40 protein-coding genes and 10 pseudogenes (1 of these 50 running past the window's edge) are annotated in these 57,671 nt (G+C 60.0%); 31 read left to right on the top strand and 19 right to left on the bottom strand.

What is annotated here, in order from left to right; all coding sequences use genetic code 11:
- The 3 genes and pseudogenes from PP1Y_RS01365 to PP1Y_RS25160 form a co-directional block, all read left to right on the top strand.
- A protein-coding gene (locus PP1Y_RS01365) for a cytochrome P450 (protein WP_148274780.1) crosses the window boundary here: on the top strand, positions 1-843 show its 3' portion. It extends 321 nt beyond the left edge of the window; 843 of the gene's 1,164 nt are visible here — the last part of the coding sequence; the start codon falls outside the window, past its left edge; it ends in the stop codon at positions 841-843.
- A 47-nt stretch (positions 844-890) separates the two neighbouring features.
- Positions 891-1,892 carry a LacI family DNA-binding transcriptional regulator gene (locus PP1Y_RS01360; RefSeq protein ID WP_013836311.1) on the top strand — a complete coding sequence of 334 codons (1,002 nt, stop codon included), beginning with the start codon at positions 891-893 and terminating at the stop codon, positions 1,890-1,892.
- A gap of 176 nt (positions 1,893-2,068) precedes the next feature.
- Positions 2,069-2,248, top strand: a pseudogene (locus PP1Y_RS25160) (transposase); the annotation flags it as partial.
- 48 nt (positions 2,249-2,296) lie between these two features.
- Here the strand turns inward: PP1Y_RS25160 and PP1Y_RS01355 are convergent.
- The 3 pseudogenes from PP1Y_RS01355 to PP1Y_RS26155 form a co-directional block, all read right to left on the bottom strand.
- A pseudogene (locus PP1Y_RS01355) lies at positions 2,297-2,524 on the bottom strand (IS6 family transposase); the annotation flags it as partial.
- A gap of 63 nt (positions 2,525-2,587) precedes the next feature.
- A pseudogene (locus PP1Y_RS01350) lies at positions 2,588-2,746 on the bottom strand (integrase core domain-containing protein); the annotation flags it as partial.
- Positions 2,722-2,827 (bottom strand): annotated as a pseudogene (locus PP1Y_RS26155) (IS6 family transposase); the annotation flags it as partial. The pseudogenes PP1Y_RS01350 and PP1Y_RS26155, both read right to left, overlap by 25 nt.
- 206 nt (positions 2,828-3,033) lie before the next feature.
- On the opposite strand from PP1Y_RS26155, the gene PP1Y_RS01345 reads away from it, so the two are divergent.
- The 3 genes and pseudogenes from PP1Y_RS01345 to PP1Y_RS25155 all read left to right on the top strand — a co-directional run.
- Positions 3,034-3,462: a heme-binding protein gene (locus PP1Y_RS01345; protein ID WP_013836308.1), complete on the top strand. Its 429-nt coding sequence runs from the start codon at positions 3,034-3,036 to the stop codon at positions 3,460-3,462.
- Positions 3,463-4,710: 1,248 nt separating this feature from the next.
- Positions 4,711-5,067, top strand: a complete 357-nt coding sequence (locus PP1Y_RS01340; RefSeq protein ID WP_013836307.1) for a ParD-like family protein — start codon at positions 4,711-4,713, stop codon at positions 5,065-5,067.
- Positions 5,064-5,294: pseudogene (locus tag PP1Y_RS25155) on the top strand (zeta toxin family protein); the annotation flags it as partial. The gene PP1Y_RS01340 and the pseudogene PP1Y_RS25155, both read left to right, overlap by 4 nt.
- A 12-nt stretch (positions 5,295-5,306) precedes the next feature.
- On the opposite strand, the pseudogene PP1Y_RS01335 reads toward PP1Y_RS25155, so the two are convergent.
- Positions 5,307-5,555: pseudogene (locus tag PP1Y_RS01335) on the bottom strand (transposase); the annotation flags it as partial.
- 56 nt (positions 5,556-5,611) lie between these two features.
- Positions 5,612-6,067 (bottom strand): hypothetical protein, encoded by a 456-nt coding sequence (locus tag PP1Y_RS01330; protein ID WP_013836305.1) that lies wholly within the window; start codon positions 6,065-6,067, stop codon positions 5,612-5,614.
- A 169-nt stretch (positions 6,068-6,236) separates the two neighbouring features.
- Between PP1Y_RS01330 and PP1Y_RS01325 the strand changes: the two are divergent.
- A pseudogene (locus PP1Y_RS01325) lies at positions 6,237-6,641 on the top strand (IS6 family transposase); the annotation flags it as partial.
- On the opposite strand, the gene PP1Y_RS25150 reads toward PP1Y_RS01325, so the two are convergent.
- Positions 6,640-7,406 (bottom strand): IS5 family transposase gene (locus PP1Y_RS25150; RefSeq protein ID WP_148274775.1). Its coding sequence is split into 2 segments (ribosomal slippage): positions 6,640-7,094 and positions 7,094-7,406, totalling 768 coding nucleotides; the frame shifts between segments, so codons are not numbered across the junction. The pseudogene PP1Y_RS01325 and the gene PP1Y_RS25150 overlap by 2 nt on opposite strands.
- A 409-nt stretch (positions 7,407-7,815) precedes the next feature.
- Here PP1Y_RS25150 and PP1Y_RS01310 point away from each other — a divergent pair.
- Together PP1Y_RS01310 and PP1Y_RS01305 are read left to right on the top strand one after the other, a co-directional pair.
- Positions 7,816-8,082 (top strand): annotated as a pseudogene (locus tag PP1Y_RS01310) (DDE-type integrase/transposase/recombinase); the annotation flags it as partial.
- 54 nt (positions 8,083-8,136) lie between these two features.
- On the top strand, positions 8,137-9,759 hold the full coding sequence (locus PP1Y_RS01305; RefSeq protein ID WP_013836303.1) for an ISNCY family transposase: 1,623 nt from the start codon (positions 8,137-8,139) through the stop codon (positions 9,757-9,759).
- Between the two features lie 160 nt (positions 9,760-9,919).
- On the opposite strand, the pseudogene PP1Y_RS01300 reads toward PP1Y_RS01305, so the two are convergent.
- A pseudogene (locus PP1Y_RS01300) lies at positions 9,920-10,321 on the bottom strand (transposase); the annotation flags it as partial.
- A gap of 226 nt (positions 10,322-10,547) precedes the next feature.
- On the opposite strand from PP1Y_RS01300, the gene PP1Y_RS24540 reads away from it, so the two are divergent.
- Complete coding sequence (locus PP1Y_RS24540; RefSeq protein ID WP_051009916.1) at positions 10,548-13,013, top strand: pyruvate formate lyase family protein; 2,466 nt, start codon at positions 10,548-10,550, stop codon at positions 13,011-13,013.
- 11 nt (positions 13,014-13,024) lie between these two features.
- Here the strand turns inward: PP1Y_RS24540 and PP1Y_RS26250 are convergent, their stop codons facing one another.
- The 5 genes and pseudogenes from PP1Y_RS26250 to PP1Y_RS01275 all read right to left on the bottom strand — a co-directional run bounded on the left by PP1Y_RS26250 (position 13,025) and on the right by PP1Y_RS01275 (position 16,817).
- The gene (locus PP1Y_RS26250) at positions 13,025-13,231 is read right to left on the bottom strand and encodes an SDR family oxidoreductase (protein WP_232512297.1); all 207 of its coding nucleotides are present in this window, start codon (positions 13,229-13,231) and stop codon (positions 13,025-13,027) included.
- Between the two features lie 107 nt (positions 13,232-13,338).
- Positions 13,339-13,542 (bottom strand): annotated as a pseudogene (locus PP1Y_RS26595) (SDR family NAD(P)-dependent oxidoreductase); the annotation flags it as partial.
- Positions 13,529-14,512, bottom strand: a complete 984-nt coding sequence (locus PP1Y_RS01285; protein WP_013836300.1) for an aldo/keto reductase — start codon at positions 14,510-14,512, stop codon at positions 13,529-13,531. The gene PP1Y_RS01285 and the pseudogene PP1Y_RS26595, both read right to left, overlap by 14 nt.
- Positions 14,513-14,517: 5 nt before the next feature.
- Positions 14,518-15,507: an aldo/keto reductase gene (locus PP1Y_RS01280; protein WP_013836299.1), complete on the bottom strand. Its 990-nt coding sequence runs from the start codon at positions 15,505-15,507 to the stop codon at positions 14,518-14,520.
- 11 nt (positions 15,508-15,518) lie between these two features.
- The gene (locus tag PP1Y_RS01275; protein WP_013836298.1) at positions 15,519-16,817 is read right to left on the bottom strand and encodes an MFS transporter; all 1,299 of its coding nucleotides are present in this window, start codon (positions 16,815-16,817) and stop codon (positions 15,519-15,521) included.
- Between the two features lie 155 nt (positions 16,818-16,972).
- Between PP1Y_RS01275 and PP1Y_RS01270 the strand changes: the two genes are divergently transcribed.
- Positions 16,973-17,902, top strand: a complete 930-nt coding sequence (locus PP1Y_RS01270; protein WP_158511820.1) for a LysR family transcriptional regulator — start codon at positions 16,973-16,975, stop codon at positions 17,900-17,902.
- Between the two features lie 99 nt (positions 17,903-18,001).
- On the opposite strand, the gene PP1Y_RS25140 is transcribed toward PP1Y_RS01270, so the two are convergent.
- Complete coding sequence (locus tag PP1Y_RS25140; protein WP_013836296.1) at positions 18,002-18,484, bottom strand: TonB-dependent receptor plug domain-containing protein; 483 nt, start codon at positions 18,482-18,484, stop codon at positions 18,002-18,004.
- Positions 18,485-18,818: 334 nt separating this feature from the next.
- Here PP1Y_RS25140 and PP1Y_RS01265 point away from each other — a divergent pair, with 334 nt between their 5' ends.
- The 10 genes from PP1Y_RS01265 (at position 18,819) to PP1Y_RS25135 (ending at position 34,044) form a co-directional block, all read left to right on the top strand.
- Positions 18,819-20,375, top strand: a complete 1,557-nt coding sequence (locus PP1Y_RS01265; RefSeq protein WP_148274779.1) for a hypothetical protein — start codon at positions 18,819-18,821, stop codon at positions 20,373-20,375.
- A 208-nt stretch (positions 20,376-20,583) separates the two neighbouring features.
- Complete coding sequence (locus PP1Y_RS24830) at positions 20,584-21,615, top strand: hypothetical protein (protein WP_013836294.1); 1,032 nt, start codon at positions 20,584-20,586, stop codon at positions 21,613-21,615.
- Between the two features lie 93 nt (positions 21,616-21,708).
- On the top strand, positions 21,709-22,692 hold the full coding sequence (locus PP1Y_RS24530) for an MBL fold metallo-hydrolase (protein ID WP_013836293.1): 984 nt from the start codon (positions 21,709-21,711) through the stop codon (positions 22,690-22,692).
- Positions 22,693-22,973: 281 nt separating this feature from the next.
- Entirely contained in the window at positions 22,974-23,195 is a 222-nt protein-coding gene (locus tag PP1Y_RS01250) for a hypothetical protein (RefSeq protein WP_013836292.1), read from the top strand.
- Between the two features lie 98 nt (positions 23,196-23,293).
- Positions 23,294-25,963 carry a TonB-dependent receptor domain-containing protein gene (locus PP1Y_RS01245; protein ID WP_041558159.1) on the top strand — a complete coding sequence of 890 codons (2,670 nt, stop codon included), beginning with the start codon at positions 23,294-23,296 and terminating at the stop codon, positions 25,961-25,963.
- A gap of 62 nt (positions 25,964-26,025) precedes the next feature.
- Positions 26,026-27,885, top strand: coding sequence for a CocE/NonD family hydrolase (locus tag PP1Y_RS01240; protein WP_041558158.1), 1,860 nt, complete (start codon positions 26,026-26,028; stop codon positions 27,883-27,885).
- Between the two features lie 22 nt (positions 27,886-27,907).
- Complete coding sequence (locus tag PP1Y_RS01235; protein WP_013836289.1) at positions 27,908-28,933, top strand: alpha/beta hydrolase; 1,026 nt, start codon at positions 27,908-27,910, stop codon at positions 28,931-28,933.
- A complete protein-coding gene (locus PP1Y_RS01230; RefSeq protein ID WP_148274777.1) occupies positions 28,930-29,907 on the top strand; it encodes a hypothetical protein in 978 nt (325 codons plus the stop codon). Before PP1Y_RS01235 ends, PP1Y_RS01230 begins: the two co-directional genes overlap by 4 nt.
- A 47-nt stretch (positions 29,908-29,954) precedes the next feature.
- On the top strand, positions 29,955-32,816 hold the full coding sequence (locus PP1Y_RS01225; RefSeq protein WP_148274776.1) for a TonB-dependent siderophore receptor: 2,862 nt from the start codon (positions 29,955-29,957) through the stop codon (positions 32,814-32,816).
- A 461-nt stretch (positions 32,817-33,277) separates the two neighbouring features.
- A protein-coding gene (locus PP1Y_RS25135) for an IS5 family transposase (RefSeq protein WP_148274775.1) occupies positions 33,278-34,044 on the top strand; the annotation gives its coding sequence in 2 pieces (ribosomal slippage) (positions 33,278-33,590 and positions 33,590-34,044; 768 coding nt in all).
- Between the two features lie 189 nt (positions 34,045-34,233).
- On the opposite strand, the gene PP1Y_RS01210 is transcribed toward PP1Y_RS25135, so the two are convergent.
- Entirely contained in the window at positions 34,234-34,938 is a 705-nt protein-coding gene (locus tag PP1Y_RS01210) for a substrate-binding domain-containing protein (RefSeq protein ID WP_013836282.1), read from the bottom strand.
- A 242-nt stretch (positions 34,939-35,180) separates the two neighbouring features.
- Here PP1Y_RS01210 and PP1Y_RS01205 point away from each other — a divergent pair, with 242 nt between their 5' ends.
- Complete coding sequence (locus PP1Y_RS01205; protein ID WP_369799477.1) at positions 35,181-36,056, top strand: LysR family transcriptional regulator; 876 nt, start codon at positions 35,181-35,183, stop codon at positions 36,054-36,056.
- A 24-nt stretch (positions 36,057-36,080) separates the two neighbouring features.
- Here the strand turns inward: PP1Y_RS01205 and PP1Y_RS01200 are convergent, their stop codons facing one another.
- Positions 36,081-36,866 (bottom strand): SDR family oxidoreductase, encoded by a 786-nt coding sequence (locus PP1Y_RS01200; protein ID WP_013836280.1) that lies wholly within the window; start codon positions 36,864-36,866, stop codon positions 36,081-36,083.
- A 97-nt stretch (positions 36,867-36,963) separates the two neighbouring features.
- Entirely contained in the window at positions 36,964-38,682 is a 1,719-nt protein-coding gene (locus PP1Y_RS01195; RefSeq protein WP_013836279.1) for an IlvD/Edd family dehydratase, read from the bottom strand.
- Positions 38,683-38,820: 138 nt separating this feature from the next.
- Between PP1Y_RS01195 and PP1Y_RS01190 the strand changes: the two genes are divergently transcribed.
- From PP1Y_RS01190 to PP1Y_RS01160, 6 genes are all read left to right on the top strand, one after another.
- Positions 38,821-39,708: a LysR family transcriptional regulator gene (locus PP1Y_RS01190; RefSeq protein WP_013836278.1), complete on the top strand. Its 888-nt coding sequence runs from the start codon at positions 38,821-38,823 to the stop codon at positions 39,706-39,708.
- A 205-nt stretch (positions 39,709-39,913) separates the two neighbouring features.
- Positions 39,914-42,769, top strand: a complete 2,856-nt coding sequence (locus PP1Y_RS01180) for a TonB-dependent siderophore receptor (RefSeq protein ID WP_158511818.1) — start codon at positions 39,914-39,916, stop codon at positions 42,767-42,769.
- 471 nt (positions 42,770-43,240) lie between these two features.
- On the top strand, positions 43,241-44,128 hold the full coding sequence (locus PP1Y_RS01175) for an NAD(P)-dependent oxidoreductase (protein ID WP_013836275.1): 888 nt from the start codon (positions 43,241-43,243) through the stop codon (positions 44,126-44,128).
- A gap of 88 nt (positions 44,129-44,216) precedes the next feature.
- Positions 44,217-45,515: an MFS transporter gene (locus tag PP1Y_RS01170; protein WP_232512296.1), complete on the top strand. Its 1,299-nt coding sequence runs from the start codon at positions 44,217-44,219 to the stop codon at positions 45,513-45,515.
- A 148-nt stretch (positions 45,516-45,663) separates the two neighbouring features.
- Entirely contained in the window at positions 45,664-46,698 is a 1,035-nt protein-coding gene (locus tag PP1Y_RS24525; RefSeq protein WP_051009911.1) for an MBL fold metallo-hydrolase, read from the top strand.
- 327 nt (positions 46,699-47,025) lie between these two features.
- On the top strand, positions 47,026-47,685 hold the full coding sequence (locus PP1Y_RS01160) for an IS6 family transposase (protein ID WP_232512359.1): 660 nt from the start codon (positions 47,026-47,028) through the stop codon (positions 47,683-47,685).
- Positions 47,686-47,694: 9 nt separating this feature from the next.
- Here PP1Y_RS01160 and PP1Y_RS01155 read toward each other — a convergent pair whose 3' ends face one another.
- Complete coding sequence (locus tag PP1Y_RS01155; RefSeq protein ID WP_041558148.1) at positions 47,695-48,063, bottom strand: hypothetical protein; 369 nt, start codon at positions 48,061-48,063, stop codon at positions 47,695-47,697.
- Positions 48,064-48,477: 414 nt separating this feature from the next.
- Between PP1Y_RS01155 and PP1Y_RS01150 the strand changes: the two genes are divergently transcribed.
- Genes PP1Y_RS01150 through PP1Y_RS01140 form a run of 3 tightly spaced genes read left to right on the top strand, consistent with a single transcriptional unit; the run spans position 48,478 to position 54,585 of the window.
- Positions 48,478-51,255 carry a TonB-dependent siderophore receptor gene (locus PP1Y_RS01150; protein ID WP_158511817.1) on the top strand — a complete coding sequence of 926 codons (2,778 nt, stop codon included), beginning with the start codon at positions 48,478-48,480 and terminating at the stop codon, positions 51,253-51,255.
- 2 nt (positions 51,256-51,257) lie between these two features.
- A complete protein-coding gene (locus PP1Y_RS25940; RefSeq protein ID WP_041558146.1) occupies positions 51,258-52,793 on the top strand; it encodes an alpha/beta hydrolase domain-containing protein in 1,536 nt (511 codons plus the stop codon).
- A 49-nt stretch (positions 52,794-52,842) separates the two neighbouring features.
- On the top strand, positions 52,843-54,585 hold the full coding sequence (locus tag PP1Y_RS01140; RefSeq protein WP_158511816.1) for a CocE/NonD family hydrolase: 1,743 nt from the start codon (positions 52,843-52,845) through the stop codon (positions 54,583-54,585).
- 149 nt (positions 54,586-54,734) lie between these two features.
- Here the strand turns inward: PP1Y_RS01140 and PP1Y_RS25130 are convergent, their stop codons facing one another.
- Positions 54,735-55,874: a PrpF domain-containing protein gene (locus PP1Y_RS25130; RefSeq protein ID WP_148274771.1), complete on the bottom strand. Its 1,140-nt coding sequence runs from the start codon at positions 55,872-55,874 to the stop codon at positions 54,735-54,737.
- Between the two features lie 575 nt (positions 55,875-56,449).
- Positions 56,450-57,510, bottom strand: a protein-coding gene (locus PP1Y_RS25125) for an IS630 family transposase (protein ID WP_085999997.1) whose coding sequence is annotated in 2 segments (ribosomal slippage) — positions 56,450-57,018 and positions 57,018-57,510 — 1,062 coding nt in all. Because the reading frame shifts where the segments join, the coding sequence is not laid out codon by codon here.
- Between the last annotated feature and the right edge of the window lie 161 nt (positions 57,511-57,671).

The raw sequence follows: 57,671 nt of genomic DNA, 5'->3' as shown, positions 1-57,671 counted from the left end.
TTGGCGCGCGAACTGCTGGCGCCGATGGTCGCCAAGGGCGGCGGCGACATCTGCGTCGAGTTCTCGAGCCATCTGCCCGTCCACGTCTTCGGTGAATGGATGCGCATGCCTGAGGAATCGCTCGCGACCCTGCACGATGCGGGCAGGGCGTTCATCCTCGCGGTTCACTCCACCAAGCCGGAATCGATGAAGGAAACCAGTCTTCGGCTTTATGAAATGGCCCGCGACCTCATCGCCCTGCGTCATCGCGAGCCGCAGGATCCGGCCATCGATCCGACAAGCGCCTTGCTTGCCGCACGCCACGAAGGCGAGCCGTTGCCCGACGAACTGGTTCTCGGCACCGTTCGGCAGGTGCTGGTGGTGGGGATGGTTGCGCCAATGGTGATGATCGGCAGTATTGCCGTTCACCTTTCGCGGGATCTTGCGCTACAGCAGCGCTTGCGGTCAGATCCTTCGCTCATCCCTTCGGCGATCGAGGAATTCCTGAGGCTTTATACGCCTTACCGTGGATTTGCGCGCACGCCGGTCTGTCCGGTTGAAATGGGGGGGCGCATGATCGACAAGGACGAAGCTGTGGCGCTGGTCTATGCCTCCGCAAATCGCGACGAGGCCGTATTTCCAAACCCGGGCGAATTCATCATGGACCGCCCCAATATCGCTGAGCATCTTGCTTTCGGACGGGGCCCACACAACTGCCCCGGGCTGCATATCGGGCGAATGCAATTGCGCGTGGCCCTCGAGGAGTTGCTCGTCGCGACGAAGCAATTCGATTTGGATGGAGAGATCATGATGAGCCGGTGGCCAGAAATTGGCGCTCTTTCAGTGCCCTTGCGGTTCGATTGATTTGCAGGGCGATTGCGTAACCGGAATGATCGCGCGTATGGAAGGGCATGGCCGAAATCCCTGAAAAGGTACCTACACTCGACGACGTCGCATTGCGGGCTGGCGTTTCCAGCGCGACTGTAAGCCGCTTCGTCAACAATCCCAAAGTGGTTGCCGCGGCGACTGCCGAGCGGATCAGGGCGGCGATCGCAGAGGTCGGCTACATCCCGAACCTCTTGGCCGGCGGCCTCGCGTCCAGCAGGTCCAAGATGGTGGCGGTGTTGATCCCGCACCTCGTCGATTCGATCTTCAACGATACGATCGAAGCGATGGTCGAAGAGCTTTCGTCGGGCGGCTTCACGGTCATGCTGGGCCTCACCGGCGTTTCGGCTGCGCGCACAAACGAACTGATCCGCGCGGCGCTCAGTCGCAAGGTCGATGCGATCATTTCGAGCGGTCCGATCGATGCCTCCATTCCTGCCCTGGTATCGCGCAGCACAACGCTGTTCATCCAGATATGGGAATTGCCCGAGCACCCGGTTGGATTGGCGATCGGCTTCTCGCATCGGGATGCCGGTAGCGACATGGCGCGCTTTCTGATGTCGCGCGGCTACAGGCGGCCTCATTTGGTCACCGCCGATGGCGCTCGGGCCGGTGTCCGCCGTGACGGTTTCGTCGAGGAATGGCAGACCTTGGGCGGAAGTAACGTGACGCATGCGACGGTCGACATTCCCTCTCGCTTCGGCCACGGCCGCCGGGTGTTCGCAGACGTCCGGCGCCTTCCTGAGATGCCCGACGTAGTCGTTTGCGGATCGGACTATCTCGCCCAGGGGCTGATCGTCGAAGCGCAGGCTGCAGGACTTCGCGTGCCGGAAGATGTGGCTGTGGTCGGTTTCGGCAACAGCTCGATCGCGGGTGAGATGCGGCCAACCATCACGACGATGGATGTCGACGGGCGACGCATAGCGCGCGAAGCCATCGCGGCAATCCGCCGCTACGGGGAGGGTTCGGCGCTCCCGGACCATCCCATCGATGTCGGCTTCAGGCTGATCGCCAGGGAAAGCGCCTGAGCGCAGGCTTCGAGTGGATGATCGGTGCTGGCGCTGCGATGGTCAGCGGGCCGGGCTTGCGGGAAAGGCTACAATTTGCCTACCACTTTCGCCGCGGCGTTTGCCTCGACGCCTAGGGTCAGGAACCATTGATATGAGAGGCGAGATGTGATTCAGGCTCTTTGAGGAGACTGGATTTGAATGACTTGGTCTGGCTGACGGACGAACAGACGGCGCGGCTTGAGCCGTCCTTTCGGAGGAACCACGGTAAGCCCCGGGTTGATGATCGCCGGGTTTTGAGCGGGATCATCTTCGTGAACCGCAACGGGCTGCGCTGGCGCGATGCACCAAAGGACCATGGACCGCACAAGAGGCTCTGTTGCAAACATTGAGGTGCGGCGAGGGGCACGACGCCTTTTGGGGGATCAGGAAGCATTGGCGAAATGCTGATTGAGCATAGTCATGGTTTCGATCAGGGCCGACGGCCCCATTCCGAATGCTCTTTCAACCAGGCGCACCTCCCCCACGATCCCTGGCTGTAGGCACGATGGCCGAGCCTGCCCTTTGCGTAAGGCGCGCATGACCTCGAAACCTTTGATCGTTGCGTATGCCGTGGGCATCGACTTGAAGCCGCGCACAGGCTTGATCAGTAGAGGCTGACACTTGATCGGACAGTTGGTGCCTGTAAGTGGTCAGCATGGACCTGACCGGTGGGATCAGGCCGCGATCATCTTTTCCTTCGCCATCGGGGTTGCGTCAACAAAGGTCTGCATGGGGGTCTTGCCGAAGCACCATCGGCCCTGGTGCGGCCTCTGCTCGTTGTAGTTGGTGACCCATTCATCCAGATCTTCCTGCATTTCCTCGAGATCACGGTAGCTGATGCCGTATCGACAATACCAGCACACCGCCCACAGGATGACCTATCCGGTAAAATGCCGCACTTCGAAATCGTTCATCGCAACTGACCCTGCCAATCCAAGTGTCCAATCTTGGTAGCCGCATCAATGCTTGCAACAGAGCCCTCACAGGAATGGGGGGCGCCGACATATATTCCTGTTCGGCGAACGTGTTCGCAATTTTCTGCGCTGAAGCGTCCGGTAGACCGGCACCCCGCAATGGCCGGCACCGTAATATTGTGGTCACCTTGAAAAGGGATACCAGCATGAACCGTATCAGTCTTTCCCAAGCGAATACTATAATCGCGGCCGCATTTGAGATGGCCAGCCAGTCGGGCCTCAAGCCGCTCAGCGTAGCGGTACTTGATCCGGGCGGGCATATGATCGCCTTTCAACGCCAGGATGGCACTTCCATGCTGCGGCAGAAGATCGCGTGCGGAAAGGCGGCCGGGGCGCTGGCGCTTGGCATGTCTAGCCGCAGGATAAGGGACATGGCCGTACAATGGCCGGCATTCGTCGGTTCGCTCGGGCAAATCAGCCCCGATGGAGTGATACCGGCCGTCGGTGGCGTGATTGTGGTCGATGCCGAGGGCGAGCCGCTTGGCGCGGTCGGCGTGACGGGGGACACGGGCGATAACGATGAGGCATGCGCACTCGCCGGCATCGCCGCGGCAGGCCTCAGGGCACAGGAATAATCCGTAAGGCTAGATGCCGTAATGGGCCGGCGTCTCAAACGGTAGCCAGGTTGGGTGGCTGTCCCTCAGAATGATGGTGTTGAAAACGGGGTCCGAGCGATCGGCCCAAAGCATCATGAGAGGAACAGCCGTGGAGTATTATGCCGGGACCCGCAGCTTGCCGCGCTCAACGCGCATCAGCGTATCAAATCGCGAAAGCTCGCCATGGCTCATTGCCAGCACCGTCATCGCCGCGTTCTCCCAACCGGTAGGAGAACCATGTCACCGCTGTTCCACTGACGACACCTGAAGGTGTCATTTCTATCTAGCGGAGGGGTGTCATTTCTACTTAGCGCTTAAAGACATTGGAGATGATAATAAGTGTTATGTTAAATTAAATGCCATGCCAATATGAAAAAATGTGCTCTTTACCACAGAGCGCCTTGGGTCTCGGCAACATCAGGACTTGCTGTCCCGCATATACACGGCACTCACGCCTGGACGATAGATCGCTGTGGGCGTCATCACCCCAGCGCGGACGGCAGGACGCCCGGCGCACGAATTCGCTTATCGCCGAAACGGCCCAGCACCCGCGCCGCGGCTGGCCCTGGCGGATAAGCGGACTTCAATCATGTCCTGAACGATGAAATCGCTAATCCACGTGAAAGGAGATTGCAGCATTGGGCTCCCTACTGAGCCGTCCTATCCCGGTAACCGGTGGAACCGAACTGTCGCCCGCTTTCGCAGTTGCATCATTGCTCTGCGAAGACTGCGGTGTCCCGCTGGAGCGCATCGGCAGGCCCTGGAAGGCAAGCACGCCAACGCAGTCGCGAACCGAAGGCCATGCGAACCTGCCAAGATAGGATGCCTGTGCAGGAGCGCCGATACGTCGTGTCACTTCGCGAGAGACTGCTTAGGGTTCCGACGATCCTGCCGGTCCCCTTCCAGAAACGCATGCTGCAACCTGCCCTGCCGTCATATTGGCGGCGGGACGAAAGCGTCGCGCACGCAGACACAAACACGGCATAGCCGGGATCCGAGTGCCTCTGTGAGTCGGCTTCCGGGGACCGACCCATTCCGGCCGCTCCGCCACTCATTTTTCGCTTGGCAAGTGCGGATCAGCCGCTTGTTCCGATCTCTATGGCTTACGCTCGCTGACTTTAGTCGGCCCCTTATTGGCTAGCTTTCGCAACGCCCCGGTTCGGGCATCGAAGGGCGTGCTTGAAAATGAGGTGGCAGAATGCTACCTCATGAACTGGAGGTGACCTAATGGCCCAGTCCATCAAACTTGGTGACGACATCATGAAGATCGTGCGTCGCGAGTCCGAGTTGCAGAGCCGCTCGATCGCCGGTCAGATCGCCCATTGGGTGCGCATCGGCCGCGCTATCGAAAAGTCAGGCAATTTCGATCATGCCCGTATCACTGCGGCACTTGCTGGTGACATTCAGACGACTGATCTCACCGACGAAGAGAAGGATGTTTGGCTCGACAGCTTTATCGAGAAAATGGAGCAGCCTGGTTCTGACGAAAATGCCTTCTTTGCCCGGCGACGGCAGTATGGTCTGGGTGTCGGCCTCGATGCGGCTGGCAACGTCGTGCGTGAGAAAGCTACCCCCAAGGCATGAAGCCGACGATGATCGTACTTGCCGGGCCCAATGGTGCCGGCAAGTCTACGCTCTACGAGACCCGCGTAGCACAGAGTTTTGCAGGACCGTTCATCAACGCAGACATCATCCAGCGCGACGAACTGCGCGATCCATCACCTGATGCGTCTTACGAAGCGGCCGAGATCGCGGCTTCGCGCCGGGCTGACCATCTCGCTCGGGGGCGGGATTTCGTGACGGAAACCGTCCACAGGCGGGCGCAGCCGGCGACCGTTTTTTAGGATGTCGCGCTCCTCGGTGACCCGGGCCAGTTCGCGCTTCAACTGGCGGATCTCGGCATCCTTGCTGGCATCGCCAGACACCACCTTCGCCAGTTGCCGCTTCCAGGCATACAGCGAATGCTGACTGACGCCGAGACGCTCAGAAACCTCCGCTACCGGATACCCACGCTCGGTGATCTGGGCCACAGCATCACGCTTGAACTCATCGCTGAAATTGGGCTTCCCCATCGTCGTCTCCTGTCCTCAAAATTAGGATAGAAGGCGTCCAGAAATCTAGGGGCTACTCAGTAGCCTCTGCGCCGCATCATCGCGACATGCTCGGCCATCATTTCGCCCAGCACGCTGCCGAACGGTCTGGGTTGACGGAGTTCGGCAAGTGCCTCTTCCGGATTCCGCGACGCCAATGCCCGCCAGATCGGCATGCACTGCTTGATATTGCACTCATCGCGCAGAGCGGAGACAGGGTTGCGTTGGATCGCGCCGATTTCCGCCAGGTGTTCGAAGAACCGGTCAACGATGCGGGTGCGGTGCAAGAGCGTGGACGGCGCTCGACGAACGGCCGATTCTCGTAGCCAGACCAGCAGCACTTCCTGATCGAGTGCCTCGTAACGTTCGGCGACATCCTGCAAGCCATGCAAGACCTGGGCATAGCAGGCTCGGCTTTTCGTGCTGCGCAGATCAAGGCTCGCGACATAGCGGCCAATGATCGCGCGGTCGGGATCGGGCCAGCGAGCGGTCATGCCACCAACTCCATTCCCGGCACGTCTAGCGCGATGGCCCTGAGGTCCTCGGTGGCAGCTTGAGGTAGGGAGCCGTCGATCCTGTCGAACGATGTCCCAGCGGTTCTGTCGCAAACTTTGGCGTGATGTGAGATAGTTGGCGCAGTTTCGGCATTCGGGGAAGAGATTGTTGTTCAAGGGTCGCCATTTCGAGGGCTCGCTGATCATGCTGTGCGTACGCTGGTACCTGGCCTACGGGTTGAGCCTGCGGGATCTCGAGGAAATGATCGCCGAGCGCGGCGTGGCGGTCGACCATTCGACGATCCACCGCTGGGTACTGCACTATACGCCACAATTGCTGGACGCGTTCAACGCTCGCAAGCGGTCGGTGACTAGCAAATGGAACGTCGATGAGACCTACATCAAGGTGAAGGGCGAGTGGATGTACCTTTACCGGGCGATCGACAAATCGGGCGCCACAGTCGATTTCCTGTTCTCGAACACGCGCAATCTCAGGGATGCGAAGCGCTTCTTCCGAAGGGCCTACAAGCGCCACGGCCTGCCCGTCCAGCTGACCATCGACGGCAGCCAGACTAGGCCGTAGACTCATAAACCCTTAGCCACAGCCGCATTGAGGCGAGTTGGACCATGGCAAGGAAGTTTTCGGCCAACTTGTCGTATCGGGTGGCCACCCTGCGGAAGTGTTTCAGCTTGGAGAAGAATCGTTCGATCAGGTTGCGCTCGCGGTAGAGCCATGTGCTGAAATATGGTTTCGACCTTCGGTTTGCCTTAGGCGGGACATTGGCAAACGCTCCCTTCTCGCGGAGTGTCGCCCGGATATGATCTGCATCATATGCTTTGTCGGCCAGCACGCTTGTTCCGGCGGCTACGTGATCGAGCAGGTCATCGGCAGCTTTCCCGTCATGGCTTTGGCCGGCGGTCAGGCTTAGCCTGATCGGGAGGCCTTGCCCATCGACGACCGCGTGGATTTTGGTCGTGAGGCCGCCTCGGGAACGACCGAGACAATGATCTCGATCCCCCTTTTTGCCGTCGCGGCCTGCTGGTGAGCGCGAACGGAGGTGCTGTCGATCATCTGGATGTCGCCATCATGGGCAGCGGTGATGGCGTCCATCATCCGGTCCCAGACGCCCGCCTTTCGCCATCGCACGAAGCGGTTGTAGCAGGTGGTGCGCGGGCCGTAGCGTTCGGGCAGGTCGCGCCACGGCGCACCGGAGCGCAGCACCCAGAAGATGCCGTTCAGCACGCGGCGATCGTCGACGCGCGGCACGCCTCTTGGCTTGTTGGGCAGCAGCGGCTCGATCACGCGCCACTCGAAGTCGGTCAGGTCATATCGGCTCATGCCGATTCTGAATCACATTTGGCGCATTATCGGAAGGACAATCAGCCGTGTTACCGAGCAGCCGTAAAGAGACGGCGCATGAACCACGTCCCTAACACTCCTACCGCGCTTACTGCCCAGATGATTAGAAGTGCAGGAATGGCTTGGGGATCAAATCCCTCCGAGAAACCGTTGAACAGCACGATCAGAGTAGCGCCGAGCGCGGCAGCCGCGAAAATGCCCTGCACAAGCGTGAAAACCACAGCATTATAAGTCTCCACAGCTCCGCTCTCCGACAATCGAACTGACCATGCCTGTGTATCAGGCCACACGAGCGCGATCATCAATTATGAGTTCACGACCTAATCTGGAAGCTGCGCGGACATGCCATGCCGAAGTCAGGATGCGAACTCGGTCGAAGGCCGAGCCGCTCAAGGTCCGGCAGAGCCAATACATGAATAACCGGATCGAGCAGGACCACCGGCGCATCAAGCGCCGCATCCGGCCCATGCTCGGTTTCAAGTCCCAAGCCACCGCTGGCGTCATCCTCGAAGGCATCGAACTCATTCACATGATCCGCAAGGGCCAGATGATACCTGCCAACGACGCCCGCAATCCGTCCTTCGCAGATCAGTTCGACAGCTGTCGCGCGGCGATCTGGATGAGAAAGGCATTGCCTCACCCTTTTTGCTCCTGAGTGACGGGCCGTTGCCTCATCTAGAATGCTCCCGGCAACGGTTGGGAGGGAACGATGAGGAAGGTGAGCATGGCAACGCGGAAAGAATTGATCGAGGCGGTCGGCGCGCGATACCGGGCAAGCGATCGGTCGAGTAAAGGCAAGGTGCTCGACGAGTTCGTTGCGGTCACGGGGTTCCATCGCAAACATGCGATGCGGGTTCTCCGGCAGGAGGCATCGGACCGAACTCCTGAGCGTGTCGGGCGCAGGATCTACGATGAAGCTGTGCGCACTGCGCTAGCGGTGTTGTGGGAGGCGAGCGACCGTTTATGCGGCAAGCGGCTAAAGCCGCTCATTCCGATCCTTGTCGAAGCGATGGAAAGTCATGGCCACCTCGATCTGGCACCGCAGGTCAAGGCCAGTCTGTTCCAGATGAGCCCGGCGACTATCGACCGTTCACTGAGCGCCATACGCGAGGCAGGCCAGACGAAGAAGCGGCGGCGTGGCGTATCTGGAACCGAGCTGCGGCGCAGCGTACCGATCCGTACATTCGACGACTGGGGTGATCCGGCGCCGGGGCACATGGAGGTCGATCTGGTCTCGCACAGCGGACCGGCAGCAAAAGGTAGCTGGGCCTGGACGTTCACTTTGACCGACATCGCAACGGGCTGGACTGAATGCGCACCGTTACTGGTGCGCGAACAGACGCTGCTGGTGGCGGTGCTTTCCGAACTGCGCAGGCTGATGCCCTTCCCCTTGTTGGGATTCGACTCTGACAACGACAGCGTATTTATCAACGAGACGGTGCGCGATTATTGCGTGGCTCATGGGATCGCGTTCACCCGCTGCCGTCCTTATCGCAAGAATGATCAGGCTTGGGTTGAGCAGAAGAACGGTTCGGTCGTTCGGCGCCTGACGGGCTATCGCCGGTTCGAAGGCCTGGAAGCCGCCGGCGCGTTAGCGGAATTGTACACGGCGGCCCGCCTGTTCGTGAACTTCTTCCAGCCATCGTTCAAGCTGGCAGAGAAGCAACGTGAGGGCGCCAAGGTCTACAAGCGATACCATGCTCCCGCGACGCCGTTCCAGCGGTTGCTGGCAGACCCACGGACCTCCGAGGAGACGCGCCGGAACCTCCGCGAGGCGTTCGCCGATCTCGATCCCGTCCGGCTGTTGCGGGACATTCGGACGGCGCAAGAAAAGTTGGTGCGACTGGCCGACGGGGCAGCCGTAATGAACCCATCGGAACCCTCGTCGCCAACGCTGGATGCGTTCATGACGAGCCTGCGGACCTTGTGGCACGAAGGCGAGGCAAGGCCGACAGCAACCGCAAAGGCCCCGCAGAAGCGTTGGCGCCGCCGTCCTGATCCCCTTGTCACGGTGACCGAACAGTTGAAGGCGTGGTTCGAGGAGGAGCCATGGCGCACCGGTCGGGAGCTGCTCGAGAGGCTACAGGCCGAGCAGCCTGGCGATTATCCGGATGGTCTGCTGCGGACTGTGCAGCGCCGGTTGAAGGTGTGGCGATCAGAGCATGCGCGTGCCTTGGTATTCAACCCGTCAGCTAGCTCCGATGGCAGGCCTTTGCGAGCAGAGACCGTCTCTTCGTTGCCGCGCGACTGGGTACCGCACCGCGTCGCCTCCGGCTCCGCTGCGCGGCACCCAGTCGCGCAAGGAATAGCCCGTGAGGGCGATCTCCTGTAGGGAGCATTTACGTGAGGCAATGGACATGCCGCTCGGGAACATCGCTTCATGAGGCAACACGAATCCTCATCCAGTTTGTCGCGCTACAGACAGCCTTGCAGCCTGAAATACAAAGTCAAAGAGCAAGCCGCACGGCCGGCCAAAGTTTGCGACAGAACCGGCGGCTGACCTGGCTCTTCGATACGCCGCTGGCGCCCATGGCCTTTACCAGGTCATCGACCGAGCGCGTCGAGACGCCGTGCACGTAAGCCTCCTGGATCACCGCAGCCAGGGCCTTCTCCGCCGTCCGGCGCGGCTCCAGGAAGCTCGGGAAGTAGCTGCCCTTGCGCAGCTTCGGGATCGCCAGATCGATCCGGCCAGCGCGGGTGTCCCAACCATGCTCGCGATAGCCGTTGCGGTGGTTGAGCCGCGCCGGGCTGCGAGAGCCGGACGGAACGCCAGTCCTCGCCTCAATCTCCAGATCCATCATGCGCTCGGCGGCAAACGCCAGCATCTCGCGCACCAAATCGCTGTCAGCCCCTTGCTCAATCAGCTCAACAAGGGCCATTCTGTCGTCGGTCATCGTCTTCTTCTCCAGGTTCGAGTTCGCATCCGAACCCTACCAGAAGATCGACGGTGGCCACCCTCTCAGGAAAACCTTCCTACACCACCCCGCGGGACACGACCTGAGGGGGGTAATTCGCGCGGCGAATGATGCGTCTAATGACTATGCATTATCGTAGCCGGCATTTTTGGTTCTACCAGATTGGTAACAGCTCATGCTGCCCCCCGTTACAACTAAGAAAGCAATGAACTTGTCCCAAGCCGAAACCCTTGATGTTCGTGCTGCCCCTTCACGCAGCGCACGGATCGAACGGATGCGGACTGCGCTCGACACTGTCCGGGCCGGACGTTTTCCGATCAGCATCGAGAAGTTTCGCCTCGTCACCCGCGCATTCGCCGCCAGCGAAGGCCAGCCCCAGGTGATCCGCGTGGCGCGGGCGCTGGCTGCCGTGCTCGACGAAATCACGATCTTCATCGAGCCTGACGACATGCTGGCCGGCAACCTTGCAACCAAGCCGGGCGGACTAGAACTGACCTCGTTGTGGGCGGCATGGAGCGAGCCCGAACTGGATGCACTCGTCGCCGCCGGGTTTGAGATCGATCCCGCCGATCGCCCAAAGATTGCCGAACTCAACCGCTACTGGCGTGACCGCTCGCTCACGGCGCGTATGACCTCGCTCTATGATGACGAACGCGTATGGCCCTATGCACAGCTCGGCGTGGTGTTGCCGCCGTTCCGCAATCGGGAAGAAGGTTGGGGGCCAGGCGGGATGTTGGGCTGCGGTTGGGGCATCCACCACGAGATTAGCCAGATCATAGGCGTATTCGACTACGAAACGGTGCTCAAGCGCGGCCTTTCGGCGCTGCTCGGCGACGCGCGCGAGCAACTGTCACAGACCCGCATTCTCAGCGCCGAGGACGTCCAGCGCGCAGATCTCTTGCGTGCGATGATCATAACCCTTGAGGCGGTGATCCGCTTTGCCGGCCGCCTCTCGCGCCTCGCCGCCGACCTCGCCGAGCACGAAGCCGCCCCAGCTCGTGCGGAGGAACTGCGGCAGATGGCCGATACTCTGCAGCGGATTCCCGCCGAGCCCGCCCGCACATTCCGCGAAGCGCTGCAATCGCTGTGGATCGTCCTCCTGATAGTCCTGCCGTCGGGAGTGATATCGTTGGGGCGCTTCGACCAGCTGTTCGGCCACTATTACGACGCCGATCTTGCCGCAGGGCGGATCACCGAGGCCGCGGCGCTGGAATACCTGCAATGGCTGCGGATCCGCGATTCCCAGATCGTGATCACCTCGGGCCACACCCATCGCGCGAAATACGGCGGGCTCGCGAAGTGGCACAACTGCGTGATTGGAGGGCAGACCCCCGATGGCCGCGATGCGACCAATCCGATGAGCTACCTTGTGCTCGAAGCGGCGCGCACCTGCCCGACCCCGCATCCCACGATCACCCTGCGCGTCCACGATGAAACCCCGCCCGACCTGATGGAATCGGCGCTCCAGCTGATTGGCACCGGGATCGGTATTCCCGCACTGCTGGGTGACCGCAGCTGCATCGACTTCCTCACCCGTGAAGGGGTCCCGCTCGAAACCGCGCGCGATTACGCGGTGGCCGGGTGTCTCGGGGTGAACATTCCCGGCCAGTCGCGCACGATTGCCTGGCCGATGTGCAGCGCGCCCCTGATCCTGACCATCGCGCTCCACGGCGGCGTAGATCCGCGGACTGGTAACCAAGTCGGCCCACGCACCGCCCGGCTCGACGAATGCACCAGTTTTGCGGAGGTAATGGACAGCCTCAAGACCCAGCTTGTTCACTTCATCGAGTTGCAGGCCGAGTTCAACAACATCACCATGCAGTCCTATGGCGAGTGTTTCCCCCAGCCGTTCGAAAGCGCGCTGACCGTCGGTGGCATCGGCGCGTCGAAAAACATCCTTGGCCGCACGCTGCTGCTGGAAAACGGTTCCTGCATCAACCCGATCGGGATGATCAACGTGTCTGACGCACTGGCAGCATTGCGCAAGGTCGTATTCGAAGACGGTACGGTGAGCGCATCGGACATGCTCGCGCACCTTGCGGCGAACTGGGAGGGCGGCGCCGGCGAGGCGGCCCGCGCGCAGGTGCAGGCAGCACCGAAGTTCGGCAACGACGATGACGCGGCAGACCTCATCGCCGCGGAACTCTACGAGTTCTGGGCCAAGTGCACCGAAGCCCTGACCACGGTCTATGGCGGCAATTTCAAGGCAGCGGCGCTAACCATCGGCACTGCCAATTTCCCCGGCGGTGCAGCGCTTGGCGCTACGCCCGATGGCCGCAAGGCGGGCGACCCACTGGCGGACGAAGCGGTGACCCCGGTCGGCGGGCGCTATGACCACGGCGTACTGGCCGCCTTGCGTAGCGCGCTGAAGATCGATCAGGTACGCTGGCAGTCGATGTCGCTCGACATGCGGCTCCATCCCGATGCGATGGCCAGCCCGCCCGGGCGACAGGACGTTGCGCGGATGGTGCGGGATTATTTCGCGGGTGGCGGCAAACACATCCAGTTCAACGTGATCTCAACTGAAACGCTGCGCGCGGCGCAGGCCGATCCCGCGGCTTATGCTGACCTCATCGTCCGCATTGGCGGGTGCAGCGCCTATTTCACCCAGCTTGCAAGGGCAGTGCAGGACGAAATCATCTCACGCGAAGCTGCGCGCTCCATCACCTAGCGCGGCGGGGCTTAGCGCGGAACCAGCGACACCCCGCCATCGACCACCAACTCCCCTCCGGTGATCGCGGCGGCATCGTCGCTGATAAGGAAACAGATCGCAGCGGCCACGTCCTCCGCCTCGACCCAGCAGCCCAGCGGAAAATCGCAGTCCTGGCGGACCGATTTGCGGGTGAGCCCGGTTCGCGTCGGTCCGGGCAGAACGCTGTTGACCCGCACTCTTCCGCTGGCAAGTTCCGCCGCCGCCTGCCGCGCCACCGCCAGCAGACGGCGGCATTGACGAGAATGTCAATCCGGCCAAGTTCGCCCAGCGTATGGGCCGTCGCCGCGTCGGTACCCGCAGCGGTACACAGGTCCGCAACGCAGGCGGTATGTCCGCTCCCGGCTCTGGCCGCGATAGCTGTGACTTCGGGTGTAATATCGACGAGGCAGACTCGCGCCCCTTCACCGGCAAGGCGCAGCGCCACCGCACGCCCGATGCCCGATGCAGCCACAGTTACGAGCGCCGTGCGCCCCTCAAACCGGCGCATGTTCATCCAGAGGATCGAAGCCGCTGACCGCGTGCGGGCGGTAGGATGCCTCCATCGCGGCGCACGTCACCGCATCCGGCCGCGACGAAACAGCTGCTATGGCAACGTCGATCTGCTCTGCACTAGCCGCCCCGATGACCGGTATCGCCTGCCGAGCTGCCAGCCAGCCAAGCGCCAGCTGCGCGTGCGGTAGCCCGGTGCGCACGCTGGCCGCGTCCAGCGCGGCGAGGACCGGCGCATCGAGATCGGGCGTGAACCGACTCGCTGCCAGGGGATCTTGCGCCAGCCGCACCGGGTCGCCCGCAGCCCCTGCCAGCCGTCCCCGGGCGAGCGGCGACCATGCCATGCAGCCAATTCCTTCTTCCCGGCAGAGCGGCATCATCTCGCGCTCCTCTTCCCGGTACAGCAGGTTGTAGAGACCCTGCATCGCAATGAACGGGGCCATGCCCGACGCGCGCTGAAGCCCCAACACCTTCATCATCCGCCACGCAGACATCGACGAGGCACCGGTGTAAAGCACCCGGCCGGACCGAACGAGAATGTCCAGCGCGGTGAGCGTTTCCTCGATCGGGGTATGGGCATCCCAGCGGTGGAGCATCAGCACATCGACATAATCAGTCCGCAACCGGGCACGACTGCGGTCGAGCGCGGCAACGATGTGCTTACGCGACAGCCCGCGCGCATTGGCGTCCGGCCCGGTTGGGAAATAGACCTTGGACGTCAGCACAATCTCATCGCGGTGGCCAAGTCGCTCCACCGCCTGCCCGAGCCGATCCTCGGCCAGCCCGCCGCCATAGGTGGAGCCCGTGTCGAACAGGGTAATGCCGCGATCAAACGCATGACGCACCAGATTCCAGGCCATGTCGGCCCCCACATTCCACGCCGCCCGGTCCGTATCTCCGAACGACGCGGTGCCCAGGGCCAACTGCGAAACCTTGAGTCCGGACCTGCCCAGCCGCAGCGCTTCCATAGCGCTCAGATACCGTTGTGGGGGTTGAACAGCTTGGGGTGGGCCACGCCTTCGATCGCCAGTTCGTCCACCGCCGCGCGAATTTCCGTGGCGCAGTCCAGCAGTGCCAGCGCAGCGACGTTCTCGTCTACATGGTCCGGCTCGGTCACGCCGACCAGCGCGGTACCAAGGTGCGGGTGCGACAGGCCGAACGCCAGTGCCAGTTGCGCCGGGCTGGCCCCGAAGTCCCGGGCGATCTCCCTAAGCCGCGGTTGGCGTTCGCGGATCAACTCGCGAATGCCGCCCGAATCCCGGCAGATGTTGCGGTGGACCGGGCGCTTGCCCTCGGCAAACTCAGGCGGATTGACCCGGTCCCGCTCGAGATGCCCGGCGAGGATTCCGCCCTCGAGCATGTTCGCCGCACACAGCCGGATCGCACCTTCGGCAAACAGCTCGGCATAGCCCGGACCTTCGACCACGCCGCGCCGCATCACGTTGTACTGGACTTGCAGCAGGACCGGGTGCGGCCAGTTGCGTTGATTGACCAGCGCCAGCGTGTCGCGCAGTTGCTCCGGCGTGAAGTTGGTCACACCCCAAGCCCGGGCCATCCCGGCTTCGACCAGCGCCACGACCTCGCCGATAAATGGCTCCAGCGCGAGATCGGCAGTCGGGCGCGACACCATCACGATGTCGACATGGTCCGACCCGAGCCGCTGCAACGACCGGCCAAGCTGCTCGGCAAAGCTATGCTCGGGATAGTCCCAGAGCCACAGCTTCTGCGCGATCGTATAGCTGTCACGCGGGGCGGCCAGTCCGCGCAGGGCAGCGGCGACCGCGTCCTCGGTATCCGGCTTGTCCCAGTAATAGCCGACATCGAGCAGATTGATCCCGCGCTCGAACGCCCGCGCCAGCAGGGCTTCCAACTGCTCAGATGAGCACCGCGAAAAGGTATTCCACGACCCGAGTGACAGGCGCGAAACGGAGGGGAGGTCATCCGCCAGGGACTGGTATTGCATCGCCGGGAAATTCACTGCTGTTGCTCCAATCCTGCAACATCGAGGTCTGCCCGAAGCGTCCGTGCCCCAAGCATGAAGTGGAACGCGGCCCACAGGTTGAGCGAAACCGTACCGATCAGCGCCGTGCGAATGGCCAAGGTGCCGTAAACTGGCGCCAGCAGGTCGCTGAGCAGGCCAACCAGTGCCGGGCCAAGCCCATAGCCGAGCACGTTGGCCAGCATGAACACGATCGCACCTATCATCCCGCGCATCCGCGCAGGCACCAGGCTTTGCGACAGGGCATAACCGGGCGCAAGCCACAGCGTGGCAGTCGTGGCAAAGCCCGCCATACCGATGACCGCCGCTTGCCAAGACCCGACCGAGAACGTCGCTGTACCAAAGCAGACCGACATCAGCGTCGTGATCGTCATCACCCAGGTCCGCCAGCGCTCATCGCGGCGCGACAGAACATCCGCTAGCCGCCCGCTGAGGAACAGGCCGAAGAGCCCGGAAATCGCGATCGCAACGCCCAGGATCGGCCCCACCTCATGCAGCTTCACATGGTGAACACGGATGAGGAATGAGAAGCTCCAAGAAGACACGCCGGCCAGCACGATATAGGCTACCGCGCCGCCGATCAGAAAGTGCACCAGCGAGCGCTGGGTACGAATGAAATGGAAAGTCTGGGAAAAGCTCGCCGCCTTGGGCGGAACGCCGCCTGTCCCCGTCGCGCGTTCCGGCTCGGCAATGAACAGGCGCATGGTGATCGCCAGAACCAGTCCCGGCACGCTCGCCGCGAACAGCGCGAACCGCCAACCATAGGTATGGGCTAGATTGGTGTTGATGGTCAGGTTGAGCAATCCTGCAGTCGGCGTTCCCAGCGCGAAGATTGCCATCGCCGTCGCGCGGCGGCGGTGGTCGAAAAGGTCGGCGATCATCGACAGCGAAGCCGGCCCGCCGCCCGCCTCGCCAATCCCGACACCAAGCCGGGCTGCAAGCAGCGTGGTGTAGCTTTGCGCCATGCCACACAGCGCGGTCATCGCGGACCAGAACGCAAGGCACCCGGCAGCGATGTTGCGCCGGCTGCTTCGATCCACCAGCATGCCCAGCGGCAGGCTCGCGACGCCAAGGCACACGGCATAGACCGAGCCGGTCAGCAGCCCGACCTGAAAATCGTCCAGACCGAACTCGGCCTTCACTGGTTCCACAAGGATTGTGAACACAATCTTGTCGAGCACCAGCAGGGTGTTGAGCAGGTACAGGGAAAACAGCGCGAGATAGGGTTTCCATGCTTTTGGCGCAGGAACTGTGGCGGACATCGGAGTTGTCATTGCTCGATCAGCTCCTCATCCCGGGCAGGTCCCCGGCGCCGCCCCGTTGATCGTGACGGTCGTTGCCCGGCCTTGCCTCCCCCGAATGGGACGTTCCGCAGGCCACATGTCAATTGGTATTGACCTGGGCCCATATTTCCCAATGAATGCTCTGGATGGCTCATATTCTCGACATGAATATCCGTAAGGTCGATCTCGGCTCACTCGTCGCGCTTGACCGGCTTCTGGCAGAGCGCAGTCTGAGCCGGGTCGCTCGTGACGTCGGGCTGTCTCAACCTGCGATGAGCCATATGTTGGCGCGAATTAGGCGCATCTTCAACGACCCTCTGCTGGTCCGCGACGGCTCGGCGATGGTGCTGACGGCAGAGGGCGTGGAACTCAAGGCTCGGCTCGAAGTTGCGCTGCCAGAATTGCTCGCCCTATTCAGCCCTACGCGGTTCGTTCCCATGGAAAGCCGGACAACCTTCAAACTGGCGATCACTGACCATGCCGGGCAGGTTCTACTTCCGCGCCTGCTGGGCGAACTGCGCGAGCAGGCCCCGCACGTGCAGATCAGCATCTCAGTCATCCCCAACCGCCAGACGGACCTCGAAGAGCTTGATCGGGGTCAGTTCGACCTGCGAGTGGGCTGGCTACGCTCATTGCCGCCGCACTGGCACCGGCGAAAACTGATGACGGATTCGATCGTGCTGATTGGCGCAATCGATCACCCCGATCTTGTCGAACCGCTGACCATCGAACGCTTCGTCGCGCTTGATCATGTTGCATTACAAAGCGACCGCCCGATCTATCCGAACCTGATCGACAGCTATCTTTCCTCCAAACAGCTTCATCGCAACGTCGTCGCACACGTCTCCCATTTCTCGCTCGTCCCTAGCATTATCGCGTCAACACGCATGGTCGCCATGTTGCCGCGCCGTCTGGCTGAGGAACAGGCCCGGCTTGGCCAGATCCAGATCGTCAAGCCGCCACTGGAATTCCCCGACAATGACCTATCTATGGCCTGGCATCCGCGAATTCATGTCGCGGTCGAATACGTTTGGCTGCGTAAACTGATCGCCACTTTCTGTAAGGCACCACTATAGCGGCGTTGTCACGTCGGCGGCCTGTTGGTGCAATTGATGGTTCTAGCGCAGGATTCCAATAGCACGGGATTGGCAGAGATTCGCTTTGCGTTTTGGGTTCTATTCACACCTTCTAATGCTGACACGACCGGTTGAATCCGCCATGTTTACATCGACTGATCCGGCCGCATTCGTCGCGATAACCCTCTGACCATCCAGCAGCAGCAAGTTTCGTTGAGCGCCCAAACCGCGCAGGTTGAGCAAGCTCTGTCCATTCGTGCCGTTCGGCGATCCATTGGTCGGCTGGGAGCTTATGGCCGGTCCTTTGAATACCGGCAATTGGGCTATGGCTTCGGCCAAGCTTGGTTTGCCAGCCGTGTTGAGTTGTTCGGTAGTGACCACGGTAACGGGAGTTGGCGTGTTGAAGCCGCTCGCTAGTCGGGTACCTGTCACGACGATATCGGCTGCTTTGGTTTCGCTTACGTCGATTTCGGTGGCACTCGAGGGGGCAGTTTTAGTCGGCTCCCGAATGGTCTGTGCCGCTGCGACCTGAGCAGTTGCCGTCAAAGCAACCAGGCACGACGTGACAAGCAGCTTTCTCATTATTTACCCTCCCATTTTGACAGTTGGCAAGCGCTGCTGCTTCGGGACGGTTAACGACCAGTTTGCTTGGCATCCGATAAAGACCCGTGGAGAATGGAGAAGGCAGCACCATGCTCGGCCTCGACTGCTAGCGCGCCTGCCAGCAAATGCTGGAAAGCATTTTTGCGCAGCCAATCCGCAAAAATGCAGCTCTGGGTGCCATCACTTGCACCTGCTAAAGGGGCTTCGCGGCGGATAAATCCTTCAACTCCAGGGCCAGTCTAGAAGTATCGCTGCATTTTTGCATGCCATGCCGCAACTTCGCCAGAGCGTTCCCCGCGGGTTTATTATATTAATGAAGCTCTATGGAACGGTTCCGAAAAATGGGGCCATGCGGAGGGTGGGGAAATTGATTTCGCGTCGCAGTGTGCTTGGCAGTGCCGGGTTGATGGTGTCCGCATCTGGTCTGGCAAATCTTACGTCTCCGGCTTCAGGGCAATCCAACGCGCAGTCGTCCGGTCGGGGCGCAGCTTATTTCGGACTGCCTGATGCGCACGAGATTTGGGAGGAAATGCTCTATCTGATTTCGCTGGGTTCCCGGAATACGGGCTTCCCCGGACATGTGAAGTTCGTGAACCGCATGGCCGACTGGCTGGCGACGGCGCCTGGCGTATCGGTCCTCCGCGATACCTATACTTTGCCTCGCTGGGAAGAAGTGTCGCGCTCGCTTCAGGTTCGCCGTCCGGGCGGGAAGGCGGTTGCGCTGCACTCGACCTCTGCTTACCCCTATTCGGGCAAGACCTCGGCCAAGGGCGTGACCGGCAAGATTGTCGATCTCGGTTCTACCCAGTCCAACGGCATGGCCAACTCCAGGCCGCTCGTCTTCCCGGACGTTCGCGGCAAGATTGTTTTTCTGCGGTCGCCGGTACATGGCTTTCCCGCTGGAGACAGTTTCAAGGCCTGGGGCGCTTATCCCGACGATCTGAAGCTGCCAGACTTGTTGAAAACTGAGCTCTATCAGACCCGTTCGGCGCCCGCGCTTGAGCAATTCAAGGAGGCGGGCGCGGCCGGCGTGATCTTGTCGTGGGTTGGTGTCAGCGACGCCAACGCCGAGGGGCAATATGTTCCGTTCGGGCGCAAGTTCGCCGATTGCCCCGCCCTGTGGGTTGGCGAGACGACCGGCGAGGAGATCGCGAAGGTCGCGGCGGCCGGTGGTGAGGCGACGATCGCCCTTGAAGCCAACATTTTTCCGAACACGCCGACCGATACGCTTTATGGTATTCTGCCCGGTCAGACGGATGAGGTGATCCTGGTTCATACTCATTCGGATGGTCCGAACGCCGTGGAAGAGAACGGCCCGATCGGTGTGGTGGCACTAGCTAAATTTTTGGCCGCACAGCCCAAGGGCTCGCTTCGTCGGACCTATGTCTTCACGATGACAACCGGCCACATGGCTGGAGCCTATGTGCCGTCCGTCAGAGGGTTCATTCAAAAGCATGCCGACATCATCAAGCGCACCGTGGGGGCCTTGGTGATCGAACATCTGGGATCACGGGAGTGGGTCGATCGCGGTCAGGCCTATGTGCCTTCCGGCTACAATCAGACAACGATGCTCCAAACGCAGAGCTCCGCTCTCGCCAAGATTGCTTTGGAGGAAAGCCGAGGTACCTTGGAAGATCGAGTGGTCGCGGTGAACCCCTACAAAGGGCGCTATACCGGGGAGAGCGGAGCGACGATGTCGGCAGGTATTCCCACGATTGGCTTTATGCCCGCACCCAGCTTCCTGCTCAAGGAAAGCGAAAACTGTGGGATCGAGAAGCAGGATCCCCGACTACTTCGGGCGCAGTTGGAGAATTTCTCCCGAATGCTGTTGCGAATGGACGGCATGTCAAAAGCGGATCTTGCGGGCTGATCCAAATCGATTTGAGATTGTTGAAGCCACAGCGTGGCTGAGCCGCAGTGAAGACCTGCGAAAGGTTTAGAGATGACGAAGTCCGTGGGAAAATGCGCTGCTGAAAGGTCGATCGAAAATGCAAGCGCTATCATTGGTGAGCTTCAAGTCGGTTCCGTTGCGTTGCGACGTCCTGCCAATCCTCTAATGCTTTTCAGAAGGTGAAACGATGAAACGCTTTCCCAAGATCGCGGCAGCCTTTCTAATTGGAATGTTGAGCAGCAGCGCAGTGTTAGCTCAGGCAGCGGATGCAGAAATCGGCGGACTGTCCGAGACGGAAGTTCCGCCTACCGGTCCTTACGGCGCCGTGATGGAATACGACTCATCGATACGGCCAGCTCAGACAATCTATCGACCGCGCGACCTTGGTAAAATTGGCCGCATGCCGATCGTGGTATGGGGAAGTGGCGGGTGCCGGTTCAATGGCGGCGCCGCTTCACGCCGCTTCCTGCTTGAAGTCGCCTCCTACGGTTACTTCATTGTCGCGCCTGGCAATCCCGGACCTGATCGCCCCGTGGAACCGACGGCTGACCGCGTGATCCAATCTCCGCGACCTCGGCCTGTGGAGGGCGCGCGGCCGCCCCGCCTTGCTACAGGCGCCCGAGGCGCGCGCCCTCCACAACCGGGTGGAGAGTCTGTCCCCGGCGAGTCACGTGAAAAGACGCTGCCGGCCAATATGGAGGCAGCAATCGACTGGGCGGTAAATGAAAACGACCGTGATGGGAGCGCATATCGAGGCAAGCTCGCCGTCGACAAGATAGCTGCCTCTGGTCGCAGCTGCGGCGGCTTACTCGCTTTGTCCATTCAACAAGATCCCCGGGTAAAAGCGGCCATGATTTGGAACAGCGGTATATTCGGGCGCCCGGGTGCTGGTGGCGGCGTAGAGATCACCAAAGACGCCTTGAAGCAGCTGCACACGCCCGTACTGTACGTGGCTGGAGGGGCTGACGACGTAGCGCATGAAAATGCGGTTGATGACGTTTCACGCATCAATCACGTGCCGGTGTTCTTTGGTGAAATTCCGACAGGCCACCCCGGGACCATGAGGCAGGCGAATGGCGGGAGCACCTCGAAGGTCGCCGTTGCCTGGCTGGATTGGCAGCTCAAAGGCGATGAGCGTGCCGGCAGGATGTTCTCCGGTGAAGACTGCGAATTGTGCCGTAACCCCGTTTGGACAGTGGTGCGCAAGAACATGAAGTGATGGCCAGAGCGGCCGTCTACCCGGGATTCCAGGGTCCCGGCATCGATGTAAGGGCTTACAATGCTGCCGGACTTTAATAGAGAGGATGAATGAATGGCTTTGAAGAAATTGCGGTTGATCAAGGCTGTCGGCATGTCTTGCTTCGCTCTTGCATGCGCGGGTGCCTGGGCTCAGGTACCCGTTAATCCAACAGCCCTGCGGGCTGAGGCCGCGAAGATTGCCGGCGATGATCTGAAAGCGGACTATCTCGCGCAGTGCGAACCTGTGGCGCGACCAAGGGGTCCCCGACCCGCCGGGCCGCCGCCAGCGCGGGCTCGAGTGATCATTGAACCCACTCAGGTTTTCGATAATCTTTATTACTTTGGTGACTCCTTTGTGGGCGCTACCGTTCTGAAGACGAGTGCTGGTCTCATCCTCATTGATACGCTGACCACCAGCGAAGACGCTGCGAATATGCTCGTCCCTGGCATGCGAAAGTTTGAGCTCGATCCGCATGATATACGGTACGTGATCGTCACACATGGACACGGTGATCATCACGGCGGCGTCCAGTATCTTCGTCAGAATTTTCCTGGCTTCAAGGTCGTGATGACTGAAGCGGACTGGGCATTTTCAGCTAAGCCGTTGATAATGCCGGGGGGGAGGGTCGATCCAGCACCCAAGCCGGTTCGGCAACCGGGCGATATTGGCTACAACGGCTCGTTCAAGGTCACTCTGGGCGACACTACGGTTTCCCTCGTCGAAACGCCTGGACACACGCCAGGAACCCAATCTTTGCTTTATCCAGTGCGTTGGCACGGCAAACCTCTCACAGTAATGCAGTGGGGCGGTGGCCAGCCAGAGGCGCCTCAGTTTACCCAAGAAGAGGTGGACAGCTTCTTTGCCAAAGCGAAGGCGGCGCACGCTTCAGTACGGTGGTGGAGCCACAACTACCCTAATACGCGGGCGAAGTTGGCGCAGTTGCATGCCGGGGCGAAGGAAAATCCCTTTATCTACGGCGAACAGCGGTTCGCGCGCTATCTCGACGTTATTTCGCTGTGCAAGCGGGCCGGTGGAATTTCCGCACAGTCGGATTGAATTATGGGCTCATTCTTTCCCATGCCTCTGCGGGTCCGCACGCTTTTCAAAACCGGGATCTTGGCGTTAGTGCCGATCGGAGCATTATCGCTTACGCCCGCATTTGCCCCGCAAGTTGCCGTGCCCGCGCATGCTCCGAAACAAATTGGCGGGGTGCTTGCCGATGGAACCCATTGGATCGGTCTGCGGCCGGCGAACTGGAATGATACGCTCCTGTTGGACCTTGATGCTGCACGAGCCGATCCACAAGCGTCCCGCGTTAGGCCCGCGCCTTCAGCGAAATGTCGCTGCTGGCCAAGGCAGTCGGCTTCCGGCTTCTCATCGAGAGATTGGACCAGGGCAAATGGGGTGACACGACCCTACCACGCGCGCGGGGGCTGGCAGCGGAAATCACGGCGAGTTCAACGGTCGATCTGGGCAAGTTAACGCTGTTCGAATCCAGCAAAATTGCGAGCCCGGCCAATCGCTGGGATGTTTCGAACTGGAATACTTATCCAGAATAATCCGTCAATAAACGGCGATAATCAAAAATTATTTAACGGGGGATAATATGAAAACGTCAAGATCTTACCGCAGGCTAGTACTGTTTGCCGGTTCAGCTATGACCGCGATACTTCCACTGACCGGGAATGCGCAGACCATAACAACCGGCCAGATTTCCAATACAATTGGCGGTGAGCCTGTCGATGCCAAGGACATCGTGGTCACTGGCAGCCGCATCCGCGGCGTGGCGCCGGTCGGCTCAACCGTCGTGGCGATCGACCGTGAGGAAATGGCCGCTACCGGCCAGACCACCACGGCCGACATACTACGTCAGATCCCGCAGGTGACCTCGATTGGTTTCAATGCCGAAGGCAGCACCGGCGCGGCCAACTCTTCGAATATAACGCGCGCCTCGGCGCCGAACCTGCGCGGCCTTGGTCCAACCGCGACGCTGACGATCATCGACGGCAAGCGCGTTCCTGCTGCAGGCACACAGGGCCAGTTGGTCGACCCATCGATCATTCCGCCCATTGCGCTGGAGCGCGCCGAAGTCATCGCCGATGGCGCCTCGGCGATCTACGGTTCGGACGCCGTCGCAGGCGTTATCAATTTGATCCCTATCAAGCGCTTCTCGGGAGTGGAAGTGACCGGGCGCGCCGCGCTCGGCAAGAACTACGGCGACCAGCAGGTCGGTGCAATCGTTGGCACGAACTGGACCGGCGGCCACATCGTTGCGGCGGTGGATTATGTACACAACAGCGGCGTCGATGCTGCGGACCGAGACTTTATCACCGACGATCGTCGTTCCTTCGGCGGCCAGAACGGGCTGTCGACCAACTGTGCCGCGCCGGGCACGATGACTGTAGGTTCAAGCGCCGCCACCGGCACCACCTATGCGCTTCGCGGCGGCAGCGGCGTCGGCGTGCTTCGTGCGGGCCTCACCGCCGGTACGTCCAACACCTGCGACAGCAGTCGTCTCATCAACCGCCTGTTACCGGAATCGCAGCGTGTCAGCCTCTATGCCTATGCTGACCAGGAACTGACCGAAAACGTCAAGATCTGGGTCCAAGGCCTTTACAGCCGCCGTAGCTTCGAAGCGGTCCGTTCACCGGCCACACTGACAAACCAGCTGATACCGGTAACCAATCCGTTCCGCCCTGCCGACGTGGCGATCAGCGGCCCAGGCAGTAACGTTTACGTCACCTACTCGCTGGTGCCGGAAGTGGGCCGCATCAACGCTTCGGGTTGGGCCCGGACTTGGCAGGGCTTGTCAGGCATTGAGGCGAATGTCGGAGCGATCCGTCTGCGCGCTTCTGGGTCCTATGGCGTGGGTGAAGACGCAGAGCGTCGCAAGCTGGTCAACACCTACCAGCTTGGCCTGGCCCTGGCTGACAGCAATCCGCTGACCGCGCTTAACTTGTTCGGAAGTGGCGGAAATAACAACCCGGCGACGCTGGATAAAGTTTTCTCGGGCCTCAGCGTGATCCACGGCCGCAGCACCATGGGCACCGCCGAAATGAGCGCCGATGGTCCACTGTTCGCGCTTCCGGCTGGCGACGTACGCTTTGCGGCGGGCGGCGAATACCGTAGGGAAACTCTGCTTGGTGACGGCCAGAGCACCAGCAGAACCACGGGCGTGCAGCAGGCTTCGCCTTCGTCGTTCTATAGACGCACAGTGAAGGCAGCTTATGGGGAAGTGTTTTTGCCGTTGTTCAGCCCGGCCAACGCGGTCCCGGGTATCCAGCGCCTAGAACTGTCCGCAGCCCTGCGACACGAACAGTACAGCGACGCCGGTAAGACTACAAACCCCAAGATCGGCATCAACTGGCAGCCGATCGAAGGCCTGCTTCTGCGCGGCAGCTACGGCAAGTCGTTCCGCGCTCCGGGCCTGGCCGAAAGCGACCCAACCTCGAGCGGCGCCGCGGTTACCTTCACCCAGAACGTCACATTTACGGGCGTAACCGGTTCAAAGAACCAGGCATTGATCCGTGGCGGCAACCCGTCACTGACCCCGGAAACGGCGAGCACTTGGACCGCCGGCTTAGACCTGACCGCGGTGCGTGGCCTGCGTCTGGGTTTCACCTACTTTGACATCACCTACCAAAACCAGATCGTCGACGGTTTCGGCCGGACCGCGCTGTACCGGGCGAACCCGACCCTGTACTCGAATGTGGTCGCGTTCCAGGGCGATGCAAACTTCAACCGGATCAAGGCGATCATCCAAGGCTCGTCGCTGCAGCCGGCGAACCCGGTCGACTACAACGACCCTAACCTGGTCCTTGTCGACGCCCGTCGCATCAACGTCGGAAAGGTGCAAACGAACGGCATAGACGTCGACCTGCGCTACTCCCTGCGCACCGACAACGCCGGAACGTTCAGCCTAACGGCCAACGCAACGAGGTTCTTCACCTACAAGTCGTCCGAATTAGGCCAGCCGACCCTGCGTGTGCTCAATACCATCGGCTTCCCGAACCGCTTCGGTGCACGTGGCACGCTCGGCTGGGCAAAAGGCCAGTTCCGCAGCCAGGTGACGGTGAACTACACCAACGCCTACCTGAACACGAGCAGCACACTTGTGCCGAACGTTAAGGCCTACACGACCATCGACCTCGACGTCGGCTACACATTCGCCGAGGACGCCAGCGGGCGTAACCTGCGTCTTGGCTTTAACGTGCGCAACCTGCTCGATCAGGATCCGCCGCAGGTCGACCGGGACGGTGCTTACGACCCGTCGAAGGCTAGTGCTATCGGCCGTGTCGCGGCGATCACCGCCACGACCAAATTCTGAACTGATACCGGGCGGCCCATAACGGCGGGCCGCCCGGACCTTATTCCCCCGGGAGAGTTTCCTTGAACCACAAGCTTCCTGCAGCCCTTCTACCACTCTCAATTCTCGCGCTGAACAGCGCTGCGGCCTTTGCCGAGGTGCAAGTACCCAAGGGTTCCATCCCGGCCGATATCACGCCCTACCAGCGAGCAGCCACATATGACGGCCTCGCCAAGTCATCAATCTACATCCCCAGCTACGACGGGACGCGGATCGCGATCACCATCTATCGACCGACCAAGGGCGGCCAGGAAGAGACCGCGCCTCTGCCCGTGGTGGTCACCCAGGCCCGTGACGATTTCCGCCCGCAGACCGTGGCGGCGATCAACTATTTCGTTTCGCGTGGCTACATCTGGGTCGCTGCCGACCGTCGCGGCACCGGCGCCTCGTTCGGCGTGCAGACCGGCTTCGTCAACGAGGCCGACGCCAAGGACGGCAAGGCCGTGATCGACTGGGCCGGATCGCAGCCCTTCAGCAACGGGAAGGTCGTGACCTACGGCTGCTCGAACCAGGGCGCCTGGCAGTATGTCGTCATGCAGCACAAGCCGGCGCACCTCGTGGCGATCTCGCCGCAGTGCGCGAGCGCCCAGTTCTTCGACCACGGCATCTCGATGAACGGCGTACCGATGCTCGCCCTTGGGGCCAAGCACTACAACGGCGAATGCGCCCGCCCGGCTGGCGGCGCGCGCCCCGCCCGCAATGAGGAAGCGCCGTCGGAAGCGCGCCAAGCCCGGCCGGCGGCCGCGGATCGCGCCGCGCCGAGCAAACCCAACGTTGATGCCGATACCGACGGCAGCCAGCTGCGCCAGGCCCAGGAAGGGCAGCGCTGCGGCGCGGGCAGCATGGGCCAGTATTGGGCCAACATGCCGCGCGACGGGTACAACACCTTCGCCAAGGGCCGCCCGGCGCTCGACGATACGGCGATGATGCACACTCCAGCGGTCAAGGCTTCAGGAGTGGCTGTGCTGCAAATCGGCGGCTGGTCCGACGCCGCAGTCGCCGGACAGTTCGAGAGCCAGCGCGTGTGGGGCGGCAAGACCGTCATGGGCCCCTGGGTCCACGGCAACCGCTCACTACCCACGGTGCGCCATGCCGGCGACACCTTCGACGTGAACGCCGAGATCCTGCGCTGGTTCGACCATTACGCCAGGGGCATGGACAACGGCGCTGGCAAGAGCGAGATCGTCTATTACACCCAAAACGCGGTGCCCGGCACCGAGTGGCGCAAGGCCGCCAATTGGACCGCGGCCAGCGGCGTGCGCCAGCCCTTCTTTCTAAGCGGCCAGGCCCTGTCTTCACGCGCTCCGGCCGCAGGCGGCAAGCCCGTCACTTACGCTCAGCAGGAAGTGAAGCTTTTCGAGGGCCGCTACTCCCCGCTGCGCCGGATGTGGGAAGGCAATATGTCCGAGGCCGACGCCAAGAGTTTGGTCCACACCGGCCCGGTCCTGGCCGGAAACTTTCAGGTGACAGGCACACCCACTGCCCGCCTCTGGGTCAGCACCGATACGCGCGACACCAACGTGTTCGCGATCCTCGAGGACGTCGCTCCGGACGGCAAGGTCAGTTACGTTTCCGATGGCCGCCTGCGGGCCTCGTGGCGCAAACTGAATCCCACTCCTTGGGGCCCCTCTTCGCAGCTTTGGCATCGCGGCTATGCTGAGGACATCAAGCCGATGGTCCCCGGCCAGCCGACCGAGCTCGCGTTCGACTTCTTCCCGGTGTCCTACGTGTTCCAGAAGGGCCACCGGATCCGCCTCAGTATCGTCACTTCGATCGCCAACAAGTGGCAGGATCCGCCGATGACCGATAGCAAGCCGGTGAACCTAACCCTCTACCAGGACGCGCGCCACCCCTCAAAGGTCGAACTGCCGATCGTGCGCTGAGCCGGTGGACCTGGAGATGACGATGAACCTTTCACGAGCCTTCACGATCAGTGCCGCCCTGCTGGTAGTTACCGGCGCCCTCCCGGTACTTGCCGCCACGCCCGAGGAGATCCACCTGTGGCCGGGCAAGGCGCCGGGCACCGAAAAGTGGACCCAGCCGGAGCAAGTTGCCGGTCAGCCCGGTCGGCGCAGGATAACCAACGTCTCCGATCCGACGGTGACGGTGTACCTGCCCGAAGCTGGCAAAGCCAACGGCACCGCGATCATTGTTGCACCGGGTGGCGGGATGCGCGCGCTGAACATCGACGCGGGCGGCACAAGCGTGGCCGAATGGCTGAGCGCGCGCGGCTACACCGCGCTCGTTCTCAAGTATCGCATCCGTCAGCAGGCTCCCGGCCCGCCAGGCGCTAGCGCGGAGCGGCGCCCGGCTCTCGATGGCGGGGAAGGGCGCGCTGCACCGTCGCGCACCGGTGCCCGCGCCGAAAGTTTGCCCATGGCCGGTCGTCCCGAGATGGTAATTCGCGATGCCAACGCCGATCCGGCGCAGGATGATCCGGAAATGGCCATTGCCTACCGCATGGCCGTCGCTGATGCTGGCCAGGCCATTCGCCTTGTTCGCGCTAACTCCGCCAAGTGGCACGTCGATCCGGCCAAGGTCGGGATCATGGGCTTTTCGGCTGGCGGGGGCGTCGCGGTCGGCTCGGGTCTGGCCGAGGCTGGCCCCGGCTACCCTTCGTTCGTGATCTCGCTTTACGGCCCCTCGCTTATGGACGTGAACGTCCCGGCCTATGCCGCGCCGTTGTTTATGGCGGTCAAGCAGGATCATTGGAACGTCACCCCCGGCCTTATCGCACTTTTCGACAAGTGGCGCGAAGCCAAGAAGCCGGTTGAGTTGCACGTCTTTGACATGGCCAACGGTGCAATCGGCATGGAGCCCACAGGTACCCCAATCGACAGCTGGCTGGATCGAGTGACCGACTGGCTCGCGCTGCACGATTTTGCGCCACGCCCCAACGTTGAATCAGATTTGCGGGAGAGAATACAATGACCATGACCGCTTTGGTGCGCAGTACAGCTTTGGCGGCCGTTATGCTTGCTGCGGGGCCGCCGGGCTCGATCACTTTGCTTGCCCGAACATCCCCGAGTGCTGCGGCAACCACAGTGATGGAGATGGACCTTACATTGCCCGACCATACGGTGTACCGGCCCGCCGAACTTCCGCCCGGGGTTAAGATCCCAATTCTCGCGTGGGGCAATGGTGGGTGCGCGAACATTGGCAACAGCTCGGAGCCTTTCCTGCGCGAAATAGCCTCGCACGGTTACCTTGCCGTAGCCTCGGGCCCGATCGCGCAGCGTCCTCCTCGTGAGGAAGCGGCCGGGCGGGATGCTCCCCGTCCGGTCCGCGATGCAAACGCACCCCGTGCCACGCGCGCCCCGAACTCTCCTCGCCCTGCTCAGAGCAATAATGCCAGTCTGACTGCCGCAATCGACTGGGCTATCGCAGAGAATTCCCGGCCCGGAAGCAAATATGAGGGACGCCTCGACACGACGAAAATTGCCGTCTTGGGCCGCAGTTGCGGCGGGCTTCAGGCCATCGCGATCGGGGCCGATCCGCGGGTCAAGACAGTTATCGTTATAAACAGCGGCATTATCCGTGGCGGCGTACCTCAGCCCGACGGATCACTTGAACAGCGGCAGTACATTCCTGCCGGGGTTGAAGACCTGGCTAAACTGCATACGCCAATTGCCTATTTCGTCGGTGGGCACACCGATCAAGCGTTTCGTGGTTCAGAAGCAGATTTCCTGATCATCGATAAGCTTCCTCTGTTCAACGGGAATATGGATGTCGGGCATGGGGGCACTTTCCGCCAACCGGACGGCGGTCCGATGGGGAAAGCCGTGATCGATTGGATCGACTGGCAACTAAAGGGTGACAAGGAAGCAGCCAAATCCTTCGTTGGCGCCGACTGCCGCCTTTGCCGTGATCCCAAATGGACGGTGAAGAAGAAGAACCTACGCTGACAAATTAAACGCCAAAAATAAATGCGCCTGCAAATAGAAAATTTAAAATGAGAGAAAAAATGGACATAAATCGACGCATACTTTCTTCCGGGGTCGCTATTTTAGCCATAGTCGCTTCATCGCCAATATTGGCACAAACCAAATCCATGAACACATCTATCGGCACGAATAAACAATTGAATGATGGTTCGGATGATGAGCAAGCTAATCCGCAGGACATTATTGTCACGGGTACCAGCATACGTGGGGTGGGATCCGTCGGGTCGCCAGTGATTTCGTTGGGCCGAGAGACGCTGTCGGAAGCTGTTCGCAGCAGTCCGGTCGACATCCTTCGGCAACTCCCGGCCGTTTCTAATCTTGGGTTTGACGATACTCCGCGAACAACCAACAATGGTAATGTCCAGCGGGGCCGCACTATAAACTTGCGCGGTATCGGGGCGGGAGCGACGCTGCTGCTAATCGACGGAAATCGCATTGCTCCGACTGGCAACGTGGTGTCCTTCGTCGATGCCGACCAGTTGCCAACTGCTGCACTCGAACGTATCGAAGTCGTAGCTGAAGGTGCATCCGCTATTTACGGCTCAGACGCCGTTGCTGGCGTCGTCAACTACATACCACGCCGCAATTTCAAAGGCATTGAAGTGAGCGGGCGGACCAGTTTCACTGACGGCTACTCGGAATGGGGCGGTAGTCTCGTCGCAGGCCACAACTGGGGATCGGGCTCAATCGTCGTTGCCTACGATTACAATAAGCGTACCGAAATGCGTGAGGGTGAAAGTCGATTCCTACGCCAGGATCTTACACCGTTTGGTGGTCTTGACGGTCGCGTGGACGGAAACAGCGCGTCCTTGGGCGTCCCAGGTAGTATCGTCGTCGCCCGTACCACCTCGCAAGGTAATAACCCCACGTACCCGACGGCAGGCTTGTTCAACTACTACACGCCCGTCGTTGGCAGGGATGGCCGACTAACCTATGCCGAGTTGACGCTGAACCGAGCAAATCTAGTCGATGCTTCCGATTACAATACATACCTGCCGGCCAATGAACGCCATCAGGTTTCTGTCAGCCTAAGGCAGGAAGTGACGTCTTGGCTTACTGCCTCGGTTCTTGCTTTCTACAACTGGAAGCACAGCCAGTTGAATATCTTCCCGTCGGCCAATGTTAACTTCACGCCTGGAAGTGCTTTTTATGTTTCCGGCATCCCTGGGGTGAGCGCCACTGCAAATGAACGGGTGGTATTCTCGTTTGCCAAGGACATCGGGACAACGCTGCGCAACCAATACAACAAACAGTGGCAAGTTATCGGTAACCTCAAAGCGAATCTTCCTGCCGGCTGGATCGGACAACTGAACTTCAACGATTCGCGTAACATCAACTGCGCTCTCTGCGTAGACGCGAACTCCGGCAACGTTGACCGTACCGCGCTGCAGGCCGCCGTGACTGCCGGCACGTATAATCCGCTCAGTCCCACGCCAGCTTCGGCTGCCGTGTTGAGCACCTTCATGCCCGCAGCATACGACAGGAATAGGTCCAATCTACGCGAATATGCTCTGCGCTTCGATGGCCCCCTACTCACATTGCCCGGCGGGCAGATGAAAGCCGCTGTCGGCGCCACCTATATGGAAATCGATCAGTTCCGCACCGCAATGGGCCAGGGCTCGCGCGATGTCGCGGGCGTTTATGCCAAACGCAACGTTCGGGCGGCCTATGGCGAACTGAGCGTCCCGCTCATAGGGGAAGACTTCACCCTGCCAGCGGTCAAGTCACTTTTGGTGAATATAGCCCTGCGCACTGAACGTTATTCGGATTTCGGGACAACCACCAATCCGAAAGTCGGCGTCAATTGGGACGTGGTCGAAGGGTTGCGGCTTCGTGGCTCGTGGAGCCGGTCGTTTCGCGCTCCCAACCTGATCGAGATCGGGCCGCAATTTTTCACCAATATAACGGTAGCGAACCAGGCAAATGCTGCTGGCGATCCGACCATCCCGATCAACGTTGGCAACAATCAGACCACAGTTGTTCGTGTCACCGGTGGTAACGCCAGCCTCTCACCTGAAAAGGCTAAGACGCTGACATTCGGCTTCGACTTCAAGCCAGTCGACCTGCCTGGCCTGAACATTTCGTCGACCTATTACGACATCTCATATAGTGGCCAGATCATTACCCTGCAGGGGCCTAGCACACAGTTCCTGTCCAACGCGACAAACCGTCAGATCTACGCTGATTACATTGTGGCGGCATCACAACCCTCGAACTGCCTCCCGTCGGATCAATCGACGTGGGCACAGATCTACCGTGACACCTTCGCCATTCCGACCTCTTCGGGTGGAAACATTGACGTTTCCAACATCTGCAACGCCAAGGCGGTGATCTATGGTCGCAACACCAACGCAAGTTCGGTGCGCCAGCGCGGCATTGACGTTCAAGCTAGCTATGGGTGGGAGGCTGCCGGGTCGGAGTGGCGGATCGACATCAGCGGCACCAAGATCATCAGCAACAAGCTTCAGGTCGTGCCAGGCGGTGCCGTTCTCGATGCGCTGGACGTGATGAATCAGCCGGTCAGCTTCCGTGGAATCGCAGGATTTTCTTGGTCCAAGGGCCCAATTATGCTGCGCCCGTCCCTCAATGTGGTTGGCTCATATCGCAACGATCTTCCGATCACGATTAATGGCGTTGTCCAACCGATTAACCGCGTGCCATCGTGGACGACCGTTGACTTGGTCGGCGTGCTCAAAATCGGCGAAATGCTGGACCTCGTGAACAAGGTCGATCTGACAGTCAACGTCCGCAATCTCCTCGATAGAGACCCGCCGGTGGTGATTTCCACCAATAGCGGATACGCATTTGACAATCAGAATGCTAATCCTTTCGGAAGAATTGTGTCTCTCCAGCTCACAACGAAGTTCTAATATATTAGAAATATGCCGGTGTGATCTATAGATCACACCGGTAGTTTGGGTAAATAGCATAAAAAGTGGGAAAGATACCTAGGTTTTATGGTAGAAAACGGAGTTGCGTTTAGATCTAGGTCGTGAACTCATAAATTGATGATCGCGCTCGTGTGGCCTGATACACAGGCATGGTCAGTTCGATTGTCGGAGAGCGGAGCTGTGGAGACTTATAATGCTGTGGTTTTCACGCTTGTGCAGGGCATTTTCGCGGCTGCCGCGCTCGGCGCTACTCTGATCGTGCTGTTCAACGGTTTCTCGGAGGGATTTGATCCCCAAGCCATTCCTGCACTTCTAATCATCTGGGCAGTAAGCGCGGTAGGAGTGTTAGGGACGTGGTTCATGCGCCGTCTCTTTACGGCTGCTCGGTAACACGGCTGATTGTCCTTCCGATAATGCGCCAAATGTGATTCAGAATCGGCATGAGCCGATATGACCTGACCGACTTCGAGTGGCGCGTGATCGAGCCGCTGCTGCCCAACAAGCCAAGAGGCGTGCCGCGCGTCGACGATCGCCGCGTGCTGAACGGCATCTTCTGGGTGCTGCGCTCCGGTGCGCCGTGGCGCGACCTGCCCGAACGCTACGGCCCGCGCACCACCTGCTACAACCGCTTCGTGCGATGGCGAAAGGCGGGCGTCTGGGACCGGATGATGGACGCCATCACCGCTGCCCATGATGGCGACATCCAGATGATCGACAGCACCTCCGTTCGCGCTCACCAGCAGGCCGCGACGGCAAAAAGGGGGATCGAGATCATTGTCTCGGTCGTTCCCGAGGCGGCCTCACGACCAAAATCCACGCGGTCGTCGATGGGCAAGGCCTCCCGATCAGGCTAAGCCTGACCGCCGGCCAAAGCCATGACGGGAAAGCTGCCGATGACCTGCTCGATCACGTAGCCGCCGGAACAAGCGTGCTGGCCGACAAAGCATATGATGCAGATCATATCCGGGCGACACTCCGCGAGAAGGGAGCGTTTGCCAATGTCCCGCCTAAGGCAAACCGAAGGTCGAAACCATATTTCAGCACATGGCTCTACCGCGAGCGCAACCTGATCGAACGATTCTTCTCCAAGCTGAAACACTTCCGCAGGGTGGCCACCCGATACGACAAGTTGGCCGAAAACTTCCTTGCCATGGTCCAACTCGCCTCAATGCGGCTGTGGCTAAGGGTTTATGAGTCTACGGCCTAACCCGGCGCTCTATGATGTCTTGGGCCGGTATTTCACAGCCGGCGTACATTTCAAATTCTAAGCGTTCGTTTTTCCTTGAGGGCGGCCCGGACAATCCTTGCCCGGGCCCCCTGCTATGAACGCAAATCATTCGGCACTCCGGCATGCTAATGCCCCATGGCGTACGATGATGGCGAACCGCCGCCCAGATCAGAATGGCTCCAATCCGGACTTCAATAGGATCGGCCAGCTCGCGTACGAGACCAGCGTTTGACAAAAGCTCGCCGCGGCGGCGGGATTTCGCGATTCCCGGAATAGCCCGGCAGAAAAACAGGTGTCGCAGGCGATTTCTCTCGGCAGCTGGCCGATCACATCTATACCTAGGACGCGCCGCAATTCACTGACTTGCTGAATAGCGATATCCGCTCGGTCATCCACCAGCAATTCTGCCGTAAATCCCTGCTCGATAATGGTCGCTTTAGCATTAATCTCGCTGGAAATCCCTAAACGCTGAAGCAATTCTGCAAAATAAATGCCGCTCGCTCCGCTCCGAGAATAGGCAACCGAACGGGCAGCAAGAAGAGTGGCGACGAAGGCTGCAACCGTATCGATCGGAGGCCAGGGCGCCCCTGCCCTCACCGCCACCCCCACCGACGAAAGCGCGATATCGGTACGACTTCCCGGCAGTAGCACCCCTTTCGAGATCAACTGCTCGATCCCGTCCGCAGTCAGAATAGCCACATCCCCACCACGCCCAGTTCTGATGCTCTCTAACAGTTGTGAGGTTGGGCCGAATTCAAGGACGGCTGATTCCCCGGTCCTTGCTTGGTTCAGTTCGACCAATTGGTTCATGGCGTTAGCTAAAGCAAAGGTTGAAATCACGCGAATCGGCGCGACCAAAGCAGGTGAAGTCATTCATTGTCCTTGTCATTTGAACGCGGTGCAGGAATTTGTAAATGCGGCCGGTATGGCCCCGTATACAGCCGAAGCCCGCTGCCTTCTTGAGCGATATAGTCGCAGTCCCTGCAAAATTGCAGTGACCGCCGCGAGATGCTTTGATATGAGTGTGGTATATCAACATGTTGAACGGCCGGGGCCTGTCTTCGTGCTGGGACAACAGACGAGGGTGAGGCTGGGGAATGATTAACTGGGAGGACATGCGAGTGTTCATCGCACTCGCGCGTCATGGATCATTCTCTGCGGCGGGTCGCAAGCTCGGCCTCGATGCTACGACTGTTTCACGTCGCGCACGGCGCCTGGAATCGAATCTTCAATCTATGCTGTTCTTCAGCAATGGCGGATCTCTTCAGCTAACGGCTGCCGGGCGGCGGCTATCGGAAGCCGGGATCGCCGTGGAGATGGCGATGGAGATGGCGGAAGAAGATCGGGTTCCTGGTGCGGCTGCGGGAACGGTGCGAATGAGTTGCCCCGATGGGTTGGGCGGCTATATCTTGGCCCCTAACCTTCCTTCGTTTATCAATCAACGCAAAGGCTTGCGGGTGGAGTTTGTAGCCACCCCCGGCTATCTTTCCGCCACGACCCGCGAGGTAGATATTGCGATCACCTCCAGCCCCCCAGAACCTCGCAAGTTGCGCGTCGATGCTTTATCTGACTATGAAATTGGACTCTACGCGTCGGAAAGCTATCTTGGTAGATGCGGCGTTCCCCAGACTGCGGCAGAACTCCGGGGCCATGAGTGCATCGGCTATGTGGACGATCTTATCTACACGCCGGAGCTTCGCTTTCTCGACCGGTTCGAGACAGGACTAAAGCTGCACCTGGCCTGTTCTTCGTTGCGTATCCAATTGGTTCTAGCCGCCAATGGCGGAGGAATTGGAGCATTTCCTTGCTTCATGGCCGACGATTCGCGCGATCTCGTTCGGATTCTGCCTGAGCGCACGTCGACCCGCACGTTCTGGATTGCGGTCCACGAAGACCTTTACGAAACCGCCCGCATGCGCGCGGTGATCAGCTGGCTTTATCGGCTCGTCGAACAGAAACGGGAAATCCTTGTCCCGTCTCAATACCGGTAGGCTTCCGGGTGGGCGATCCCCCGGTCAGATCACCGGAATTAGACCGCCGTCCACTCGGACGATCGATCCGGTGACGTACGAGGCCGGTACGCCGGCCAAAAAGGTGGCCACAGCCGCGAATTCCTCCGGGGTACCATACCTGCGTGCCGGGATGGCGGCATGGCTCGCTTCCACCACAGCCGAGACGTCCTTGCCCTCGCGTATCGCTCGTGAATTGTCGAGCGATCGCACACGATCGGTATTGATGCGCCCTGGCGCTAAAACATTGACAGTTACTCCATCGGCGGCGACTTCGGCAGCCAACGTCTTCGACCAGCCCACCAGGCTGAGCCGAAGCGCATTGGAGAGGGCTAAATTCGGTATCGGCACTATCACGCCAGATGAAGCAAAAGTCACGATCCGGCCCCAGCCGCGGCGACGCATCCCTGGCACAAGCCGGTTTGCTATCCCAACAATGCTCAGAACCATCACCCTAAATTGCTCGAGCCAGAGGTCGTGCGGAATCCCCTCCGCCCCGCGCGGCGGAGGGCCACCGGTATTCGCCACGAGAATATCAATCGGACCTAACTGAGCCTCGATCTCATCCAAGGCTGGTTCGGTTCGATCCGGTTCCGCTAGGTCCCACTCGACAACAAGCGCCGAACCGCCAGCCGCCTCGATTTCTTTGGACAGTCTGGCGAGGACATCGACGCGACGCGCGGCAAGTGCAACTTTGGCACCTTCAGCCGCGAGCGCGCGGGCTGTCGCCACACCAAGACCGCTGCTCGCCCCCATGACAAGGGCGACCTTGCCGTTCAATCCCAGGTCCATGCCAGCCATCTCCTGTCGGGTTGATTATCCTCAACTCGGTTCGGGATATCATGCAGCCGCAAGACGAAACGGCGGCGCCGGTTTGCGCTGGCAGCCCTCAACGCTCGATCGGGCTTTTCCGCAAGAAGTTAAAGTCGCAGCCTTGATCGGCCTGCAGCACCTCCTGCTGGTACAGCCGCGCATAACCGCGCGGAACCTTCAGCGCTTCTGGCGGGCTCTCGGCAATCCTGCGCGCGATCTCGTCCGCGGGGACCAACAGTTCGATGGCCTTGTCCCTGACCGAGATTCGAATTCGATCGCCATTGCGAACAGCCGCCAGTGGACCGCCCGATGCCGCATCGGGCGCGACGTGCAGCACAATGGTGCCATAAGCCGTACCGCTCATCCGAGCGTCGGAGATACGGACCATGTCCTTTACCCCGGCGCGTGCAAGCTTTCCCGGAATCGGCAAGTATCCCGCCTCGGGCATTCCCGACGCGCTGTTTGGACCAGCATTCTGCAGGACAATGAAATCGTCGGCGGTCACATCAAGGTCTGGATCGTCGATGCGCCGGGAAAGGTCCTCTAGCGAAGAGAACACGACAGCACGCCCTTCCTTCTCGAACATGGCCGGATCGGCCGCAGCACGCTTCAGGATCGCCCCTCGCGGGGCGAGGTTGCCGAAAAGCGCGACCAGGCCGCCCTGCGGCTGCAGGGGCTCCTCAAACGCCTTGATAACCGCACGATCCACGTAATTATGCGGATGCGCCAGACGTTGCCCAAGGGTTTCCCCCGTAACGGTCAGGCAGTCGAGGTGCAGAAGAGGCTTCAATTCACGCAAAATGGCGCCAATGCCGCCTGCGGCATGGAGATCCTCCATGTAGAAGGGACCGGTGGGCTTGAGATCGACAAGCACCGGCGTCTGGTCGGAAAGGGCATTCAGACGGGCCAGGTCTATGTCCACACCAGCGCGGCCGGCGATTGCCGTCAGGTGAATAATGGCATTCGTAGATCCCCCGATGGCCAGCAATGTGATCAGCGCATTCTCCACCGAATCCCGAGTAATGATCTTGTCTGGGGTAACCGCCCCAAGCGCCAACTGCATTGCCACCTTCCCGGAGGCTTCCGCCGCGCGCAGCCTGTCTGCGTGGACCGCCGGGATGGCGGCCGTTCCAGGAAGCATGATACCGAGCGCCTCGCCGATGGCGGCCATCGTGCTCGCCGTTCCCATCACGGCGCAGGTACCCGCCGTGGTAGCCAAGTTGCCTTCGACTTCCGCAATCGTCTCGGCATCGATCTCGCCAGCACGGTAGCGCGCCCAGAACCGGCGGCAATCCGTGCAAGCTCCTAATCGCTCTCCGCGCCAACGCCCTGTCATCATCGGCCCCGTGACGAGCTGGATTGCTGGAACGTTGGCGCTCACAGCTCCCATCAACTGGGCTGGCACCGTCTTGTCGCAGCCGCCGATCAACACGACGGCATCCATCGGCTGTGCTCTTATCATCTCCTCTGTATCCATCGCCATTAGGTTGCGATAGACTAGGCTGGTCGGTGACAAGAACACTTCGCCGAGCGAGATGGTGGGGAATTCGAGCGGAAGGCCTCCCGCAGCCAGGACCCCGCGCTTCACGGCCTGAACAAGTTCAGGCATCATTCGATGGCAATTATTGAAGTCGCTGCCGGTGCGGGCAATCCCGATGACAGGCTTGTTAAGCATCTCGGTCGACAGGCCGGTCGACTTGATGAACGAAAGACGGAGATAGCGGGCGAAATCCATGTCGCCATAGTTCGTGAGGCCCTTGGTAAGACCCTCATGCGACTTGTCTTCTTCAGCCATCTGACGTCAATCTCCTAATCGCAAAAATTCAACCAAGCTCGCCTTGTCACCACGCCATCCATTCTGGCAAATAAATAATGACTATCGGCGAATTCCGATCTCATTATAGCACGCCGGGCTGTCAGAGAGGGTTTAGATGTGATTGGTCTCAGCTTGCGCCAGTTGAGCGCCTTTGTAACCGTCGCGAGGCTCGGTAGCTTCACGAGGGCCGCTGCGGTGTTGAACATTTCGCAGCCTGCCCTCACGGTCCAGATTCAGCGGGTGGAAGAACAGGTCGGAACAAAGCTGCTCGACAGGTCAACCCATCAGGTGACGCTGACTCCCGCTGGTCGAGATCTTTTTCCGGTGCTCACAAGACTCCTTGAGGAGCTTGAACTTGCATTGGCTCCACAACGTGCTGACGGGTCCTTGCGAGGAAAGGTTCGGGTTGGATGCTTTCCCTCAGTCGCGGCCTATTTCCTCCCGCAGCGAATCGCTGACTACCGCAGGCTACACACCGATGTCACCTTCCTGATCCACGATACAACTGCCCAGAAAGTTCTCACGCTAATCCGACAGGAAGAAGTTGATTTCGGGATCGTTGATGGGGCAAACGATGCGAATGATCTCGAGTGCACTCCGTTAATTGTTGATCACATGCACGCGATCTTTCCACGACACCATCCTTTGGAGGGCGTAGCGGAACTCACGATAGAGGCCTTGGCCGAATACCCCTTGATCCTGCTCGATCCGAGATCCCATGTTCGCAAGATTGTAGATGGGGTGTTTCTGCAAATGGGCCGCTTAACCGAGCCGTCGGTTGAAGTGACATATATGCACTCCGCAATCGAATTGGCCCGAGCCGGACTCGGCATCGCCATTCTTCCCGCCCTTTGCGTCCCTTTGGAAGATTCGCAGCTCGCCGCCCGCAAAGTCGACCATCCGGCATTTGTCCGACGCATGGATCTTGTCAAGAAACGCGGCGCATCCAAATCCCCCGCCGCGTCTAACTTCTACGAATTCCTTCTGTCGAACGGGATTGTGTGAGGAGCAAGAATTGCTTGGGCGAGGCGGGGTGTCGACATCAGGTTTCGCTATAAATGAGATAGGAAATATCGAATTGCCTTAATGAGTGAGGCTGTGCAGCTATGCCCGCCGAGCGGCATGTAAGTTCACCCTGACGCCGAGAATGGATCGGTTGCAGGGAAGGACCCCAAAAAAAAAGCCGCCAATCGCATCAGAGGGGATGTCAATGACTGGCCGCAAGAATACCGCATGGATGGGAGCAAGCTTCGTAGTGTTGGCCTTGGCACTCTCTTTGTCGAGCCACGCCAATGCGCAATCCGCCTCAGAAAGCGATATGAAATCTGCCGACACCGACCAGGAATCGGCACCGATTGAGCCAGTGGAACTCATCGTCACGGGCTCTCGCATCGTGCGCAACGGCTTCACGGCACCAACACCCACAACCGTTTTCTCCCAAGAAGATATCCGGGCCACCGCCCTACCCAATATCGCCGATGTGGCGAACCAGTTGCCTCAATTGCAAGGTAGTGCCACCCCTTCGACAGGAAACGGCGGGACTAGCCAAGGCGCTTCCGGCCAAAACATCCTTAACCTGCGCGGACTGGGCGGGCAGCGGGCCCTAGTGCTGATCGACGGCCGGCGCGTGGTTCCGACTGTTGCCAGCGGCGTAACGGACGCCAACAACATCCCCGGCCAGGCCGTAACGCGCATCGACGTGGTTACCGGAGGGGCTTCGGCAGCCTACGGCTCGGACGCCGTGGCTGGCGTCGTCAACTTCGTGCTCGACAAAGAATTCACCGGTCTCAAAGGCGAGATGAACGGCGGCATCTCGTCGCGCAACGACAATGCTTCGCGTGGCCTGGCGCTGACCTACGGCGGGCGCTTCCTCAATAACCGCCTTCATGTGCTATTGAGCGGCGAATGGCAGAAAACGGATGGAATCGACCATCTCGATACCTCCAAACGGTCGTGGTACACGGGCACACGCTTGCTGCCCAATTCCGCCTTCGTCAGCCGAACGGCTACGCCCAACGTGCCCGCGCTCCTGACTTTCAACAACGTAAATCATTCTTTGGCAGCTCCAGGGGGCCTGATCACCAGCGGTCCGCTCAAGGGCACTCAGTTCGGCGTCGGGGGCCAACTTTTGCCGTTTTCTTACGGCAGCTACATCGCCGGTTCGCTCATGGCCGGCGGCCAGTTTGAAGACAGCGGCACAGAAAGCCAATTGGTTTCCCAAGTCGATTTTGCGAATTTTCTTGGCCGCGCCGATTATGAAATCAATGACCGGATCTCACTGTTTGCCCAGTTCCTTTATGGCTATTCGCGCGGTCGCGGTAAGGGCGCCAACCAGCGTAAGTTCGGCACGCTGACGATCCAGAAAACTAACGCTTACCTCCCGCAGAGCATTGTAGATGCGATGACGCTGAACAACGTGACTAGCTTTGGTTTCGGGACCAACGTGGAGGACATCGGCGGCGCGCAGCAGGACAACAAGCGTCGTTCCAAGCAGGCGACCATCGGCTTGAACGGAAGTTTGGGCAACAACTGGAAATGGGACGTCTATTATCAGTTCGGCCGCAGCGATCTCGACATCAAGCTTAACAACGTCATCAACAAGTCCAACTACACGCGCGCGATCGATGCGGTCTTCGCATCCAACGGAGGGATCGTGTGCCGGAACGTCGCCACATTCCCGAATTGCGTACCGCTTAATCCTTTTGGTGTCGGCGTCGCCAGCCCACAGGCGCTGGCTTATATCACCGGAACCGCTGCAACACGGATGCAACTGACCCAACAGGTCGCGGAAGCATCGCTATCGGGCGATATCGCCGATCTCTGGGCGGGGCCAATTTCGGCCACGGTCGGGGCGGGTTGGCGCAAGGAGGATGTCGCCACCTCTTACGTTGACAACGTCTCGCTTGCCAGCGGGTGGTTCGCGGGCAACTACAAGCCCACCAACGGCTCATATAACGTGAAAGAACTGTTCGGCGAAGCGGTCGTGCCCCTGGCCAAGGATTTCGTCCTAGCTCATTCGCTCGAGCTGAACGCTGCGGTCCGCCGGACCGACTATTCTAGCTCGGGTATCGTCACTACCTGGAAGGTGGGCGTCAACTACAGGCCGATCCCCGATGTTCTTATCCGAGCAACACGCTCGCGTGATATTCGCGCCCCCGGCCTGAATGACCTTTACTCGGGCGGAAGCGTCAACACAGCTCCCATCCTCGACCCGCGCTATAGCAACGCGTCAGTCAGCATCCCCAACTCGAACGTCGGCAACCCCAATCTCAAGCCCGAGGGGGCCAGTTCGTGGGGTGTAGGCGCGGTCTACCAACCCAGTTGGCTGCGCGGTTTTAGCGCTTCGGTGGATTACTACAATATCAAGGTGCGCGACGCCATTGCCAGCCCGGGCACCCAGAATATCGTTAATCTTTGCGAAGCAGGCGTGCGGCCGGACTATTGCGCGTTAGTCACCCGTGGCACTGGCGTGGTCGGCGGTGTTTTGCGCAACGATGCGATCGTCAGCACAATCACGGGTCCGGTTAACCTCGCGTCGCTAGAGCTCAAAGGCTACGATATCGAACTTGGTTATCGCAAGAATTTGGCCGACTGGGTGCCGGGTTGGGATGCTAACCTCTCCCTTCGCGCTCTTGGAACACGGGTTCTCAAGAACGTTACCGATGACGGAGTTGGCAGCCGCCACGACGCGGCCGGCGAAAACAGAGGCTCGACTCCGCGGTGGCGCTGGAACGTTTCGGCCCTCTACAACCAAAATCGCGTCACCCTGTCGGCTACCTGGCGATTAATCAGTTCGGGTGTGCTTTCGACATCGTTCTACGACAATGCGGCCGGCCCGCTTACTGTAGACAATAACTATGTAGCTGGAGCGTCCTATGTAGACGCGGGCATCAACTACAAGATTCCGACCCGCGGAGGTCTAGAAGTCTATTTCCGAGTGTCGAACCTATTTGACAAGTCGCCACCGATCGTCGCCTCGCAGAATTTTTTGGCGCCCAGCTTCAACCCCTCTTTGTTTGACGTTGTCGGGCGATATTTCCGCGCCGGCGTGCGTTTCAAAATTTGATGACGACAGCCGTGAAAGGACTACAATCATGATGACGCCCCTGCCGGGAATGCTCATGGAAGCAACCGGCGTAGCCCCTGCCGGTCAGGTTCCAGATTTTGGTCAAGACCGAATGACGACGCCGAAGCAAAGGAATTGCGCGCTCTTCCCCGCCGGCGCCTCAGATTAGAATATCTTGGCCCGCTCCCAGACAAGGCCTAATGGTAGGACTGCCCTGCGGGAATGGAAATGGAAGTGGCCGATGGTGACGCTGTCACGTTAAGGAATAAGCCCGGACCTACAGGGGAACGGTTTCCTCACTTACGAAGCTTCCTTACCGCACGGATAGACAACTTTATCGGCTGATAGTCGGCAACGAAGCAGTGAACTGGTTTCAGAGATACTGGGAGAATCGGCTCAGGACGCATTGGGCCCGACTGAACCAATAACCAAAAGAGATGCGGCGTTTCAATTTTCAGAAAGGGTTTGCAGATGAAGCTCGGCGTTATCGGTCTTGGCACCATGGGGCGCCCCATTGCACACCATTTGTACCGTCCGACCGACACGTTGACAGTGAGCTCACAGAATACAGAGGTATTCGAAGAGTTTACGACCAAAGGAATCGCAGCCTCGACAGACGTAACAATCTGTCGCGATAGCGATATAATCTTTATCTGCGTACCTGATGGCGAAATCGTGAAGGATATCCTGTTTGGATCAGGGGGTTTGGCAGCCACTGTCCGCCCGGGCACCCTTATAGTCGATCTGTCTACCGTGGTTTATCAAGATGCGCTGGAAGTCGCAGCCCGATTGGCCGACATGCAAATCAACTTTCTCGACGCACCTGTATCCGGGATGGAGAAGCGCGCGAACGAAGGCACCCTCACGATCATGGCTGGCGGCGAAAAGGATCTGTTCGAGAAAGCCAAGCCCTATTTGGAACGTATCGGCACGAAAGTATTGCACATGGGTAAGGTCGGCAACGGCCAGCTCATGAAGATGACCAACCAATTAGTCTATGATACTAACATTGCTGCGCTCGCAGAGGTTGTGCCTATGGCCGTAAAAATAGGCCTAGACCCCGTTCAGATTGTAGAAGTAATAAATACAGGAACTGGCAGAAGCTATGCCAGTGAATATTTTCTACCCCACATCCTAGATGAAATATTTGACACTTCGTACACCCTAAAAGGTGCCTACAAAGACATTATAAGTGCCCATAAGATCAGTGCTGATCACAACATTCCCATGCCGGTGATCAGTGCCATGACAGCAGTCTACCAGACTGCGCTGCGAGAAGGTCATGGAAGCAAAGACAAAGGCGCAATGATTCTCGTATTTGAAAAATTACTCGGCATAAAAGTGCGGCGAGATAAATAATTTTGTGAAGAAAGATTTCAACTTATTGTCGCTATCCCCGCAAAATATTAGCTTTCATTTGTAAATTATGCTCCCAAGGAGTAAACTGGTGGATATTGAATCTTCTACCATTCGAAAAGTTATGTGGCGGTTGCTGCCACTTCTTTTCGCCTCGTATTTTTTCGCCTACATCAATCGGGTTAACATCGGATTTGCGTTGTCCATGCAGGGCGACCTCGGCCTGTCGTCGACTATATTTGGCCTTGGCGCGGGACTGTTCTTTATCAGTTATTTCGTATGCGAGATTCCCAGTAACCTGATGCTGGTAAGAGTGGGAGCACGGAGATGGATCGCGCGCATCATGATCACCTGGGGTGCGCTCTCGATGTGCATGGCCTTGGTGAACGGCGTGAGCAGCTTCATCGCTCTGCGCCTGCTCCTAGGCGCCGCCGAAGCGGGATTTTTCCCCGGCGTCATTCTTTACATCACCTACTGGTTCCCGTCCTACGTTAGAGCACGCATCATGGCTTGGTTCATGATCGCGATCCCGCTTTCCTTGGCCATCGCAGGCCCGATTTCCAACTTGATCTTGCAGAATATGGGTGGCGTGCTCGGCCTTGCCGATTGGCGCTGGCTCTTCATTCTCGAAGGCCTACCCACGGTTTTACTTGCATTTGTTGTGCTTATCACTCTTCCCGATCACCCTGGCAAAGCCACTTGGCTGGAGCCTGAGCAAAAGGAATGGCTGACCGGCGCTCTTGCGGCGGAGAGGAAGCGAATCGAAACCGCGCATTCCTCAATGGGCCTTCTGCAAGCCCTGGCGGACAGGCGAACGATAGCACTTGCTTTCATCTATTTCGCGAACACCGCCAGCAGTTATGGCGTATCCTATTTCCTTCCCCAAATCATCAAAGGTATGGGCAGTAGTGCTACTGATGCCAATTATTTGTCGTCGATCCCTTTTATTATCGGAGCGTTGGGAATCTTCGTCTTTGGCGTGGTATCGGACAGACTGCGGCAATACCGGCTGCAACTCACAGCCTTCGCTTTGGGAATGACGGCACTAGGCATGGCCGGCGCTGGGCTGGTCGGACCGAGTTATGTCGCGATCGTCCTCATTGCGTTGGCAACGGCGGGCACCTACGGCGGTAAAGTGCCGTTCTGGCCCCTCCCATCCATGTTCCTAACTGGGAGCGCCGCAGCCGGCGGCATCGCGATGATCAATTCGATTGGCAACCTCGGTGGCTTCGTCGGTCCATATGCTATCGGTTGGGTAAAACAAACCACCGGAAGCTATTCTTGGGGCCTCGGTCTTCTTGCCATTATCGCTCTCGCCGGCTTGACGGTCGCGCTCTTGCTCCAGACTCCAAGCCATATTGACGGCGAGCAGGGTCAGGATGCTCGCTAAAAGAGCCGATCGAGTCAACTTCTCTGCGCGGTAACCGATCGCCGCAAGGGGTTAGACAACAGGTTGGGGATGCCCTGCACCACCCCCGCCTTGGCACTAATGGCGGCAGCCACTTCGGCGGCCGTTAAATCTGGGAGAACCATGCCTTATGCGTAAGATCGCAATGACTATGTTGCCAGCTCTCGCTTTCGCTTGGAGCACGGTCTCGGCTGTGGCTCAAGAAATGAAGGCGCTTCCGCCGGACGCCATCGCCCACATCGAAAAGGCACGTCATCTGATCGGACGGGACCTGCCACAAACGACGGTCGGGGAGTTCTTCAACCTCTTGCGCAACTCCAAGAAAACAGATCCCAAAATCCTGCCTGCAAATCCCACCACGGCCGGGCCGCTGGGAAAGACGCAATACGAAGCAGTTGGTCCAGTCAAGGTCTTCGACGGCGTATATGTGGTCGGCAACGCGTTTGTGGACGTTTGGATCTTCGTCACCAAGGACGGCATTATCCAGTATGACGCGATGAACAACGAAGACGACGCTAAAAACATCATCGAACCCGCCTACGCCAAGCTTGGCCTCGATCCGCGCAACCTGAAATACATTATCATCAGTCACGGACATGGGGATCATTTTGGCGGTGCGAAATACTTCCAACAGAAGTACGGAACTCATGTACTGTCAAGTGCCGCGGATTGGGACTTAATGTACCGGAACGTTCGGTCGAATGCCCCCCCACCCGCGCGTGACATGGTCGTCACCGATGGCCAGAAGCTAAGTCTGGGCGGTCAGACTATGACTCTCTACGTTACGCCAGGACACACGCCCGGTCCGGTCTCGCTGGTGGTCCCGGTTACAGATCGAGGTCAGAAGCACGTCATGGCCGCTTTCGGCGGGTTCGGACTGCCACTGAACGTTGAGCCATCTTCAGCGGGTCCAGGCCTGCGCGTCTACGGCAAAGAAATGCGCCGGTTTCAGAAAATTGCTGCTGCCGCCGGAGCGGATGGCATCATTTCCACTCATCCCGGTTTCGACGGGACCGAGGATCACGTCCGAAATCTCATCGGAGGCACAGCCAAGAAGCGTAACCCATATGTCGTAGGGAACGCAGCTGTCGCGCGTTACTGGGATGCAGTGGATCAGATCCGCCTCTCGATGATCTCTATTGTAGACCATCTGCCTGCCCCCTGAGCCAACGTCACAAAATCTGGCCCTAATAGGTATAATAGTTCAGCTTCTATCCTTTCAGCGGATCTACGTTTTCCACCCTAGCCGCTCCGCACTTTGCGGAGCGGCTTGTTTTGAATCGGCATGCCTCTGGCACATATCGCTCCACACAGGCGGGCTGCCCCTAGATTTCTGGACGCCTTCTATCCTAATTTTGAGGACAGGAGACGACGATGGGGAAGTCCAATGGTTCTGTCGCAAACTTTGGCGTGATGTGAGATAGTTGGCGCAGTTTCGGCATCGGGGAAGAGATTGTTGTTCAAGGGTCGCCATTTCGAGGGCTCGCTGATCATGCTGTGCGTACGCTGGTACCTGGCCTACGGGTTGAGCCTGCGGGATCTCGAGGAAATGATCGCCGAGCGCGGCGTGGCGGTCGACCATTCGACGATCCACCGCTGGGTACTGCACTATACGCCACAATTGCTGGACGCGTTCAACGCTCGCAAGCGGTCGGTGACTAGCAAATGGAACCTCGATGAGACCTACATCAAGGTGAAGGGCGAGTGGATGTACCTTTACCGGGCGATCGACAAATCGGGCGCCACAGTCGATTTCCTGTTCTCGAACACGCGCAATCTCAGGGATGCGAAGCGCTTCTTCCGAAGGGCCTACAAGCGCCACGGCCTGCCCGTCCAGCTGACCATCGACGGCAGCCAGACTAATCTGGAAGCTGCGCGGACATGCCATGCCGAAGTCAGGATGCGAACTCGGTCGAAGGCCGAGCCGCTCAAGGTCCGGCAGAGCCAATACATGAATAACCGGATCGAGCAGGACCACCGGCGCATCAAGCGCCGCATCCGGCCCATGCTCGGTTTCAAGTCCCAAGCCACCGCTGGCGTCATCCTCGAAGGCATCGAACTCATTCACATGATCCGCAAGGGCCAGATGATACCTGCCAACGACGCCCGCAATCCGTCCTTCGCAGATCAGTTCGACAGCCTTGCAGCCTGAAATACAAAGTCAAAGAGCAAGCCGCACGGCCGGCCAAAGTTTGCGACAGAACCGGCCTGCGCCGGTATCGATGACGTGGGACGACACCGCGTTCTGGCCGACCGAATAGAGATTGTCGAACTCCCTTGCCGGCGGGACCAGGCCCTCGTGCTGCACGCCCGCCACGATCTGCGGATCGAGCGGGCTGGTCAGGCAGCGCCAGCGAAAGTGCGCCGCAAGGTCTTCCTCTGCGATCCGGCGCGCCGCACGCATGTGAACGCCGACCTGCGCGGCATCTTCGTGGGGATTGGATTTGCGCGGTGCGATGCCATCGGCCTGTGCGACAGTGGCAGACAGGATGCTGGCGGCAAAAATGCTATAGCGAATCGCAATACCCATGTGTCTGTCTCTCCTCTTTCCATGGCCTTCGGGGGCCTTGCGCAAATAGAGCATCGGCAGTCATCGCCCACGAATGCGTGCTGGGCATCGCCCGATACTGAATTTGGATTGTTGCCCGCGGCAGTGGCCTTCCGCGCATAGCTGGGCATGTAAAAATGGCGGAAATTCGATGTTTTTGGAAATCCATTTGCATGGCGCGATGGCACCGTGCCGGCCTTGCCGTCTTTCGAATGGGCACAATAAACGTCTATAAAATTATCGATAATTTCGTTGTTCATTTTTTGATTGCGCCGAATGGAGGACGGGTACAAGGAGAATGCCAAGGCGCTGATTGAAAGCGCTTGCGAGCCGTCACGGTTCGCCGACAGGCTTACCCGTAGCGGCAGGAGCCGCGCGGCAGGAGGGAGGATACTGATGCGCAATTCGTCAAGTTCCATGCACCGTGGTGCACGCTACGTCCAAACGCGGGCGCAGCTTCTCACGGGTCTTTCCGCGCTGGCCTTAGGTCTTTTTCCGCTCGCGGCCCACGCGCAGGACGCGACAAAAGGTGATACAGCCGAAAACGCTGATGTGGCCGGAAGCGAAATCGTTGTGACCGGCACCAGCATTCGCGGCGTTGCTCCTGTCGGTTCCAGCCTGATCGCGATCGGTTCCGAGCAGCTCGAGAATTCGCCGTCGGTCTCCACGGCGGACATCCTCAAGGAAATGCCGCAGATCTTCAACTACGGTGTGTCCGATGCCTCGCGCACCGGTGCGGGCGGTGCGGGCAACATCGTCTATGGCAACGCCATCAACCTGCGCGGCGTCAGTCCCTATGCCACGCTTACCCTGATCAATGGCCGCCGCGCCGTGCCGCAGGGCACCACCGGCGCCACGGTCGATCCGTCCACCATCCCGGCGCTGGCGCTGGAGCGCATCGAAGTGATCGCCGACGGCGCTTCGGCCATCTATGGCTCGGACGCGGTGACCGGCGTTGCCAACCTGATCATGAAGCGCGGCTACGATGGCCTCAAGGTCAACACCCGCTACGGCATGGCCGACGATTACCACAACTTCCAGATCGGCGGGATTGCCGGCCATACCTGGGACAGTGGCCAGGTTACGCTGACCTTCCAGCACCTGTTCAAGTCCAGCCTCAGCGGCATGGACCGCGATTTCTACGCCGCCGACCAGACTTCGCGCGGTGGGGCAGACTATCGCGAAGTGCAGTGCGCGCCTGGCAACATCGTGGCCGGTGGCCAGAACTACGCCATCCCCGAAGGCGGCGCCACGCCGACCAATCTGATTGCCGGCACGCAGAACCGTTGCGACAACGTTAAGCTGGGCGATCTCCTGCCGCAGCAGGAAAACAACGCGATTGCCCTGACCTTCGATCAGGAAGTGACCGACGGCATCAAGATCTTCGCCGATGCCTATGCCAATCGCCGCGACGGCCTTCGCATGTCGCCGCCCGCGACGACGAACCTGACCGTTCCCAGTTCTAACTACTATTTCGTGGCGCCTGCCGGTGCGGTGCTTTCGCCGTGCCCGGCCAGCGCAAAGGCTCCCGCCGGAGCGCTGTGCGAAACGGTGCAGTATTCGTTCGCCAACGATGGTCGACAGAACACCTCGAAGATCGTCTCCAAGACGATCCAGGGCACCCTGGGGCTGGATGCCGAACTGTTCTCGGATTTCCACCTCAATGCCTACGGCACCTATGGCTACAACCACGACCACGTCTATTCGCGCGGCGGCAACATCAATAACGCCAACATCGTGGCCGCGCTTGCCAGCAGCGATCCCGCCACGGCGTTCAACCCGTTCGCGACGGGTGTGAACGATCCGGCGGTACTTTCGTCGATCTTCGACAACCTCACCGATACCGATGGCCGCAGCAAGTTCACCAACTTCAAGGCGGCGGTCGACGGCACGCTGTTCACGCTGCCCGGCGGCCCGGTCAAGATCGCGGTGGGTGCCGAATACTTCAAGCTGAAGCTGCGCACGGGCCAGATCCGCGGCGCAGCCGGCGCGCAGACCGGCACCGACCAGCGCCTGGGCCGCAACGTGAAGTCCGCCTATGGTGAGTTGCTGATCCCGATCTTCGGCCCGGACAACGCGATGCCCGGCTTCCAGAGCCTGACGCTGGATATCGCCGGCCGCATCGACAAGTACAGCGACGTGGGATCGACCAAAAACCCGAAGTTCGGTTTCAACTGGGAGCCGATCAACGACTTCAAGATCCACGGCAGCTACGGCAAGTCGTTCCGCGCGCCTGAACTGACCCGCCTGGTCAGCGCCGGTGGCAGCCAGCTATTCATCCAGTCGTACTACGATCCCACCGCGAGCAACGGCGCGGGAGCCACGATCCTGGGCGTTGCGCTTTCGGGCGGCAACCTTGATCTGCAGCCGGAAACCTCGCGCACCTACTCGCTGGGCTTCGACTACACCCCGGCGTGGAAGCCGGGCGCGCGTCTGGGCATCAACTACTTCGACCTGGTCTACAAGGGGCAGATCAACGGGTTCCTGTCCAACCGCAACGTGCTGCGCCAGGAAGACCAGTTCACGTCGATCATCCTGCGCGGCGCCGCTGCCCAGGCCCGCATCGCCGATCTCGTCTCGCAAGGGTATCGCGTCAACGGCGGCACCACGCAAACGGCGCTGGACTCGGTGGTCTTCGTCGATGGCCGTCCCAGCAATCAGGGCACCACGATCACGCGCGGCATCGACTTCAACCTGTCGGTTCCCTTCGACGTCGGTGCGGACGGAAAGGTGCGCGTCACGCTGGGCGGTATCCGCTTCTTCACCTACAAGAGCGCGCTGACCCCGACGTCGGACCTGATCGAGCAGGTCAACAACATCGACTATCCGCTCAAGCTGCGCATGCGCGGATCGCTGGACTACAGCAACGACTGGCTGTCCGCCGGCGTGACCGTGAACTACGCGAACGGCTACAACAATACGCTGTTCTCGCCGGCCGAGCGCATCAAGGCCTATACCACGATCGATGCCCAGCTTTCGTTCGATCTCGGCAAGACCGGGATCTACGGCACCGAAGGCATCCGCCTGGGTATCGATGTGCAGAACCTGTTCGATCAGGACCCGCCCTACGTCGATATCGCACCCATCGGCAATGGCGGCGGCGGCGGCTTCGATGCCCAGGTCGCGAACCCCATCGGTCGCCTGGTGTCGTTCTCGCTCTCGAAGGAGTTCTGATCGTGCGGGCGGCAACGGCCAGCCTGCTTACCCTAGCTCTCCTGACCTCCCCGGTTCCGGCTTTTGCCGGGATCGGGGAGATCTCCGACCCGATCGCCGTGACGCAAAGCTCGCGGATATTCGGCGCTTCGGATGTCCCGGGGGCAACGTTGTCGATCGACCTCGAAGCCTATGGCTACGTCGAGGAAGAGTATTTCCTTGCCGGCACGGCGGATTCCTATCGCCGCGCCAAAAAGGGCGCGGTGCCGGACAAGACCGGTATTGCCTATACTACCCGCATCATCGTGCGCCGCCCGGCAGATCGCTCGCGGTTCAGCGGCGTGGTGCATTTCGAGCCGATCCACCCCTCGCAGGGCGGCACCACGCACTGGCTCACCACCGGGCGCTACATGATGGGGCAGGGCGACGTTTACGTTGCAGCGGCCATTTCCGACGACAGGCCGAGCCGGCGCATCTCCGCCGAAGGGCCGGCACCTACCGCGCAGAGCCAGGTCACCAAGTGGTTTGATCCGGTGCGTTACGCGCCGCTGTCCTGGCCGCAGGAAGATGGCATCGCGTATGACGTGATGGCCTCGATCGGCAAGCTTCTGCGCAGCGAGCGCGAAGACAATCCGCTGAAGGGCTGGCCGGTCAAGGCCATGCTGGTGGGCGGCTGGTCATTCACCGGCAGCATCCAGCGCACCTTCATCAACGAGGGCTTCCACGACCGGGCCAGACTGCCCGGCGGCAAGCCTGTGTTCGATGGCTATCTCATCGGGATTTCGTCGCGCTGGAACGGGGGCGGGTACGTCCCGCTCAATTCCGAGGAACCGCAAACCGCGAACGCCGATCCCAGGCGCACCTTGCGCACGATCGACGTGCCGGTGATCGAGTTCCTCAGCGAATTCGAAGCCGCGACCGGACCGGGACCGCAAGTGCCCGACCGGGAGGGCAAAGCGGGCGGGCACCGCCTCTACGAGATGGGCGGTACGATCCACTCGTCCAGCATGACCGACCCGCGCCAGCCGCGCAGCGAGCGGCCCAACCTCGCTCAACTGGCGGCGAAGGGCTATCCGCTCGATGCCGTGCGTGGCGAGACGACCGACGAGCCGTGTTCGGCACCGCTCAGCGATGTCGATCATCCCGCCTATATCCGCGCTTCGCTCGATGCTCTGCGGCACTGGGTGCTGGACGGGGTGGAGCCGCCCCACATCGCGCCGCTGGTACGCGATGGCGACAAGATCGCGCGCGATGCGGCGGGCAATCCGCTGGGCGGGGTGCGTGCAGCCGAATTCGTTGTACCGCTGGCCGGCTACGGACCGTACAAGGGTACCGACAAGCCGGGTTGCTTCCCCGCCAAGGGGCGTCCGATTTTCGTTCGCAACGACCTGCCGCACGAGGATCTGGTCTCGCTCTATACCTCGCGGGCTGAGTATCTGCGCGAGTTCGACGCTGCGGTCGATGCGCTGGTGTCCGCGCGCTGGTTGCTCGAAAGCGATGCGCGAGACCTCAAGATGCGTGCGCGCAGCCGCTCGCTCACGGCCTTCGAGGCCCCCTGACCCCCGCGCGGGATTGCTGCGCGAGACGGAACAGAGCTGGAGATATACGATGAAGGTGCTTGCCCCCCTGGCCCTTGGCGCAATGCAGCTGGCTGCGCAGGCCGCCAATGCGCAGGAACCTGTGCTGGCGCCTGCGCCGGTCCCGTCGACTTTCGGCAACTACGCGCCTGCGGTCCAGTATGCGGATATCGTCAGCTCATCCAGCTACGTGCGCATGCGCGATGGCGTGCGGCTGGCCGTGCGGGTCGATCGCCCCGGCAAGGACGGCAAGACGGTGGACGGGCGCTTCCCGGTCATCTGGCATCACACCCTGTCGATCTCGCAGCAGACCGCCGACGGCGCCGGCGGGCGCGTCAGCGACTATCGGCGCGTGCAGGAACTGGTCCGCTACGGCTATGTGGTGGTGCAGGTCGCCCGGCGCGGCAACGGCCAGTCGCTGGGGTCGATGCGCGGCTATCACGACCGCAACGAGGCGCAGGATGCCTTCGACATGGTGGACTGGCTGTCGCGGCAGGACTGGTCCGACGGCAAGGTCGGCGTATACGGCTGCTCCAACACCGGCGATGCGGCGATGCACACGCTGACCATGCGCCCGCCCGCGCTCAAGGCGGTGTGGGCCGGATGCTTTTCCTGGAACAAGTACGACGCCTTCCGCCGTGGCGGCATCTTCGCGCAGTGGGGCACCGGCCCCACGCGCAGCATCGAGCAGGACATGGCCGTCAGCCCGGTCGATGGCGACGAAGACAAGACGCTGCTGGCCCAGGCCGCCCGGGAGCACCAGGAGTCCACTCGCCTGTTCGACATGTGGAAGCAGTTGCCCTACCGTGACAGCTTCTCCGCCGCGGTCGGCAGCCGCTTCTGGGCGGAAGGCAGTATCTCCAGCTATGCCAAGCAGATGCTGCTGGCCGACGTACCCGTCTATATCCAGGGCGGCTGGTTCGATGAACTTCGGGACCAGGGCATGATCGCGCGCATGAACCTGCCGGGATCGCGGCTCGTCATCGGCCCCTGGAAGCACTGCGACAACAACGACTTCGCGTTGTTGCAGGAGATGCATCGGTTCTACGACCGATATCTCAAGGGAATCGATACGGGCGTCGGTGCGCAGGCCCCGATCCACTACTTCACGATGAACGCGCCGGAAGGGCGCCAGTGGCGATCGAGCGCGGCGTGGCCGGTGGCAGGCGTGAAACCGGCAACCTACCACTTCGCCAAGGGCAAGCTGGCGACCGCCACTCCCGCGCGCACCGCGGTCAGCTTCAAGGCGGACTTTTCGGTGAAATGCCCGGATGCGGGCAGCGGATCGCAGGTGCAGCCCTGCCATGTCGATGGCGCCGGTCCGGCATTCGCCACCGCGCCGGTGGAGCAAGACACCGAAGTGACCGGCGATCCCGAAGTGTCGATGTGGGTCAAGCTCGACGGGCCGGACGCGAACGTCTTTGCCTATCTCGAAGATGTCGCGCCTGACGGGACGGTGCGTGTCGTGACAGAGGGGCGCCTTAAGGCGTCACTGCGTAAGCTCGACAAGGCGCCCTGGCAGCTTCCGGCGGGCGTTCCCTGGCATCGTTCCTACGCCGAGGATGCAGTCCCGGTGCCTGCGGGCGAGGCTGTCCAGCTGCAGTTTGCCATGATGCCCACCTCATGGGTGTTCAAGAAGGGCCACCGGATCCAGGTTAGTGTTACCGGCGCCGATCACCGTGAGCGCGTGCGCACGCCGGAAACGTCGCCCGTAATAACCGTGCTGGGAGGCAAGGGGCAGGACAGCCAGGTCATCCTGCCTATCGTGCCCTGAACGCGACTGCTCGTCACCCGGCAGGAGGCGAGCGGCGGCGCAACACATGAAAAGGCCCGGCACACCACGGTGCGCCGGGCCTTTTGCGTGAAGCCGGGGCCGATCAGTCGGCCAAAGTTTGCGACAGAACCCGCTGAACCGGTAAATCTTTAAGCCGACGTTTCCGCTGGATCATAAAATACGTACCCTTCCATTAATCGTCGCGCCGACGTATCTACGCCGACGCGAGCCAGGTATGGAAAGCCGGTCGCATTTGGCTTCACGACCACGCGAATATTCAATACACCGGATGGCGTGCCGATGCGGAATTCGCCTGGCGCGCTACGCTTGGCCATTTCAAACGGCACGGAACCCTCGATGCACGTGGCCGCTGCTAGATTCATTGCACAAGCTAAAGGAATAGACTTGTGGACCATCTCCATTGACAGGACGCGGGCTGAAATGTCGAAGTCATCGGCCGAAATAGACTTTCCATCGAGCGCTACATAGTCTGTCGGAGGGCTTACAATACCAATTTTAGGGCTGGCTAGGTTAGCATTTGTTAGGCTGTCGGCTAGCCTCATTCGCACAGCGCCCAAACGCCTCAAGTGGTCCAAGCTGGACATGATCCGCAGATCGGAATCGATTTCTTGCGGTGACAAGGAGGTGGGGAAATTGATCTGCGGTCCGTGAGTCCACACTGTGGCCAAAGGCGACAGTCCTAATGTTACATCGACACCACTAATCGTTTCACGCGCCGAATTTGTGGCCAAGATGCACCCTCCGCCAGGCATAAGATATTCAAGCGCGACCTTAGCGTTTGCCCCGCCTACGCCCGGAATGGCGTAGCGACCGGAATTGGGATAATCGCCATGTTCAACCGGGACATGTGCGTGCACAATGTCTCCAGTGTTGAGGTTGCGCATGCGGACAACAGTTATGCCTTCCTTCAGCGCGACCAGTCCTTCGCTAACGGCGAAAGGCCCGACGGCCCCGGAGAGGTTGCCGCAGTTCGCGCTGTAATCCACGATGGCAGACGACAGCGAAACCTGACCGTGAAGATACTCGACGTCTACTTCGGTGTCGGCGGCAGTGCGCACGATAACTACTTTTGAAAGAGAGGAGTTCCCGCCGCCCATTCCATTCAGCTGGCGTCCGAATGGATCAGGACTTCCCAACACTGAAAGAAAAATGTGATCTCGCTCTGGTCCCGGGGCAGGGATATCGCGCTCGTGGAAGAATATGCCCCGACCAGCTCCCCCGCGCATGAATACTGCGGGTACTTTTTTGGGCATCGTGATGGACGTCATTAACGATTCACCTTTAGATTTTGTTTATGCGCAATGCATGTTAAAAAAATGACCGAAATTATACATTATCAATAATAATTCAAATCAAGAAAGTTCGAATTTAAAACGTCAATCTGTTAATGTAGCGTCGGGATCGAATTATATCGTATCCACATAATTACAGGATTAATGGTGTACAAACCGGTGAATGTGCGATGTAAAGCAGGGTCGCAATTGATTGCCGTTCACCGCTTCGCCATTTCAGGCTTATTGATCTCTGAGGCCGATCATTACCTAATTGCTGCGATACACCTATGCCCGCTGTCATTGAATTCCCGTCTCGATATCGTGGCTTGTCAGCGCGTGCCTACACCTTCGGTAGTCTGGGAGGCTCTTGCGAAGATGCGGGGTGGCCAGCAAAAATGCTGATTGCTCGGATATCTCATTGGAATGCGATGAGGAAACGGGGCTTTGGCAGGAATGGCAGCTGAGGGCAGCCAACTAAACGACCGCGCGAAGATAATTGAGTAGCCCCTAGACCGTATGTTCGTGCGGTGAAGTTGGCCCGCCCTCGGAGTAATACCAAGACTCTCTGATCAGAACCCATGGGCCCATTTCCGCAATCCGATGGACATGATGCGCCATGGCTGGTCGGTGAGCTTGTTCCAGGCATGACAGCAGTGATCGACGACGTTGTCGTAGGACGTGAAGATGCGGTTGGAGAGCCAGTTTTCACGCATGAACTGCCACACGTTCTCGACCGGATTGAGCTCCGGGCACTTGGGCGGCAGCGGCAGGAGGGTGATGTTCGGTGGGACGGCGAGCGTTCCCGATAGATGCCATCCGGCCTGATCGAGCAGGATGACGGCATGGGCACCGGGCGCGACCTGGCTGCTGATCTCGGCCAGATGCATGTCCATGGCCTCGCTGTTGCAGCGAGGCATGACCAGCGCGGCGCCTTTCCCCTCGGCCGGACAGATCGCACCGAATATCCATGCCGATGCCCGGCGCAGGTCCCGCGGCGCGACAGGTCTTGTGCCTCGCTTGGCCCAGCGGCGGGTGATCTGCGTCTTCTGGCCGATCCGGGCTTCATCCTGCCACCACAGCTCTATGGGCGTGCCTTTGGGCAGGCTTTTGCGGATTTGCGCCAGACGGGTGGGGAAGGCTTTTTAAAAGCGGCAATGTCTTCCGGCCGCTGTCCCCGATGGCGCGGCCGTGCCGAGAGCTTGCGGTAGCCCATGGTGCGCAGTTCGTGGCCCAGTGCCTGCTTGCTGATCGACAGGCGGAATTCGTCCCACAGCCACTGCACGAGATCGATGATACGCCAACGAACCACGCCATGAACCGCAGGAATGGGGCCCGCCTCGATGATTTCCTCCAGAGCCCGGCGGTGACTATCGTCAAGGATCGTATCGGGCCCCGGTGCCTTTCGCGTCACCAGTCCGTCAGGACCTTGTGCGTTGAAGCGCAGCACCCAGTCCCGCACGATTTGCAGCGTCACCCCGCCAATCCGAGCCGCATCGCTGCGGCTGCCACCCTCCAGGATTGTCGCTAACGCCAGCAACCGGCGGACCTGGGCCGCATCTTTGCTGTTCCGCGCCGCAGCCCGAACCTGTCCTGCGCTGAAATCCTCCCGCAACTTGATCGCCGCCGCCATCGCAAACCTCCAACAGTTTGCCATGGTGAATCATGTCACGATCGAACCGGAAACCCGCCGTGAGTCAGATTCCACAGGTTTTGGTATAAGCAGGAAACGGGGGTTACGCCGGACGGGCCGGCGCCTATCCCCATGCTTAGGCGAGGGCGAACCATGCACGA

Origin of the sequence: Novosphingobium sp. PP1Y, assembly GCF_000253255.1 — a bacterium.
GTDB lineage: Bacteria > Pseudomonadota > Alphaproteobacteria > Sphingomonadales > Sphingomonadaceae > Novosphingobium.
This window is presented reverse-complemented; position numbering and strand designations above follow the sequence as displayed.

Coding starts and splice junctions, on each gene's coding strand:
- PP1Y_RS01210 (WP_013836282.1), bottom strand. CDS start 34,938: ATGACTTCACCTGCTTTGGTCGCGCCGATTCGCGTGATTTCAACCTTT.
- PP1Y_RS01250 (WP_013836292.1), top strand. CDS start 22,974: ATGTCGCTGCTGGCCAAGGCAGTCGGCTTCCGGCTTCTCATCGAGAGA.
- PP1Y_RS01230 (WP_148274777.1), top strand. CDS start 28,930: ATGACCATGACCGCTTTGGTGCGCAGTACAGCTTTGGCGGCCGTTATG.
- PP1Y_RS01160 (WP_232512359.1), top strand. CDS start 47,026: ATGCTGTGCGTACGCTGGTACCTGGCCTACGGGTTGAGCCTGCGGGAT.
- PP1Y_RS01235 (WP_013836289.1), top strand. CDS start 27,908: ATGAACCTTTCACGAGCCTTCACGATCAGTGCCGCCCTGCTGGTAGTT.
- PP1Y_RS01205 (WP_369799477.1), top strand. CDS start 35,181: ATGCGAGTGTTCATCGCACTCGCGCGTCATGGATCATTCTCTGCGGCG.
- PP1Y_RS01245 (WP_041558159.1), top strand. CDS start 23,294: ATGACCGCGATACTTCCACTGACCGGGAATGCGCAGACCATAACAACC.
- PP1Y_RS01305 (WP_013836303.1), top strand. CDS start 8,137: ATGAGGAAGGTGAGCATGGCAACGCGGAAAGAATTGATCGAGGCGGTC.
- PP1Y_RS01155 (WP_041558148.1), bottom strand. CDS start 48,063: ATGGGTATTGCGATTCGCTATAGCATTTTTGCCGCCAGCATCCTGTCT.
- PP1Y_RS01330 (WP_013836305.1), bottom strand. CDS start 6,067: ATGACCGCTCGCTGGCCCGATCCCGACCGCGCGATCATTGGCCGCTAT.
- PP1Y_RS01360 (WP_013836311.1), top strand. CDS start 891: ATGGCCGAAATCCCTGAAAAGGTACCTACACTCGACGACGTCGCATTG.
- PP1Y_RS01150 (WP_158511817.1), top strand. CDS start 48,478: ATGCGCAATTCGTCAAGTTCCATGCACCGTGGTGCACGCTACGTCCAA.
- PP1Y_RS01200 (WP_013836280.1), bottom strand. CDS start 36,866: ATGGACCTGGGATTGAACGGCAAGGTCGCCCTTGTCATGGGGGCGAGC.
- PP1Y_RS01345 (WP_013836308.1), top strand. CDS start 3,034: ATGAACCGTATCAGTCTTTCCCAAGCGAATACTATAATCGCGGCCGCA.
- PP1Y_RS25140 (WP_013836296.1), bottom strand. CDS start 18,484: ATGAGAAAGCTGCTTGTCACGTCGTGCCTGGTTGCTTTGACGGCAACT.
- PP1Y_RS01140 (WP_158511816.1), top strand. CDS start 52,843: ATGAAGGTGCTTGCCCCCCTGGCCCTTGGCGCAATGCAGCTGGCTGCG.
- PP1Y_RS01270 (WP_158511820.1), top strand. CDS start 16,973: ATGGCTCATATTCTCGACATGAATATCCGTAAGGTCGATCTCGGCTCA.
- PP1Y_RS24525 (WP_051009911.1), top strand. CDS start 45,664: ATGCGTAAGATCGCAATGACTATGTTGCCAGCTCTCGCTTTCGCTTGG.
- PP1Y_RS01275 (WP_013836298.1), bottom strand. CDS start 16,817: ATGACAACTCCGATGTCCGCCACAGTTCCTGCGCCAAAAGCATGGAAA.
- PP1Y_RS01265 (WP_148274779.1), top strand. CDS start 18,819: ATGAAGCTCTATGGAACGGTTCCGAAAAATGGGGCCATGCGGAGGGTG.
- PP1Y_RS01225 (WP_148274776.1), top strand. CDS start 29,955: ATGAGAGAAAAAATGGACATAAATCGACGCATACTTTCTTCCGGGGTC.
- PP1Y_RS01180 (WP_158511818.1), top strand. CDS start 39,914: ATGACTGGCCGCAAGAATACCGCATGGATGGGAGCAAGCTTCGTAGTG.
- PP1Y_RS25130 (WP_148274771.1), bottom strand. CDS start 55,874: ATGACGTCCATCACGATGCCCAAAAAAGTACCCGCAGTATTCATGCGC.
- PP1Y_RS24530 (WP_013836293.1), top strand. CDS start 21,709: ATGGCTTTGAAGAAATTGCGGTTGATCAAGGCTGTCGGCATGTCTTGC.
- PP1Y_RS01285 (WP_013836300.1), bottom strand. CDS start 14,512: ATGGAAGCGCTGCGGCTGGGCAGGTCCGGACTCAAGGTTTCGCAGTTG.
- PP1Y_RS24830 (WP_013836294.1), top strand. CDS start 20,584: ATGAAACGCTTTCCCAAGATCGCGGCAGCCTTTCTAATTGGAATGTTG.
- PP1Y_RS01195 (WP_013836279.1), bottom strand. CDS start 38,682: ATGGCTGAAGAAGACAAGTCGCATGAGGGTCTTACCAAGGGCCTCACG.
- PP1Y_RS01340 (WP_013836307.1), top strand. CDS start 4,711: ATGGCCCAGTCCATCAAACTTGGTGACGACATCATGAAGATCGTGCGT.
- PP1Y_RS01280 (WP_013836299.1), bottom strand. CDS start 15,507: ATGCAATACCAGTCCCTGGCGGATGACCTCCCCTCCGTTTCGCGCCTG.
- PP1Y_RS01175 (WP_013836275.1), top strand. CDS start 43,241: ATGAAGCTCGGCGTTATCGGTCTTGGCACCATGGGGCGCCCCATTGCA.
- PP1Y_RS24540 (WP_051009916.1), top strand. CDS start 10,548: ATGAACTTGTCCCAAGCCGAAACCCTTGATGTTCGTGCTGCCCCTTCA.